Raw genomic sequence first — 40,522 nt, forward strand, 5'->3', positions numbered from 1 at the left:
ATCATTTAGTTGATGCGGACTTTTTTTATGCCTCAAAATGAGATAGTAGCCTGGAGATCGTAGAAGTGAGAACTAGGCTTGAATCTGAAACCCTCCACTTAAAATAAGCCCGCGTGAGGAATAATAGTAGCGGAAATCCTTGTTAAGCTGTAGCGCGGATTAAAGGGAGTACTCAATCCATTTAAAAGCAAACGGCCAGTGGCCGATTAGAACCTTTTTTAGGGGTATAACTACCCTCTAAAGTTGATTCATTTTAACAATAGCAGAGCTCTCTGCCTTCTGGATTATAGATTTCGGTGTCTTGGATCTTTTGATTTATATAGAAAGAAAGGTTGAGCTATAAAGAGGTTTTTTAGAAGAGAAGAAGTTCAATATCTCGAATTAAGATTTGGAAAAAAATTTTAAGCTGAATTTGAATCTAATCTAAGAAGGTTGTAGTTTTCTTTAATTAATTCTTTAGAATATTTACGCTCCAGTCTGCGTAAAGTAAAATGAGCTGTAGCCATTTTCTGAAAGTGTGAAATAAAAAGCACATTTATAGAAGCTCCTGCAGCAGCACCAATTACAGGGATTGCCTGCGCTGCAAATTTTTCACCCACTTGCACACTAAAACGTGCTGCAACTTGATTGATGAGTTTAGCAATAGGTGCTGCTGTTTGCGAGGTAATGGTCTCTATTATTTTCTTGGTTCCGTTTTCTGCGATATAAGAACTCGCTTGATTCATCGTAGTGTGTAAAGCTGCTCGAGTTGCATAGTAACTAGTGTCTAATTCATCATCATCTTCAGAAGTTCCGCCAAGAGCAAAAACTTGTAAGCAGGCAAGTTGCGTTTCGATCTCAAGAATATCTTCACCCTGACTGCGAGCGATATCCATAATAGAGCGCATCATAAATTTTGTAGATATGAGTAAATCTGCACTAAATCCAGCAACACCAAAAAAACCGCCTGTAGCTCCAGAGAGACCAGTCACAAGTTTGTAGGTCAGGTTTGATGATGTGCGATTTTGCTTGTTTTTATCAAGGGTTTTTAAGTTGGCCTTCACCGCTAATTGTAAGGCTTTTTGAATGAGATTACTTATTTTGCTTTGAATTTTTTCAGGCAATAACTCGAGCCCGGAATCTATGGGAGTACCTATAGTATTTAAAGCCCGCATCAAAAATGAAATCTCGTCAAGATCTTTTCTTGATTTTCTGATGAGAGCCAAATCTTCAAGAAAAATTTTTTCTGTTTGTGTTAGTTGCGTCATGGTATCTTCGTTATTCGCTAGTGCGAAAGTATTATAACTGCAAGGCAGCTTCAACTTTTTGCAGATTTTCTTTAAACGTTTTGTCTGTAGGTTCAGTTTGCCAGAAGGGAACCATTTTAAGAAGTTTCTCTTGAGCTTCAGGAGTTTTTAGAATTTCCGGAAATGCTTTTTCAAGAACATCAAGCATTATGTTAACGGCTGTAGATGCTCCAGGAGAAGCGCCCAGCAGGCAGGTAATGCTTCCGTCTTTACTGCTGATTACCTCAGTGCCAAATTCTAATTTTCCGCCTTCAAATTCATCTTTCTTAATGATTTGTACTCGTTGACCGGCAACTTTTAGCTCCCAGTCTTTGCTTTTAGCGTCTTTTATAAATTTTCGAAGATCGTTCATTCGATCTTCAAACGACATCGCAACCTGTTTTACGAGATATTCAGTGAGTGGTAAATTGTGCCAAAAAGCCCCTAGCATTGCCGGAATGTTATCAAATTTTATTGATTTAAATAAATCAAGATTAGAGCCTTCTTTTAAAAATTTTGGACTGAAACCAGCAAAAGGTCCAAATAGTAATTCGCGTTTACCATTAATAAACCGAGTGTCTAAGTGTGGAACAGACATCGGAGGATCTCCCAACCCCGCTTTACTGTATACTTTTGCGTGGTGCTGGTCGATGATTTGCGGGTTTTTACAAATAAGCCATTCACCGCTTACCGGGAAACCGCCATAACCTTCTTTTTCGTCAATTTCTACTTTTTGCAGAAGTAACAGGCTACCACCGCCTGCACCAATAAATACGTGATGCGCATCCAGATGCCGTACCTGATCTGTTTTTGTGTTTTTAACTTTTACAGACCATTCACTAGGTCGGTCAGGATCTACATCATCAACTTCTTCATTGCATTGTACCTTGGTGTCGTATTTTTCTTCGAGAATTTTAAACAATTTGCGAGTGAGTTCGCCGTAATTGACTTCACAACCGCGATCGATGCGGGACGCAGCCATGACTTCTTCAGGCTGCCGGTCTTGCGTCATTAATGGAAACCATTCTTTCATTTTTTGCTGCTCATCTGTAAACTCGATGGTGTCAAACATAAAATGCATTTTCATAGCTTCATAACGCTTTTTTAGATACGCCACATTTTTTGCCCCCGTTACCCAGCTGTGATGGGGTACATTTGAAATGAAAGATTTGGGGTCTGCTATTAGGTTTTTTGAAACCAAATAAGACCAAAATTGTTTAGAAATTTCAAATTGATTACAGATAGAAATTGCTTTACTAATGTCAACTGAACTGTCTTCTTTTTGCGGCGTATAATTAAGTTCACATAGTGCCGAGTGGCCGGTACCTGCGTTGTTCCAGGCAGCAGAACTTTCTAAAGCGACATTGTCAAGGCGCTCTAGAATGAGAATTTTTGAATCAGGTATTAGAATTTTGGTTAGGAGTGCCAATGTAGCGCTCATAATTCCTGCGCCCACGCAGATAAGATCGTAATCCTTATTTACGTTTAATTGATCTGAATTCATAAATTTTTATTTTCATTAAAATTAGAAAACAGTAAACGAAAATTGATGCAAGGCTTTGTTAATAGTTGGAGAGAGTAAAAAACAAAAAACCCCGAAACGTGAGTTTCAGGGTTTTGTTGTGGTACCTCCAGGAATCGAACCAGGGACACACGGATTTTCAGTCCGTTGCTCTACCAACTGAGCTAAGGTACCTCGCTAAAGCGGCTGCAAATATAAAACCAATTTTTAGATTGCACAACCCTATAAAGTAAAATTTTTTAATGTTTTCTTTAAGGTTTTTCTAAATGTATGATTGCGAGGCTTTGAGTATTTGTATTTTTGCAGAAATTTTTTAGCAATGGTCAATCTTACAGTTGATTTAGGAAATACGCGGATAAAATATGGCATTTTTGAAGATTCGGTCTTAAAAATGTTTTGGGCAGGTGGTCTTAAAGAGGCAACAGCAAAGCTTTTAGAATTGGAGCATGCATTTGAGATAGCTGTAGTTGCTATTTGTGCAACGGGCAATTCTCAAGATTTTGTCACGTTTGTAAAAAATAGAGGTCTTTCAGTTGAAGTTTTATCAGCACAAACCGCTTTGCCGTTTCAAAATGGCTACGAAACGCCTCAAACATTAGGGGTAGATCGTATTGCTCTGGTTGCTGGTGCACAAAAAAAGTATCCAGACAGTAATGTTCTTGTAATAGATGCAGGAACTTGTGTGACTTATGATTTTAAAGATTCTAAAAATGTATATAGAGGAGGGGCGATTTCTCCTGGTTTACAAATGCGCTTTAAAGCGATGCACGAGTTTACTGCTGCTTTGCCTTATATAGAGGTGGATGATGAGGCGGTAGAGGTTATTGGCGTAAATACAAAAACTGCTTTGCAGTCTGGCGCAGTGAATGGTTTAGTTGCAGAAATAGATGGGCTAATTGATTGGTATAAGAAGAATTATAGTGAATTAACGATTATTTTAACAGGAGGGGACGGGCAATTTTTGTCTAGTAGGCTAAAAAATGGCATCTTTGCGAATTCAAATTTTCTCCTGGAAGGACTGAATTATATAACAGAATTTAATAGAAATTAATGGTAAAAAGAATTTTAGTAGTTGTTTTAATCTGTATTACAGCTTCTGCATTTGCTCAGGAAGGAAATTCATCACCTTATTCATTTTATGGCTTGGGGCTTTCAAATTTTAAAGGCTCTATCGAAAATCAAGCTATGGGAGGGATTAGTATTCTGGGTGACAGTATTCATACAAATTTTAGAAATCCTGCCGGTTACGGGGCCTTAAAGCTTACCAACTTTACGATTGCAGGAAGTCACCGTGAGATTAATCTGGAAACCAATACGGAGTCTGGCTCTAATACTTCTACGACTATAGACTACCTCTCACTTGCTTTTCCGGTTTCAAGAAAGATTGGAGTTGGTTTTGGTTTAGTGCCGGAAACTTCAGTAGATTATGAGATTATAGATGGTAATGATACTAGTTTATCACACTATAAAGGAAAAGGTGGTGTAAACAGAGCTTTTCTTGCAGCAGGGATTGAGTTATTTAAAGGCTTTAGAGTAGGCGCAGAAGGAAGTTACAATTTTGGAAATATCCGCAATGAAATTATACAGGCAGATGTAGATCAGCAATACAGTGTACGTGAGATAGATCGTTCTGATATAGCAGGATTCACCTATAATCTTGGAGCTCAGTTTGAGACAACTTATGCAAAGCGATATAAACTCTATACTTCTGCGACGTTTCAGCCTGAAACCAGTTTAACTTTAGAAAATGATCGTTCGTTACAATCTGTGACTTATTCAGGTTTGGATCAAGCTGTAGTAAGTGTTATAGATTCTCGCGATTTTAATTTAGCTGATACAAAATCTATAGTTCCAAATACTTACTCATTCGGTTTAGGTACCGGGCAGGATAATAAGTGGTTTGCTGGTGGTCAGGTTGAGTATTCAGAGACCAGTAAAGCATCCAACAGATCTTTTGATTTTGAAAACACTTCGTATGAAGATTCATTTAAATATAGATTAGGAGGTTATTTTGTTCCTGATTACAATTCGATAACAAGCTATTGGGGTAGAGTGACTTACAGGTTGGGTGCGCGTTATGAGGAGTCTGGTTTATTAATAGAAAATCAGTCTATTGACGAGTTTGGCATATCTTTTGGACTTGGTTTGCCGCTGGGGAGAGGTTTCAGTAATGCTAACTTGACTTTTGAATATGGGCAGCGTGGTACAACGACTGCTGGTTTAGTAAAGGAAGATTTTTTCAAAGTTGGTCTTAGTTTATCTTTAAATCCACTTAGACCGTGGTTTGTCCCTAACAAATACAACTAAAATTCTTATTATTGCTTTTAAAACCTTACAATGATGAAAACTAAATTGAAATTACTTTTTATAGCCCTTGTGGGAGCTGTAGGTTTGGTTAGCGCACAAGCTACCGAAGAATGCATCACCACAATGTCTATTTTTTCAGAACACGCTAAAGTAAAAAATTACGATGCGGCTTATGAGCCATTTATGAAGCTTCGTAAAGATTGCCCAACAACTTCTTACGCATTATATCAATATGGAGAGCGTATTCTGCACCATAAAATCGAAAAAGCTACAGGTGCTGAGCAAAAAGCATTTTTAGATGATTTGAAAAAATTATACGAAGAAAAGAAAACCCATTTTGCGAGTAAAGCAAAAGAAGGTGATGATATCGCTGATGTTGCTTTAACAATGTATGAGAACAAAATAGGTACAGCTCAAGAGCAGTACGAAATGTTTAATAAGGCGTGGGAGACAGATAGTGAAACATTCAAAAATCCTAAAGGCCTATATGTGTTCTTTAATTTAGCTGTTGCTTTGCAAGAGGCAGGCAAGATAGAATTACAAGATGTTTTTGATCTTTATGATGGAATTCAAGGGCAGATCACTACAATTCAAAATGAATATGCAAAAAATCTAGAGGTAATTCTTGAAAAGAATGAAGCGGGTACTGCATTGTCAGCAAAAGAAAAGCAAATTGAGAAGTATGCAGAGTCTAACCTGTCTAACTATTCTAAAGTGTCTTCTGGTGTTAACGGTATGCTAGGTAAACTTGCAGATTGTGATCGCTTGATTCCTTTTTATGAAGCAGATTATGAAGCTAAGAAAAATGATGTTGACTGGGTGAGAGGTGCAGCAGGACGTTTAGTGTCAAAAGAATGTACAGATAGTGAATTGTTTGTAACTCTTGTTGAACAATTGAATACACTAGAACCATCAGCTAAAACTTCTTTTTACTTAGGTCGTCTTGCTGAGCAACGTGGTGAAGATGCTAAAGCTATTCAGTATTATGAAGAATCTGCTGAACGTCAAACAGATCCGCAAGAAAAGGCTAAAGTTTACTACCGCTTAGGTGAAAACTTTAGAAGTAAAGCAAGTTATAGTAGAGCGCGCTTATATTATAACAAAGCAGTTGCTGCACAACCGTCTATGGGTATTGTCTATCTAAGGATAGCAGCTATGTATGTTGCAAGTGCAAATAATTGTGGAAATACACGATTTGAAAAACTGGCTGTGTATTGGTTAGCTGCAGATACTGCTGCGAAAGCAGGTCGTATAGATCCTTCTTTGGCTGATACAGCTAATAAAACAGCAGCATCTTACAGAGCAAATGCCCCAACTCGTGAAATGATTTTCTCAGAAGGTAATGCCGGTCAACGTATTACTTTTAGTTGCTGGATTGGCGGTAGTGTAACCGTACCTAGTTTGTAAGTGAGTAAAAACGCTAAACATATTATATTAAACTTAGTCACAGCAGTAGCTGTGACTTTGTTTTTTAGTTGTGGAGATAATTCCGGAGCAATTCAGAAATTCAATCAGCGTAACGACGGGCCTTCTGCTGAAGGAGAGGGTGTAGTTTTAAAATATACTGACTCCGGTAAGGTTGTAGCGACTTTAAGAACGCCGCTGATTATGGAGTACGGTCTGGCAGATTTTCCATACGAGGAGTTTCCTGATGGGGTGGAAGTCACGTTTATAGATGATGATGAAAAAGAAAACTACATCACTTCTGATTATGCGATTAGATACAAGCGTACAAATCTTATAGATTTACGTCAGAATGTGGTTTTGATTACGAGTGATTCTACACGCTTAGATGCTTCTCAGCTTTTTTGGGATCAGAAAAATAAATGGGTGTTTACAGATAAACCTTATACTTTAAAATTTCCTGATGATTCCTTTAATAACGGAGACCTGTTTGATAGCAGTGAAGACTTCAAAAATTTTATATCTTTAGATAACCAAAGTCGTATGTATGTTAAAGAAAGTGCTACTGCGACACCTAATGACAGTGTTCAATAATGTCAAAATATTTTAAATACTTCGAGTACGCCTACCTGATTTTTGCAGTATTATTTCTCTATGAATCCTTTAGGATTTGGAATGTAGAACGCAACAAAGCTTATGTTTTTTTGTTTTTTGTTGTGGTAGCAATAGGAATGTATTTCTTTAAACGAAGGTTTAGGAAAAAATACGAGCAACGTAATAAGTAGATTCTATGGAGAGTGATATTCTCATTATTATTGCCTCTTTGATTCTATCTGCTTTTTTTTCGGGGATGGAGATTGCTTATGTATCTTCTAATAAGATTCATATTGAAATCGAAAAAAAACAAAACGATCTTATCGCTAAAGTGCTTACGCGCTTAACCGAAAAACCTTCCAAATTTATTGCTACTATGCTGGTGGGTAACAACCTGGCATTGGTTATTTATGCCTACTATATGGGTGCACTACTGCAAACATGGATAGAGGGCGCAGATTTTGGATATGTTTGGTTAACTAATTTTTTTGTGGAATTTAGTTTGATTACTCAAACCTTGATTTCAACGCTGGTGGTTTTAATCACTGCGGAATTTCTACCCAAGGTATTCTTTCAGATTTATGCCAATTCCCTACTGAAAATTTTTGCTGTCCCGGCTTACTTATTTTATATAGCGTTCAGTTTTTTATCTTCATTTATCATTTGGGTTTCAGATAAATTATTGAAGAAATTTTTTAAAACTGATGGAGATGAAGTGCAGCTTGCCTTTACCAAAGTAGAGCTGGGTAATTACATCACAGAACAGATAGAATCTGTAGAAACGAATGAAGAACTCGATTCAGAAATTCAGATTTTTCAAAATGCACTGGAGTTTTCCGAAGTGAAATCAAGAGAAGTGATGATTCCGCGTACCGAAATGGTTGCTGTGGAAAAAGAAGAGTCTCTTGCTGAGTTGAATTCAATGTTTACAGAAACCGGACTTTCTAAAATATTGATATTTCAGAAGTCTATAGATGACATCATTGGTTATGTGCATTCTTTTGAGTTGTTTAAAAAACCAAAGAGCATAGCTGACGTTTTGATGCCGGTAATTTTTGTTCCGGAAACGATGTTGGTAAAAGATGTGTTGAATATTCTCATTAAAAAACGCAAAAGTATTGCGGTTGTAATTGATGAATATGGGGGTACTAGCGGGATGATGACAGTAGAAGATATCGTAGAAGAACTCTTTGGGGAAATTGAAGATGAGCACGATAGTGTTGTGCTTATTGAGGAAGAACTTTCAGAAGGAGTTTACAAATTTTCTGCTCGTCTGGAAGTTGATTATATTAATGAAACATATAAATTAGAATTACCCGAAGATGAAAACTATGAAACTCTGGGTGGGTTGATTGTTAATCATACAGAAGGCATACCAGAAGAGAATGATATTGTAGATATTGAAGGGTATCAATTTTATATAATTCAAACTTCAAATACAAAAATTGAGCTCGTTCAAGTGCGTATTGTAGAAAACGATTAACAACGAGTTGAATAACTACTTTTATTTTGACGATTTTACATTTTATTTTTTCATTTAAAATGGTATTTTCGCCCACTATTTGACAAACACATAAAAAATGGCAGTTTTAAACAAAATTAGACAGCGCTCTGTATTCTTGATCGCGATTATTGCACTAGCATTATTTGCTTTTGTATTGGCTGATGTATTAAAAAACGGAGGTTTTTCTACACAAAAGTCACAGCGTGTGCTGGGTACAGTGAATGATGAGGATATCGAGCAGCAAGAGTTTGCAAAACTTGTAGAGACACAAACTGCGCGTTACGGTAATAATATTACAAATACGCAGGCAGTAAATGCAGCTTGGGAGCAAGAAGTGCGTCGTATTATACTTGACGACCAATATGAAGAATTAGGGATCAGCATTGAGCAAGATCGTATAAACGATCTTTTAAAAGAGGCTTTGCAGAGCGACCCTAACTTTCAGAATGCTAATGGTGTTTTTAGCGAGCAGAAACTTAAAGAATATATAGCGACTTTAAAGTCAACTAATCCTACTATGTATCAGCAGTGGGTTGCTTATGAGCAGCAATTGGCTAATAATGAGCAACAGCAAATCTATTTTGATTTGGTTAAAGCAGGTTTAAATACAAGCTTTAAAGAAGGTCAGATGGCTTATGAAATGGAGAATAACCTGCGTGACTTAGAGTACATTCAGGTACCTTATACTTCAATTAAAGATGAGGATGTTACTGTTTCTAAAGATGAAATTTCAGCTTACATTAAAGAGCACGCTAATGAATTTCAAACCGATGCTGCACGTAACATTCGTTATGTGAAGTTTTCTGAAGATCCTACTTTAGGTGATGAGGATGCGGTTAAAGCTGAAATGGCTGAACTTTTAAAGAGCAGAGTAGAGTATACGGCTGCAACTAAGACTAACGATACAGTTGCTGGTCTGTCAAACACTACAAATCCTGAAGAGTTTGTGAATGAGTACTCAGATCTACGCTATGTAGATACCTATTTATTCAAAAATGAACTGCCAAAAGATGCTGCAGATGAGCTTTGGTCTTTAGACGAAGGATCAGTTTATGGCCCGTATAAAGACAATGGTTTTTATAAAATATCTAAAGTGGTTTCGGTTACTCAAATTCCAGATTCAGTGCAGTCTTCTCATATTTTGTTGACTTACCAAGGTTTACAAAATGCAGGTGCGCAAACACGTACTAAAGCCCAAGCTAAAAAATTAGCAGACAGTTTAGAGGGGGTAATCAAATCTAGCCCGTCAAAAATGGCTGAGCTTGCAAAAGAATTTTCAGCAGATGGAAGTAAAGAAAAAGGCGGTGACTTAGGATATACTACAAAAGGAAGATTTGTTAAGCCATTTAATGATTTTGTATTTGACGGTAGTACTGGAGATGTAGGTGTTGTGGAGTCTCAGTTTGGATACCATGTGATTCGTATAGACGATCAGAAAAACAAACAACGTGCGATCAAATTAGCAACAGTAGCTAAAGAAATTGAGCCTTCTCAGGAAACTATCAACGAAGTTTTCAATACAACGACTAAGTTTCAAATGGCAGTTTCTGAAAATAAAAATGAGTTTGATGAAATTGCTAAAAAAGACAATTACACCGTACGTCCTGTAAACAGCATTAAAGCCTTAGATGAAACATTACCTGGGCAAGGAAGTCAGCGTGACATCATCAGATGGGCATTTGACGAAGAGCGAAGCACAGGAGATGTAGAGCGTTTTAATGTAGATGGCGGTTATTTAGTGGTGCAACTTACTAAGAAAACTGAAAAAGGATTGTTACCTGTAGATGAGGCTTCTCCTCGAGTAACTCCAATTTTACGTAATCAGAAAAAAGCAGAACAGATTAAAAAGAATATCAGCGGAAAAGATTTAAGTGCTATTGCGAGTGCAAATAATGTAAGCGTTCAGACTTCTCCGGGAGTTAACTTAAAGAATCCTACTTTGGCTGGTTCTGGTACAGAGCCTAAAGTTGTAGGTGTTGCATTTGGTTTAGAAAAAGATGAAGTGTCTGCTCCTATTGAAGGGAATCGTGGTGTTTATGTTGTTAAAGTAACGGAGATTACACCCGCTAAAGAGTTAGATAATTATGCAAGTTTTGCAGTTCAAAAAGTAAATGCAGATCGCGCAACAGTTAATATGCGCGTGGTGCAAGCGTTAAAAGATGCAGCAACAATAGAAGATAAGCGTTCTAATTTCTATTAATAAAAAATTAGCTTAAACAAAAAAGGGCCGCTGTTAAGCGGCTCTTTTTTGTTTAATAGTCTTTGAGCTTAACCTTTATAGATCATCTCTTCAAAAGAAAGAATAGTATCATAACCTTTATTTTTGAAGTATTCTTGATTTGCTGTGTTTCCAGTTACCAGAATAAAATCACCACCCCAGGCACCTAAGCTTTTTATAGCACCGGGGTAATCTGTAAAAAGACGTTGTTTAACAGTAGGTTGTTTAATTACCGAAGAAATAACGCGTTCGTGAGCTTGAATAAGCGCTTTAAAGCTGAAAAGATCATCGCAGGTTAAAAGTGTTTGTGTAATACCCGAAACCTTCTTAATCGCTTCCTCAAGAGCCTCAGGTGACTGTTTGCGGTAGTTAGCAATCGCATCCCTGCTGTTTTGTTTTTTATTCAAGTATACAAAAAATAACTCATCGCTAAAGGAGGGGTAAAAAGTGGTCTGTAGTGTTTTGGGAAGGTTTAAATTCCGTTGATAGAGAATGGGAGCATCATTGCCTGCACAGGCGATGTCGTAACCACTACCGCCAAAGGTTGCTTCTAGTAATTCATACGGATTGACTTCTGCCCACTGGGCTAGCATGTAAATAAGCGTTGACGAAGAACCCAGGCCCCATTTCTGATGAAATTCCAATCGGGTTGTGACTGCTATATTTGGTCGGTTTGCTAAAAATTTTGGATTCAGTTTTTGTGCAGCAATCAGTATTTGAATCAGGCGTTTTTCCGGATTTTCAGATTTAGAATTTGATGCAGTTTCAAATTGCTCATAATTTAATTGAAATGAGAACCACTCTTCTCCAGATTCTTTGATTCCGGTCCATTTAATTCCAGACGTTTCAGATTCAACTACGGTCAAATGCTGTCCTTTTTGAGTAGGGATTGCTAATGCAAGTGCACCATCAAGAACCAAATATTCTCCGGTAATTAATAGTTTACCGTGACCATAAAATGAGTGTGACATGCTATTTTTTTGCTTTTTTAGGATTATCGCTAACCCATTTTTGAATGTCGTAGATAGCGCTTACTGCTTCCTCAGTAGCAGTGTTTGCCATGACAATAACGGCGATCTCTTTTTCAGGAAACAGAACGGTGTGACAATAATACGTGCCGGCACTGCCATCATGGTAACTCATCTTTTGATTTTCTTGTTCTATATTTCCCCAGCCATAAGCATAATTGGGTTTTCCAAAGTGTAGTTTTTTGTAGTTGTCACCTTCTAAATAATTAGCTACACCTGTTAAGCCTTGAAGATTGAGCTGAATAAATTTGCTGTAATCTTCAATATTCATGCTGATGTCTCCTGCACTTACCATAAAGCTGTTTAGTTTATAGTTGTGATCTGGGGCTAAAGAAATCAGCGAGCCATTTTGCTCCTGATGTCCCCAGGGATACGTGTCATTTTCTTTATTCGGGAAACCGATGAAATAGCTCAGGTCTAAATCGTTCATCAGCTCGTCTAATAATTTATTAAAGCTTTTTCCTGAAGCTTTCTCTAGCATTAATGCAGCTAAAACATAGCCTGCATTAGAATAAGTTCCTGTTTTTGCCGTGTTTTCAGAAAGTACAGTTTTAGCAAACACATATCTTTTTTCACTGGTGTTACCCGTAAGGTTATTGAATTTCGCCAGTTCTGTTCCTTTAGTATAAGCTGGGATCTGGGCATTGTGAGATAGTAGATCACCTAGCGTTATAGCCTTGTAAGATTTCTGACTCGTAGTTTCTAATTCGGGGAATAATTCAAAAAAAGAGGTGTCAAAGTTAATCACATCCTGTTCACTAAGGTGCATTGCGATAAAAGCAGTTATTGCCTTAGAGTTAGAACCTAAATGGAATTTTGAATCCAGAGGTATGCGTTCTTTTTTGGTAAGTCTGGCTTTGCCGTTTACATAAGAAAAAATAGAGTCAGGAGTAACTAAACTAACCGCAATTGCCGGAATTTGATGTTCTTGTTGCTGCTGTTTGATATAGTCTTTTAATACGCCTGATACCTCTTGAGCACTTATGGAACAATAAATAAGACAACTAAAAAGTAAGCTTAGAACTGTTCTCATACGGTTTCAGATTTACGAATGCTGCTTATCAAACTATTCACGGCACTGTGGCTCACTTTATGGGTCTTAAAATATAGCATAGCAGCCTCTTTTTCTTCTGGCGTAGCTTGCAATTGATTGAGCATATTCATCAGGTGCATTTTCATATGACCTTTTTGAATACCAGTAGTAGTTAGAGATTTTACTGCACCAAAATTTTGTGCCAGACCGGCCACTGCTATGATTTCCATAAGTTGTGGTGCGCTGGGATTGCCCAGCATTTCAAGATTCAGTTTGACTAGTGGATGTAATTTTGTTAGTCCGCCTACAGTTCCTAATGCGAGAGGTATTTCAATCCAGAATTTAAAAATGCCATTTTCTACAGTTGCATGCGTTAAGCTAGAGTAGCTTCCATTTTTTGAGGCATAGGCGTGAGCGCCAGCTTCAATTGCTCTAAAGTCGTTCCCGGTTGCGAGAACCACAGCATCAATACCATTCATAATACCTTTGTTGTGTGTGACTGCGCGATAAGGTTCAACTTCAGCAATATTAACCGCCTGTATAAACTTAGCAGCAAAAACTTCCGGGTCTATGCCGTTTGCTTCAGAGAGTTCAGATACCGGGCAACTCACTTCTGCTTTTGCAATACAGCCTGGAACATAGTTAGAAAGGATGCTCATAATGATATTCAAATCAGCTTTATTGTTGCTGTGAGCTTCTCTGTACTCCCGCAGCCAACTTTCAGCCAGTTGTTCTAAGCATGAATTGATAAAATTTGCACCCATCGCATCACGTGTTTCAAAGGTGACGTGTAGTTGGTAATAATTATCTAGAGCTTTAGTTTTGTTGACTAAAGTTAAACTGGTGATACCACCGCCACGCTTTTCCATAGATGCGGTATGGGGCTTTAGATCTTCAAGTAAAATAGCTTTTTTAGCTTCAAAAAGTTGTTTTAGGAGTTCTGCGTTTCCGCTATAGGTAAAATGAACCTGACCTATTTTTTCTGTACCTAAGATTTCAGCTTTAAACCCACCGCGAGACATCCAGAACTTTGCAGCTTTACTTGCTGCTGCGACCACAGAGCTTTCTTCAATCGCCATAGGTATGGCAAAACTTTTGTTGTTGATTAAAAAGTTAGGGGCTATTCCCAGAGGTAAATAGTAGTTAGAAATGGTGTTTTCAATAAACTCATCGTGTAACTGTTGTAACGTACTGTCATCATTCCAGTATTGTTTAAGAATGTGAGTAGCTTCTGGATTTTCGGGCAGAAAAGTTGCTGTTAGCCAGACTATTTTTTCTTTTTTAGTAAGTCGTGAAAAACCTTGTATGGTATTAGACATAGACATAAACGTATTGATAACACAAGAGTATATCGCTAATTCTTATGGTATTTATTTTAAAGCAATTTAACCGAAATCTACCGTTTAATTAGCAGATTGTAAAGATAGTGTTTTGGCGAAGTTTAGATTCTGTTCACTAATTCTGAAAAAAAATGTTTAAATGTAATGACAACGCTTTTAATGATAATCATAAACCTGCTTGGTGTTTTGTAGGAATCACTGCGTATTTAACAACGAAATACACGCTTCTTTGGTTAATTTTTAGTAAAATTGGCGGACTATTTTTTACGATTTAATAACTATGAACATTAGAAAAATTGCGCTTTTGCTATTAGTACTGGTAGCCGGAGTGGTGACTGCTCAACAAAAGAAGATCACCCTTGAAGAGATTTATGACGGTACTTTTAGAATGCAATATCTTGATAGATTGCACTCTATGAATAACGGAAAAGAATATGCCGTTCTCAATACAGATAGAAATTCTGGTGTAAAAACACTAGATGTTTACAGTTATAAAACCGGTGAAAAAGTTAACACACTCATCAACTCAAGCGAGATCGATGGGCTTGATTATTTTATAGGGTATACCTTAAGTGAAGATGAAAGCAAAGTTTTACTGAGTACAAAATTGCGATCTATCTACCGTCGCTCCTCTCTTGGGGTGTATTATGTATATGACCTGGATTCTAAAAAGCTTACTCAGGTTGCAGAAGAAGCCATACAAGAACCTACTTTTTCTCCAGATGCTTCAAAAGTTGCTTACGGTCTTGATAACAATATCTATATAAAAGATATCAAAACAGGAGAGACCACGCAGGTGACTACAGATGGAGCCAAAAATAAAATAATCAATGGTATTACAGACTGGGTTTATGAAGAAGAATTTGCTTTTGTAAGAGCTTTTGATTGGAATGCTGATGGAGATAAAATTGCATACATCCGCTTTGATGAGAGTGCTGTACCCGAGTTTTCTATGGATGTCTTCGGAAATGAATTGTATCCTTCTAAAGACACGTTTAAATATCCTAAAGCTGGGGAGACTAACGCTACTGTGAGTTTGCATATTTATGATGTAGCTTCAGCTGAAACGAAACAGGTTGACCTTAGCAGTTTTCAAAATTACTACATCCCACGTCTGGAATGGACTCCCGATGCAGATGTGCTTGCTGTACAAACTACAAACCGTAAGCAAAACGATATAAACCTGTTATTTGTAGATGCTTCTTCTGCAAAAGCTAAACTGATCCTTTCAGATACAGATGATGCGTATGTAGATGTGACTGATAATTTGACCTTTCTTGACAATAATGATTTTATCTGGACGAGCGAAAAAGACGGCTGGAATCATATTTATTTATATGATAAAAACGGAAAGCTGATCAATCAAGTAACAAAAGGTCCTTGGGAAGTGACCAGCTATTATGGGTATGACCCTAAGAGCAAGCGGGTGTTTTATCAAAGTTCAGAAAATGGCGCTATAAACCGCGGTGTTTATTCAATTAAAATTAATGGAAAAAGTAAAGAGGCGCTTGCTGCAGAAGAAGGTACAAACTCTGCAAACTTCAGTACAGATTTCACCTATTTTATCAATAGCTTTTCTGATGCAGAAACACCTTATGTGTTTACATTAAATGATGCAGAAGATGGTGATGAGATCAGAAAGATCAAGGATAATCAAGCCTTGAAAGATCAATTGGATGATTATGTGATTTCAGAAAAAGAATTCTTCACTCTACCCATAAATGGTGAGGAGTTGAATGCCTATATGATCAAACCAAAAGATTTTGACCCTACTAAAAAATACCCGGTATTTATGACGCAGTATTCTGGGCCGGGATCACAAAGTGTTGCAAACTCTTGGTCTGCCGGAAACGGGTATTGGTTTCAAATGCTTGCTCAGGAAGGCTATATCATTGTTTGTGTAGATCCGCGCGGAACAGGTTTAAAAGGAAGAGATTTCAAAAAGATGACCCAAAAAGAATTGGGTAAATATGAAGTTGAAGATCAGATAGCTGCTGCGCAAGCCTTAGGTGAGCGTGACTATGTAGATGCAGACCGCATAGGGATCTGGGGCTGGAGTTACGGTGGTTTTATGGCATCTAACTGTATTTTTCAGGGAGCAGATACCTTTAAAATGGCAATTGCTGTTGCACCGGTTACGAGCTGGAGGTTTTACGATTCGATCTATACCGAGCGTTATATGACGACTCCTCAGGAAAATGCATCAGGTTACGACAAGAACTCACCGCTTTCTCATGTAGATGCGTTAGAAGGAAAATTTTTATTGGTTCACGGTAGTGCAGATGATAATGTACATGTTCAAAACACGATGCGCCTTATTGAAGCATTGGTGCAAGCAAATAAGCAATTTGACTGGGCGATTTATCCAGATAAAAATCACGGTATTTACGGTGGAAACACGCGTTTGCATTTGTACACTAAAATGACCAATTTCATCAAAGAAAATTTATAAAAACTATATGGCACAATCAGCACAACTCCCTAAGCAAAAAGAATTGTTTGGGCACCCGGTAGGACTTTACATTTTATTCTTCACAGAAATGTGGGAACGCTTTTCCTATTATGGGATGCGGGCTATTTTAGTATTGTATTTAGTCGCAGAAACTGCTTCAGGAAACCCAGGATTAGGATGGACAAATGCCGAAGCTCTTTCCCTTTATGGAACTTATACGATGCTGGTTTATGTGTCTTCTATTCCTGGAGGATGGATTGCGGATAAATATTTGGGTCAGAAAAGATCCGTCCTTTATGGGGGTATTCTTTTGGTTGCTGGTCACGGTATTCTTGCAGTAGAACAGATGTGGGCTTTTTATACCGGTTTAGGTCTGATTATAGCAGGTGTGGGAATGTTAAAACCTAATATCTCAACAATGGTTGGGGGGCTATACAAACAAGGAGATATTCGCCGGGACAAAGGATTCACTATTTTTTATATCGGAATCAACTTAGGAGCTTTCATTTCTAGCTTAGTTGTAGGTACGGTAGGTGAAGTGTATGGTTGGCATTATGGTTTTGGTCTTGCTGGTATTGGTATGGCCTTAGGGTTGTTACAGTATATGTTAGGTCAAAAATATCTGAAGCGTGTGGGTAATTTCTTGGGGCAGTCAACAGATCCTGAAGAAATAGCAGCGAGTAAAAGACCGTTGAGTAAGATTGAAAAAGATCGTGTTATTGTTCTTTTGGTCTCTTTTTTAATGGTAATTGTTTTTTGGGGAGCTTTTGAACAAGCAGGAGGATTGATGAATATTTACGCTTCAGAAAAAACCGATAGAATACTTTCATTCTCTCTGCCATTTATAGGTAATGAGGTTCCCGCTTCTTGGTTTCAATCATTAAACGCGATGTTTATAATATTACTAGGAACTTCAGTTGCTGGTTTCTGGGCAAAGCGAAAATTAAAAGGTAAAACTGCAACTTCTTTATTTAAAATGGCAATGGGTCTTATAATAATGGGATCTGGTTTCTTTTTTATGACAGCTGCATCAGCTCAGTTTCAGTCTAATGGTGAGTCTGCAATGTATTGGTTGGTTTTGGCCTATTTATTTCATACAATCGGAGAATTGTGTTTGTCTCCTGTAGCCCTTTCTTATATTACAAAATTAGCTCCATTAAAGTACGCTTCCATAATGATGGGTGTTTATTTTGCAATGACTGGTTTCGGAAATAAACTTGCAGGTCTTTTAGGGGAGTCTGCATCAGAGCTTGGTGAGTTTACAATATTTACAGGTATAGCAGTATTCTGTATTTTATTTTCACTATTAGTATTGATATTCCGTAAGAAGTTAGAAAAACTTACACACGGTGCTGAAGATAACGAGCGCGAGATGCTGGAGCAGGAAGAATACGAACTTGCAGATCCTGATATCAATTAATCTAGAATAGTTTAGTATGGCTACTTCTTCTACAGAGCAATTTTTTAAAAATCCGGTGTTGGGTCATCCCGCCGGATTGTTTGTTTTATTTTTTACAGAAATGTGGGAGCGCTTCTCCTATTACGGGATGCGGGCGCTTTTGGTCTTGTTTTTAACCGCTTCTTTATTTGAAGAGGGCTGGGCCTGGCCACGGGAACATGCGTTATCACTCTATGGTACGTATACGTCACTTGTATACCTGACACCCATTTTAGGTGGTTATATAGCCGATAAAATAATCGGTTACAGAATGGCGGTAGTTTTGGGAGCTTTATTGATGACTTTAGGGCACGCTTCGATGGCTGTAGACAGTCATTTTGCTTTATACTTAGGCTTGTTTTTTCTCTGTGTGGGGAATGGTTTTTTTAAGCCTACGATGACCTCTATTATTTCTCAAATGTACGAGAATCATGAGCACAAGAAAGATGGGGCTTATACCATTTATTATATGGGTGTAAATGCCGGTGCCTTCTTAGGGATTTTGCTTTGCGGTTATCTTGGTGAGCAATGGGGCTGGCATTGGGGCTTCGGTTTAGCTGGTATTTTTATGTTTGCCGGAATGCTTCAGTTTTACTTTGCACAAAATATTTTTGGAGAGGTAGGGAAGAAGCCGGTTAAGACTGATGCTGAACAAATAACCGAAGATCCTTCCATTAAAAGAAATCCGTTTCTTGCTATAGATAAAATTTTCATCGCTGTAAGTGCACTTATTGGTTTGGTATGGATCATTAATGACCCGATGTCTAAAATTGGTGGAGCAGACGTTTTTAACTTTCAGGTAGGAAGCCTTTCCGGAAGCAACTTTATGATCCTTTTTGCGCTGGTTATTTTTATAATTCTTTTGGTTTCCAGAATTGTGCGATATGCTCCCATTGTCAGAGATCGAATGATCGCGGTATCTATTTTTGCATTTTTTACCGTGTTTTTTTGGGCTGCTTTTGAACAAGCAGGTGGGTCGATGACTATTTTTGCAAATGATTATACAGACCGCGTCTTAGAAGGTAGTGCCGGTACTGTTTTTAGAATCTCAAACACATTTATTACCATTATTCCTTTAGGAGTGATTACTTGGGTCTTATACCTACTCTTCAAACAAACATTTGCAAAATATAGATTAGCAAATCTTATTCTTGGCGGAAGCTTTTTAATTATCTGGGTATTGGTATTGACGATGCTCTATGAACAGTATACTGCTGAATCGCCAGAGGTGCCAGCCTCGTGGTTTAGCGTCTTAAACTCGTTGTTTATCATCATTTTTGCACCGCTTTTTTCTAAGGTTTGGGAGTCTAAATACAATCCTAGTGTGGCGGTTAAATATGGAGTGGGGCTCATTTTATTAGGAATAGGTTTTGGGGCTTTGGCTTACGGAGCAAATGATATTCCGCAGGGAGCAAAAGTCGCGTCTGTAAGTATCATTTGGTTGATTTTAGCCTATTTCTTTCACACGATGGGCGAATTATGTTTGTCACCGGTAGGGCTCTCTTATGTGAGTAAATTAGTTCCCGGTAGAATGATTGCAATGATGTATGGCGTTTGGTATCTTGCTATCGCAATAGGTAATAAATTAGCAGGAAGTACGGGCGGTATGATCGATCAGGTGACTCAAGAGTATTCCTTATCAACATTTTTCTTGTTGTTCTTGCTAATTCCTGGTGGCGCCGGAGTTTTAATTATCTTGTTGCATCCCTTATTAAAAAAATTAATGCACGGCATTCATTAGAATGGTCTGCTTTTTGAAACACCCTAGATTAAAGTAAATTATGCAAAAAATAGTAGTCGCAATAGTCCTCTTGTTTATAGGAGCAGGAAGTCTTTCTGCACAGGAAAAAATTAAGTGGATGAGTTTTAACGAAGCCTTAAAAGCTCAGGAGAAAGAACCACGCAAGATTTTTATGGATGTCTATACAGACTGGTGTGGTCCTTGTAAATTACTGGACCAAAACACGTTTCAGAATCCTGACGTTGCTAAATATGTAAACGCTAATTACTATGCGGTAAAGTTTAATGCTGAGGGAACAGAGAGCATAAAATATCAGGATTTTGAATATACAAATCCTAGTTACGACCCTAACCGCAAAGGAAGAAACAGCCAGCATCTTTTTGCACATGCGATGAAAATAAATGCGTATCCAAGTATCGTATTTTTTGATGAAAAAGGAGATTTAATTCAACCATTGCCGGGTTATAAAACACCACAGCAGCTTGAGTTATTTTTAAAGATGATCAAATCTGATGATTATTTAGAAATCACCACAGCGGAAGCCTGGGAAGCCTACCAGTCTGGTTTTGAAAGTACATTTAAAAGTTAGAGAAATCCTTTATTCAATCTTATAAAATCCCTTTTCATAGGTGTTATGAAAAGGGGTTTTTTGTTGCTCACACGTGAGTTTCCAGCGGTCAACAGAGCTTTTATAATTGCTTCCGTCTGCAATGATTTTTGCATTAGGATATCTTGATAGGAGTCGGTTTAAATTGAGTTTAGGTGATTGCGTGAGTACAATGTAATCTGGATTTAAACCTTCTATATTATATATTGCAAGACTGTCTATTCTTAAAATAGTATTTTTAGAATGTGTGAAAATATAGCTCAGACTGTCATTTTTAACTTCCGTAATTAACTGATTTTCCTTAAAATTTTCGATAAAACCAGGAGGGATATCTTCTGCTTCTGCGGAATAAAAAACCAGAGTTCTGGTTGGGGTTTTTTGAGTAAAGATTGTCTTCTGATACCGGTGGTTGACGTAAAATTCTGATTTAGCCTGAATGTAATTTGTCGCTATTAAAGCAACCGGTAGTGCAATCATAGTAGACAAGAATAAGGTGGTTCTTTTAAAAGTAACCTTATCAAATAATATACCTGCGGAAGTAATAACGAGATAGGTTAAGACGACTAAGACTGCTGAGAAATAAATGTTTTTTAGAAGCAGGAAGTCTATTTCCGCAATGAATGAGATGAAACGATTTAACCAAGTGATCACGATGTCCAAACCTGTGGCTAAGAATTGAGGTAATAAATTAAGTGCCGAAAGCAATATAATTAGTAATCCGTAAATCAATAGGAAACCAATTGCTGGAAGCACCACTAAATTTGCTACAAGAAACATTCCCGGAAATTGATGAAAGTAATACAGACTCAAGGGTAAAACCCCCAGTTGTGCAGCAATACTAACCAAAATAAGCTGCCAATAGTATTTTACTATTTTGTTTTTCGGCTCCCACAGAGCATTGAATTTAGGGTAGAGCCACATAATAAAAAATACCGCGGCATAGCTCAATTGAAAACCAACTTCATAAATGAGTTGCGGTTGGATTAAAAGCAAAATAAAAGCTGAAGTAATTAGTGCGTTCAGTCCGGCTTGACGTTGATTTAAGAGTAGACCTAGTTGTATAAAAGTAAACATCGTTGCCGCTCTAAGAACCGAAGGAGAGAAGCCAGTAATAAATGCAAAACACCAAATGCCAACAATGATAACTGCGGTTCTAATGATGCGGCTGCTACGGTAGTTTCCTAACGGACTTAAAACGAATTGTAGTATGAGCATCAAAATACCTACGTGCAAACCAGAAACTGCCAGAATGTGTATGACACCGGCATGTATATAATCAGCTTTCAGTTCATTTGATAAATCTTGTCGCTGTCCTAAGAGCAAAGCATTAAATATAGCCTTTGAATTCGTACTAAAATCATACGGCTCTAATCTTTTGTTTATTTGATTCCTTAGTAAAGAGGCTAGTCCTTTTGCACTGTGTTTTATGGGCTTTGTTTTTAAGAACTCAAAGGGTTTGAGGTTCACCTGAGCATAAACACCTTGACTTTCTAAATATTCTTTATAGTTAAATTGATAGGGTGCACTTGGAGGATTAATTTCTAAAAGTTGAGTTTTTGTATATAGTACATCATCAACTTGAAGTGCTGTTCCTGGGTTGAGTGAATCTTTTAAAACATTCAAAATAATCTTTCCAGAAGAATTCTTTTTGTTGATTTCATCAACCCCAGCGATAACGTTACCATCATAAAAACCCGGTTTCAAAATTTCTAGAACCTTTAATTTTAGGAGGGTTTCAGTATTATATGCTGTTTGTTTTAAATAGTGCTTAGTGTTACGAAGTGGATTAGTCAAGTCAACTTCAATCAATCCAATACAGACAAATACACTAAAAGCGAGAATGCTACTAATGTAGTTTTTAGTGAAATTTCGTTTTAAAATAAAATGGTTCGTAGAGAATAATACTAGAGCAACTCCAAAACTAATTAATGATGTGATTAGCGATAAATTGAATGCAGGAGCAAGAAGGATTCCTGAAAGGAGTCCGATAAGAAGAAGTATAAGGGTGGAGTTGATGCCTTTCATCTGGCCACCAGATTTGATTAGTTTTTACAATACTAATCAAAAAATCAATGCGTTACATAATTCTTCGAGCTTCTTTAAATGCATTATTCCAGTAGCCTTCATTTAGTGAAGAGACAATAACGCCCTGTGAAGTAGAAGAATGAATAAAGAGAATTTGGCCGGGTAAAACATCTACTACAATGCCTACGTGATTGATTTGTTTGCTTCGGCGACCAGTGATAAAAAAGAGTAAATCTCCGGGAATGGCCTCATCGGTTTTAATACGTTTTCCTTCTTCGGCAATATGCCGGCTTACGCGGGGTATGCTGATGCCTTCCTCTAAAAAGGAAGTATAAACAAGACCGCTGCAATCCATTCCTTTTTCTGTAGTTCCTCCGTATTTATAAGGTGTCCCTTCATATTGGCGCGCATTATTTATGATGTTGAATCTTAAGCTGTTCTCTTCACTTTCTTTAATTTCAGACAAATAGATGAGTTCACTTTTAGAAGATTCTGAGCTTGAAATCTTGCTGTTTTTTTTAGGAGCAGTGTACTGTGTGTTTTCTACTGAAGAAACAGATTGTGTAGCTTTTTTGCTTCCACCACAACTCACTAATGCAATACTTAGCAGAATTGATAAAAGGGTTCTTTTCATATACATCATCTCCTACAGAGCATTTTGATTTAGTTTTTTTTAGGAATGCTGCTCGCAATTAACTGAGCTGTTTTTGCACTGGCGCCAGTACCACCCAGCTTTTTTTCTAGTTTATAATATTCGTTAAAAAGAGCTTTTCGTTTTTCTTCGTCTAAGATGTTTGATAACGCAGCTTTCAAAGATTTGGTATTGAAGTCTGATTGAATTAATTCTTTAACCACTTCTTTGTTCATAATAAGATTTACCAGCGAAATGTAATCGAGTTTAATCACACGTTTTGCGATTTCGTAGCTTATTCTTCCGCCTTTATAACATACCACTTCAGGCACTTTAAATAATGCTGTTTCTAAAGTTGCCGTTCCTGAAGTTACCAGCGCAGCATGTGAAACATCAAGCAGATTATACGTCTGATTCATCACGATATGCGTTCTGTTTTTTTGGAGAAAGGGTTCATAGAAATCAGCATCTTGGCTGGGAGCCCCTGCGATTACAAATTGATATTCTTTAAAATCAGGTGTGATGCTGAGCATGATCTCAAGCATTTTTTGAATTTCTTGCTTCCGGCTTCCCGGTAACAAAGCGATAATAGGACGCTCGTCTAAATTGTGTTGTTTTCTAAAGTTTTCAGGCGAAATAGGTGTTCTCGCGCTGATCTCATCAATTAAGGGATGTCCCACAAAGTGAACAGGAAAATCGTGTTTTTCCTCATAAAAATCTTTCTCAAACGGAAGGATGACATACATCGCATCAATATCACGTTTAATAGCTTTGATGCGACCTTCTTTCCAGGCCCATATTTGCGGAGAAATATAATAATGATTGTTATAACCTTGCTCGCGAGCCCATTTTGCAATGCGTAAATTAAAACCGGGATAATCTATGTAAACTATAACATCAGGATTGTAAGCTGCGATGTCTTTTTTACAAAAAGACAAGTTTTTTGTAATCGTACGCAGGTTCATTAAGACTTCAAGAAATCCCATAAACGCAAGATCGCGGTAATGTTTTACCAATGTACCACCTACTTTTTGCATCAAATCCCCTCCCCAGAATCTAAAATCAGCTTCAGGATCTTCAGCTAAAATAGCTTTCATCAGATTGGCTGCGTGTAAATCGCCACTGGCTTCACCTGCTATGATATAATACTTCACGATTTACTTGATTTTGATAGTTTACAAAAGCGAAAATTACGAATTAAATTTCCAGTCATTCAGTTTATCAATAAAATGATGTGCAGTTAAATCAAACTGAACCGGCACAACAGAAACATAACCTTGAGCCAGAGCCCACTCGTCTGTGTCTTCGCCTTTATCTTCGTTCACAAATTCACCACTTAGCCAGTAATAATCACGTCCCATAGGATTGGTGCGCTTGTCAAAATCTTCAACCCATTGAGCGTTAGCCTGACGTCCTACTTTTATGCCTTGTATTTCGCTGGCTTTCAATTTGGGAATATTTACATTAAGTACAACTCCCTTAGGTAGCCCATTTTTAAGAACCTCTTGAACGATTTTTTTTACATAAACATCACAATGAGAAAAGTCTGCATCTATAGCATAATCGAGTAACGAAAACCCAATAGCGGGGATTCCTTCTACACCGGCTTCAACAGCAGCACTCATTGTGCCAGAGTAAATAACATTTATTGATGAGTTAGAACCATGGTTAATTCCGCTTACACAAATGTCTGGTTTGCGATGCATAATTTCTTGCACAGCAATCTTAACGCAATCTGCAGGGGTGCCAGAGCAACTGTATTCTTTGTGATTTTTATCTTGAAATTCTTTAACGGGATCACAATAAATGGTGTCATTTACTGTTATAGCGTGACCCATACCGCTTTGAGGACTGTCTGGAGCTACAACAACCACATCGCCAAGCTCTTGCATTAAAGTTATTAATCTGCGTATGCCGGGAGCGGTTATGCCGTCGTCGTTAGTGACCAGAATTAGTGGTTTTTGATTTGCCATTTAGTTTTGCTTTCTACCGCTAAAATACTAAATTACCAAGCCATCACGAGGCTTAACGTTTAACAAATTGTTGGCGTCAATTATGAGCCGTGGCACGGTTTTTAATGTAGATTGCTAGTAAAAGATGAAAATGCAACATATTATGATAAAGAATGCAAAGGTTCTTGTTTTAGCCTTATTGTTAGCTGCGGCTTCTTGCAGTTTTACAACAAATGATGAAGATCCCGGAAAAGATAAAGTGCTTATTAGCCTTATTTCTTATGTTCTTGAAAAAGGGCATTATGATGCAAAAGAGTTTAATGATGAATTTTCTGAGCAGGTTTTTAATGACTTTGTGACTTCATTAGATCCCTTAAAGCGTTATTTCTTACAGAGTGACATCAAAGAGTTTGAGAAGTATAAAGATCAGATCGACGATCAGATTCGTAATGAAGATATCAGCTTTTTTGATTTAGCTTACACGCGTTTGAGAGAGCGTATGGAGGATTCAAAAAAAATGTATGACGAAGTTCTGGAGCAACCTTTTGATTATAATAAAGATGAGGTCATCGATACAGATTATGAAAATCTGGACTATGCGAAGAATCTTAATGAGTTAAAGTCTAGATGGGAAAATCAATTGAAATTTAGTGCTATAGGTATTTACTACGACCGTCTTGAGGAAGAAGCGAAAAAAGCTAAAGACTCTACAGGTTATACTGCTTTGTCAAAAAGTGAAATTGAAAAAGAGTCTAGAGAAACTACAAAAAAATCTTTAGTAGAGTATTTTGAATTTGCTAATGAGTTGGATCGTGAAGATTATTTTTCGGTTTACATCAATACTATAGTTGAAGAGTTTGATCCACATACGACCTATTTTGCACCAGTAGATAAAGATCGTTTTGATATGCAAATGAGCGGTCAGTTTCAAGGTATTGGAGCAAGACTTCAGAAAAAAAGTAACGAGATAAGTATTACAGAAATTATTTCTGGCGGTCCTGCTTGGAGAGGAGAAGATCTTGAAGAAGGTGATATTATTCTTAAAGTGAAGCAAGCTGATGAGGATGTTGCAACCAGTGTTGTTGGGATGAGACTTGATGACGCGGTAGAGTTGATCAAAGGCCCTAAAGGTACTGTTGTTACACTAAACGTAAAGAAGAAAGACGGCTCTATTAAAAATATAGCGATTACGCGTGATGTCGTTGAGCTTGAAGAAACTTACGCAAAATCAACTACTGTTGAAAAAGATGATCGCAACTATGGGGTGATTAATTTGCCTAAGTTTTACTTTGACATGCAAAATGCTGAAGAGCGTAATGCAGCTACTGATGTTAAGAAAGAAATAATCCGTTTAAAGGAACAGGATGTTGATGGTCTTGTGATCGACTTGAGAAGTAACGGTGGCGGTTCATTATCTACGGTTGTAGATATCGCCGGATTGTTTATCAAGGAGGGACCTGTTGTTCAGGTTAAATCTAACGGTGCTGAAAGCGAAATATTAAAGGATAAAGACCCTGAGATTATTTGGGATAAACCTCTTGTGATATTGGTGAATGAGATCTCTGCCTCGGCTAGTGAAATTCTTGCTGCAGCGATGCAAGATTATAAGAGAGCAGTTATTATAGGTAGTAAGCAAACATACGGTAAAGGAACCGTTCAGAATGTGTATGACCTTAATCGTTGGTTACGTCAAAATGACCTGGGTGATATGGGAGCTCTAAAAATAACCACACAAAAATTCTACCGCATTAACGGCGGGTCTACTCAACTTGAAGGTGTAAAGAGTGATGTTGTTGTTCCAGACAAGTACAGCTACATTGACATAGGAGAGAAGGATTTAGAAAACCCCTTACCATGGGATAAAATAGCTGCGGCAGATTATGATGTGTGGGATGGTTACATAGATTATGAACAAACCATAAATAGCAGTAACGCAAGAATGGCAAAAAATAAGCAATTACAACTTATTGAAGAAAACGCCAAGTGGATCAAAAGCAAGCAGGATGAATCTGTATGGCCTTTAAATATTGATGCATACACTGCTAAGGTTAAGCAGAACGAAGAAGAAGCTAAGCAGTTTGATGCCTTAAAAGAGTATAAGTCAGATCTTACCTACAAATCTCTTCCTTATGAATTGAAGGAATTTGAGAACGATACTGTTTTAAAGCAGAAGCGCGAGCGCTGGCATGAAGATCTTGCGAAAGATGTTTATATGGAAGAGGCCATAAATGTTTTGGAAGATTTAAAACTAAATAATATTAGAAGAAGTAAATTGGCTGACGTTAGGGATTAACCTATGGCAGAAAACGCTAGTTCATTAACTCATTTAGCGCTCCGGAAATTCAAACGAAATTTCTGGGGCGTTTTGAGTTTTGTATACATCGTATTTTGTGGTTTGGTGGCACTTTTTGCATACCTCATTGCACCCGATCATTCGCGTAATGCCAACCAAATGCATTTGGCAATCCATTCAAAAAAGCCCGGCTTTACCGTAAAAATGCTTACCGTTCCCGGACCTGAAGTTACAGGTCAAAGTTTTCTGAGTACAGCTTTTACAGGCAAAATAAATACCGATTCTGAAATACCTATTACTTCTTTTGAAATTAGTAATCACGAAGTAGAATATATCCCATATTCTGAAGATGCTTCACTTGAGCTAACTAAAGCCATCCCATTAGAGGATTTTGGGGTTTCAGCTATAACCACTGGAGATTTTGAAGTACAATTTATAACCGAAAAAACGTTTCTCTTGGGCACAGATAAATACGGTCGTGATCTCTTGAGCAGAATGCTTATTGGTGCTCGTATTTCATTTAGTATCGGTTTTATTGCTGTATTGATTTCATTGATAATAGGAGTGTTTTTAGGAGCAGTTGGTGGGTATTACGGTGGTAAACTGGATGCCTTCATCATGTGGATTATTAATGTGACTTGGTCTATACCTACCTTACTTCTTGTTATTGCAATTACTCTTGCCTTGGGGAAGGGCTTTTGGCAGGTTTTTATAGCGGTAGGTCTCACAATGTGGGTTGAGGTGGCACGTGTTGTTAGAGGGCAGGTTTTGAGTGTAAAAGAAGCGCAGTATGTGACAGCTGCACGTGCTTTAGGATATAAAGATATGCGTATTCTTTTTAAGCATATTTTACCCAATATTTTAGCACCGGTAATCGTGATAAGCGCAGCAAATTTTGCCAGTGCAATATTAATAGAAAGTGGGTTGAGCTTTTTAGGTATTGGTGCACAGCCGCCGGTTCCTAGTTGGGGCGCGATGATTAAAGACCATTATTCATATATTATTTTAGGGAAAGCCTATTTGGCGATAATTCCCGGTCTTGCGATTATGAGTCTGGTAATGGCGTTTATGCTTATGGGTAATGCGCTGCGAGATGCCCTTGATGTAAAAGGAGTGAATTAAATGAAAAGAAAATATACGTATCCACTTTTGATGATGGTGGTGATTACGCTTATTGTTTTAGGTGAAAAATATATAGAGAATCAAGAGAAAAATGAGCTTGTGAAGGCGGGTGAAGTTGTGAAATCTCAAGAATTATCTTTCTTTTTTCCGAAGGCTGAAAGCAATACCCTTGTGTATCATGAATATTATACACTAAGTTATAATGAACCTGCAGAACAGGCTGCCTGGGTTGCATACATGCTCACTCCTGATCAATTAAAAAGGGTTGAGGTAAGTAGACCGTATTTTGACATTGATGCTGCTGTTATGACCGGAGCGGCAGATTGGCGCAATTATAAAAATAGTGGTTATGACCGCGGTCATTTATGTCCTGCCGGTGATCGTAGTTTTAGTAGTCAGGCGTATAATGAAACTTTTTTAACCAGTAACATCAGTCCTCAGTTGCATGAGTTTAATAACGGTGTTTGGAATAGGTTAGAGAATCAAGTGAGAGACTGGGCAAGAGGATATGATAAAGTCACAATTGTAACCGGGGGAGTTTTAGCTGATCCATTGGCGACTATAGGGCATGAGAATGTAATTGTACCTCGTGCTTTTTATAAGATTGTGCTTCGGGAAACTGCTTCCGGTTATACGTGCTTAGCCTTTTTGATTCCGCATAGCGAAAGTGATCGAGATCTAAAAGCTTTTGTAGTTTCAGTAGATAGTTTAGAGGCTGTAACCGGCATTGACTTCTTTCCGAAGCTTGAAAATTCCGAAGAAAACAGAATAGAGAAAGAAAAATTACTTAAGGATTGGAAATTCTGATCTTACCATTCATTAACCCGATTACTGTCGAGTTTCACAAAAATAAAGAGTAAAATCGTAAAGCCCCAAAGCCCGGAACCTCCATAACTAAAAAAGGGTAGTGGGATCCCAACGGTAGGGAAAACACCTGTAACCATACCAATGTTTACTAAAAAGTGAATAAATAATATTCCTGCAATACTATAGCCATAAATACGGCTAAACTGGCTCTTCTGCCTTTCTGCTAAAAAGATGATGCGCAGCATCAGTCCCACAAATAAAATGATGACCAGTGAGCTTCCCAGAAAGCCCCATTCTTCACCTACGGTACTAAAAATATAATCGGTATGTTGTTCTGGAACAAAGTTACCTTTAGTCTGGGTGCCTTTTAAAAAGCCTTTACCGGTAAGGCCTCCATTACCAATTGCAATTTCAGATTGGTAGGTATTGTAACCAATACTTTTCATATCTACTTCTTTTCCCAAAACGACATTGAAGCGGTCTCTGTGGCGTTGCTCAAATACATTTTGAAAGATGTAATTTACAGACAGAACGAATACAATAGAGACTAAGGGAAGTATGTAATAATAGCGTTTGCCGAAGCGTTTTTTTCTGTTTTTAATCAATAAAAAGAGTGCGATTAGTACAATTCCTGCAATGATATAAATAGGGCCAAAAGCAAGAGTAAGTACAAACAGCGCGATCGTGATAGAGCCTATGATGAGATAAATACCAGATAGTCCTTCGCGATAAAGCGGGAAAAAAAACGCTGCATAAACTAAGGCGCTACCGGGATCTGGTTGGGGAACGATACAGATTGCGGGTAAGGCGATGATCACAAATGCGCGCAATTGATGCACAAATGATTTCACATCGGTTTGAATATCACTTAAGTATTTTGCTAGTGCTAGTGCTGTTGCCGCTTTAGCAAACTCACTGGGTTGTAAGCCAAAGCTTCCGAAAGAATACCAACTTGTCGCTCCTGAAATATTTTTTCCGAAGATAAATAAGCCTAAAAGAGACAGAATGGAGGTGACATAAATAACACTTGCAAAACGCTCAAAAAATTTAGCATCAAGCGAAAGGATAAAGATGATGATTAGCAAGCTTAGTCCAATAAAGAGCAATTGTCTTGTGTATAAATTATTCAGATCAAAAAAATCTGAAACCCCGGATGGATCTATAGAAGCTGAATAAATATTGACCCAGCCGATACCAATTAAAGCCAGAAAAATCACAATAAGAAGCCAGTCAAAATTACCGCGGTTGTTCCGAGAAGTGATCCCCATTATAAGATAGGTTTTTCTACTTTTCCGCTTATTTTCTTACCATCATTAATTGGGAAAGGTTTACCACTAAGTGGTTTTGCATATTCTTCTTCGAGGCTATGAGATAGAATCCAATCTTCAAGATCTGTTCTGGTGATCTCACCTTTAATATGCTTTTCAATCATTAGGCTGGCAATTTTACCTCCATATCTTCCACCCCAATACCCGTTTTCTACAAAAACAGCAATGGCAATTTTAGGATTGTCTTTTGGTGCAAAAGCAACGAAAATAGAGTGGTCTGTAAGTTGCTGACGTTTACCATCTATTTTGGTATAATTTTCAGCAGTTCCTGTTTTTCCGCAAATTTCTATACCAGGGATTTGAACACCTGCAGCGGTACCATAATTATAAGCGCCAAACATCCCTTCTACAACGGGTTCAAAATTAGCTGGGTCGATGGTTGTTACATTTTTGGTACGGTATTTTTCAGGGATCAATTCCGTTTGACCTTCAATTCCTTTTACAATATGAGGCGTGTAATACCAACCTCTGTTAGCAATAGTAGCTGTGACATTTGCTAATTGAATAGGGGTAAGACTTACTTCTCCCTGACCTATAGAGTTAGAAATTGTAGCGGTACTAAACCACTTATACTTTGGATATTCATACGCTCTGTTGTAGTAGTCACTGTCTGGTATGTATCCTGGACGACCGGTCGGTAAATCAGTACCCATATATTGCCCAAGACCAAAACTAGCCAAGTGATGGTGCCACCTATCCATACCCTCCTGAGGGGTGTCATATTTGTCAATCACACGTCTGTATACATTGGCAAAATAGGCGTTACACGAATTTGCAATACCCGGAACCATACTGAGCGGACTGGGATGATGGTGACAACCTAATTTGCGACCTCTGGAGCCGTAATAATAACCCCCATGACACGCAAAACTTTCTTGAGTGTCCACAACATTCTCTTGTAGCGCGATAAGAGCATTGAGCGTTTTAAAAGGAGATCCCGGGGGGTATTCTGCCTGAAGACTGCGGTCAAAAAGTGGTTTTGCAATGGTATCATACCAAAGTTTGGTGAAATTTGCAGAGCGCTGGCGACCCACTAATAAACTAGGGTCGTAATTGGGAGCCGAGATAAGCGCTAAAATTTCACCGGTGCTGGGTTCAATCGCGATAATTCCACCGCGCTTATTAACCATAAGTTCTTCTCCATACTTTTGAAGTTCTGCATCTATGGTAAGGGTAAGGTCTTTTCCAGGCTCTGGAATGGTATCCAAACTCCCGTTTTTGTATGCGCCAATATCCCGATTGAAACGATCTTTCTGAATATATTTTACACCTTTTATGCCGCGTAAAGTTTCTTCGTATTGTTTTTCGACGCCGGTTCTTCCTTTTAAGTCACCAGATTGATAGTATGGATTGTCTTCAATATCAGATCGGTTAACTTCAGCAATATATCCTAAAAAATTTGCACCAAAATCTACCTGATAATCCCGTAGGGAACGCTTCTGAATATAAAATCCTTCATATTTGCGCATCTTTTCCTGTAAATACGCATATTCAGATTTTGTGAGTTGTGGGATTACAATAGAAGGCAATCTTGGCGAATAAACCCGGGCTTTGTCCAATCTCGTTTTTAGAGCTTCCCTGGTCATTTTTAGTAATCCGCAGAACTCTGTAGTGTCAAAAGGTTTTACTTCACGTGGGATCACCATCACATCATAAGAAGGTTGGTTGCTTACTAAAAGACTGCCGTTACGGTCATAAATATGGCCGCGTTGTGGGTAATCATAGACACGTTTTATCGCGTTATTTACCGAAAGAGTTGCATAAGAAGTATCTAATATTTGCAAATAGAAAAGTCTTCCGGTAAGTAAAATACCGGAAATCAAAACAATTGAAAAAAGAAGAATTTTTCTCATTTACGCTTTACACTAAAGAGGGTTAGAAATAGTAAACAGAGCAGAATGGTAAAGGCTCCACTAAACAACGTCTTTTTAAGTATATAGATTATATCTGAAAAGTTAAAACTTTCGAGGAAAAATAACAGGAGGTGATGCGTAAAAACCAAAATACTGATGTACAACAAACGCTCGCCAAATGCAGCTTTTGAAATTTTTACTGCGTTATATTCATAGGCAATACCAAATATCGATTGAAGAATCCACGGTCTTAAGAACGCAATAGTAACACAACTCGCCGCATGCATCCCGCCACTGTTACTAAACATATCTACAGAAAGCCCTAGTAAAAAACTCAAGAATAACAGTAAACCTCTATTATCGCCGATAGGAAATAAAACTATAAATAAGATATAGGGGTATGGGTTGATATAGCCCAAAAAGTTGATGTGATTAAATATGGCAATTTGTACCAAAACCAGAAAAACAAAACGGATGATATTTCGAGTGATACTAGTGTTCATCTGCTGTCTGTTGTTCTAGCATTTTTATTTCTTCCCGATCCAAATTCTCAATGACATAGACGTGACCTACATTAGTCATGTCGTTAAAGAGCTTTACCTTAATGGTGTAAAAATTTTCACTGGGATCTAACTCAAAAGAGTTTATCGTCCCGATGCCAATGCCTTCTGGGAAAATAGTAGATTTCCCGCCGGTTACAATTGTATCTCCCATTTTAACCGGAGCTTTAGATTGCACATCTATAAGGTCTACGATATTAGGGTTGCCGCCCTTCCAGACCAGAATTCCAAAGTGATTACTTTTTTTAAGCTTGGCATTTATTTGAGAATTGCTGTTGAGAATACTTATTACAGTAGCATAATTTTTAGAGATATTATCTACAATACCCACAATACCTTTACTGGTGATGACACCTAGATCTTGTTTTAGACCATTTTTGCTTCCGGCTCTGAGTGTCAGAAAATTGTCTTTAAACGTGTAGTTGTTGTTGATTACTTTGGCAGTAGTAAATTGAAAGCGCTTGTGATAAGTAGCGGTGTCAATTTTTTGAGAAACACTGTCTCGGGTATTGAGCAGCCTGGCTCGCAATCTATTATTTTCTTCTACCAGTTGCTCGTTATGAGTCTCTAGATCAAAATAAGTTGTGATGTCGTCGAGTCCGCTATAAATACCTCCGCTTAAAAAGTTAGCCGAATTGACAAACCTGCTGCGGTGATAGGAGTGCGACTGTATGGTAAATACCAGTGATATGAACAGCAAAAAGACAAATAGCAGAAAGTTTCTGTACTTTATTATAAAATTGACAATTTGCTGCATGAATCACGATGCTATTATTTGATAAGTACGCTCTTGAATTTAGCAAGATTTTTAAGCGTAATTCCGGTTCCGCGAACTACTGCACGTAGTGGGTCTTCTGCAATATACACCGGTAAATCTGTTTTTTGAGACAAACGTTTGTCAAGACCGCGTAACATACTACCACCACCAGCAAGGTAAATACCGGTGTTGTAAATATCAGCAGCGAGTTCTGGTGGCGTTTGTGACAGGGTTTCCATCACAGCATCTTCAATACGTAAGATAGATTTGTCTAATGCTTTAGCGATTTCACGGAAAGAGATCTGAACCTGTTTTGGTTTACCCGTAAGCAAGTCACGACCCTGAACACTCATGTCTTCCGGTGGAACTTCTAAATCTTCGGTAGCTGCTCCTATTTGTATTTTTATTTTTTCCGCACTGCGTTCTCCCACATACAAGTTGTGTTGTGTACGCATATAGTAAATGATGTCGTTGGTAAATACATCACCTGCAATCTTAACCGATTTGTCACAAACAATTCCACCTAATGCAATAACGGCAATCTCTGTAGTACCACCACCTATATCTACAATCATATTTCCTTTTGGCTGCATAATATCAACGCCAATACCTATTGCAGCAGCCATAGGCTCGTGAATCAGGTAAACTTCTTTGCCGTTTACCCGTTCTGCACTTTCTTTTACCGCACGCATCTCAACTTCTGTAATTCCAGAGGGAATACAAATCACCATACGAAGAGCGGGGGCAAAAAGGCGTTTTTTAAGAGCAGGAATCTCTTTGATAAACATACTCATCATTTGCTCGCTGGCATCAAAATCTGCAATCACACCATCTTTCAACGGGCGAATAGTTTTAATGTTTTCGTGCGTTTTACCCTGCATCATAGCAGCATCTTTACCGGCAGCAATTATCTTGTTGCTAACCCGATCGCGGGCAACAATAGAAGGACTGTCAACCACAACTTTATCGTTATGTATGATTAGTGTGTTTGCGGTACCTAGATCTATTGCTATTTCTTCGGTAAGAAAATCAAAAAAGCCCATAAGCGCTGGTGGAAATTAGGATGATTATGCTAAAAGGTTAATCTTTAAATGTAGTTAAAAAATACGGATTTTTTAATGTTTAAAATGTCTTGTTCCGGTCATGACCATTGCTAAGTTATGCTCGTTACAATAGTCTATGCTCAGCTGATCTTTAATAGATCCCCCAGGCTGAATTACAGCAGTGATACCTGCTTTATCCGCAAGCTCAACACAATCTGGGAAAGGAAAAAATGCGTCACTTGCCATAACAGCACCTTTAAGGTCAAAACCAAAAGAAACTGCTTTATCAATAGCCTGGCGAAGAGCATCTACTCGTGATGTCTGGCCGGTACCGCTCGCGCAAAGTTGCTTTCCTTTTGCAAATACAATCGTATTTGATTTGGTGTGCTTGCAAAGCTTAGATGCAAAGATCAAATCACTTAACTCATCTGAGGTGGGTTTATTGTTCGTAACCGTAGAAAGATCTTCTAAGCTGTCAGTTTTAGCGTCTTTATCCTGAACTAAAACACCATTTAAACAACTGCGAACCTGATCTGTAGGTAGGCTAATAGGCTTTTGAATTAAAAGAACACGATTTTTCTTTCCTTTTAAAATTTCTAGTGCTTCTTCAGAATAGCTAGGAGCGATCACTACCTCGCAGAATAATTTATGAATTTCTTCAGCAGTAGCTTTATCTATCTCTTTATTTGAAATTAAAATTCCACCGAAAGCAGAAACAGGGTCTCCTGCCAATGCATCTGCATAAGCTTGATGCAAAGTGTCACGTTGTGCAAGGCCACACGCATTGTTGTGTTTTAAAATCGCAAACGTAGGATCTTCGTTTTGAAATTCTGCCATTAAATTAACAGCCGCATCAACGTCTAGTAAGTTATTATAGGAAAGTTCTTTGCCGTGAAGTTTGTCAAACATTGCATCAAAATCTCCGAAGAAAGTTCCCTTCTGATGTGGATTCTCTCCGTAACGCAACGATTTACCTTCTGTATAACTTGCTTTGTAAACTACTTCTTCTTCATTGAAGTAGTTGAAAATTGCGGTGTCGTAATGTGAAGAAACATTGAATGCCTTTGCTGCAAAACGCTTACGATCTGCTAAAGTGGTTGTCCCTTCATTTGCGCTGATGAGTTCTAAAACGTCTTCATAGTCATCAACCGAAGATACACACAGCGTGTCTTTAAAATTCTTAGCAGCAGCACGGATTAATGAAATTCCCCCTATGTCTATTTTCTCTACAATATCTTGTTCTGAAGCTCCGGAAGCTACTGTTTTTTCAAAAGGATATAAATCAACAATAACAATATCAAGTTGCGGAATGTTGTACTCCTTCATTTCGGCAACATCACTAGCATTGTTTTGACGGTTTAAAATCCCGCCAAAAACTTTAGGGTGAAGTGTTTTTACTCTTCCTCCTAAAATAGAAGGATATGAAGTTACATCTTCAACGGGTACGACCGGCACGCCCAGGTCTTTAATAAATTTCTCGGTACCGCCCGTAGAATAAAGGGTAATACCCAGGTCGTTAAACTTTTTAATTAGCGGTTCAAGACCTTCTTTACTAAAAACTGAAATCAATGCGGCTTTTGCCTTTATAGGAGTACTCATGAAGAAATTTTTAATTTGGGTGCAAAAGTATGAATTTAACCACTAAAGTATGGTGCTATTTTTTGTATTTTCTTAGCATAATTTTGTAACACTCAGCACGCTTCTGCGTCAAACCTGTATTCAAATCATCACACTTCTATGCTCATTTATCTTAGGGTATTAAAAGAAAGTCTGGCCTTTGCAATTAATGCATTGCGCAACAATAAGTTGCGTACACTCTTGTCGTTGTTGGGTGTGACCATAGGTATTTTTTCTATTATCGGGGTTTTGGCGGCTGTAGATTCATTAAAACAGGAAATAAAAGGAAGCCTTTCTTCTCTAGACAACAGTACCATAATTGTAATGCGTTTTTCTTTTGGTCCTACTGATATTCCGCAATGGAAACGGGAGCAGTTTCCTGATGTGAGTTATGAAGAATATCAGTATATAAAGCGAAATGTTCCAGATGTGGAAGCGGCATCTTTTGTTTTAAATGTAGGGGCAGAATCTATAAAGTATGGCGATAAATTAGTGACTGGCGTTAATATTGCTCCGGTGACTGATGGATATTATAATATAGAAGCCTTACAGCTTGCGGAAGGGAGGTTTTTTAATGAGTCTGAATCGAACAGCGGGTCTAACGTTTTGGTTTTAGGAGAGGAGATTGCTGAAGGATTGTTTGGAAGTTTAGATCCGTTAGGAAAACAAGTGCGTTTATATGGGCAGCGTTTTACGATCATTGGGGTTTTAGAAAAAGAAGGAAATAGTATTTTTGGTCCCTCAAAAGATGGGACGGTGATCTTACCGGTAAATGTTGTGCGCCGTATTTACGGAAGCAATAATAAATCTGCATTTCCACAAATAATAGTAAAGCCTAAAGCAGGAGTTGATATCCCTGAATTTAATGCAGTGCTTACCCAAAGACTGCGACAAGTGCGTGGCTTGAAACCGGATGAGGTAAATACATTCTTTATTAATCAACTTAGCGGGTTTACAGATCTTATAGATAACATTACGGGCACGATGTCTACTATAGGGGGATTTATAGGTCTGTTTTCTTTACTCGTAGGTGGTTTTGGTATTGCAAATATTATGTTTGTGAGCGTTAAAGAACGTACCAATTTGATAGGCATTCAAAAAGCCTTAGGTGCTAAAAACCGGTTTATATTACTTCAGTTTTTATTTGAATCGATTATTCTCGCAGTTATAGGTGGCTTGATCGGACTTGGTTTGGTGTGGATTATTACTGTGATACTTTCACAATTTACCGGTAGTTTTGAATTTATACTTTCTACAGCTAATGCATTACTCGGGCTTTCAAGTTCGGTGATAATAGGGCTGATTGCAGGTATTGTTCCCGCATTTATGGCTTCGCGTCTAGATCCGGTAGAAGCGATACGAACCGGTATGTAGTTTTAAAGATCTAAAAATACTTTGTAAGCATTCGGTTCCTCGTCTAGTGGTTCAGTCGTAGTATCTCCAAAAGATATATTTCTAATGCTATCATTAGGGCAGCATACATTTGCTTTGAGTTCTCGCTTTGCTTCTAGACTTAAAGTGAAAAGAACCTCGTTGTTATTAGTAACTTGATATGAAACCTCGGTAAACTCTTCGGTATAACTTCCGGTAGGGAGAATTAAAATAGATTCTTGAGACAGTCTAAAATTCACTTCTTCACTTGTAATTGTATGGGTCACCGTTAGGTTTTCCTCGCTTAGCGTTTCGTTTTCAAATAAATTGGTTTCGTCGGAATTAGAAACGAGTTCCAGATATATTCCTGATGCCGCACAACTCACAGCAGAGCAGTCTACAGGGGTGTCGTCGTTATTGTTGCAGCTTAGAATACATAAACTAAAAAGTGTAAAAAGAAAAAATCTCATAATAGGTTGTCTATTATGAGATGAGGATAATGCAAATAGGTTGCGTGTGACCTAGCTTGATAGTTGAGCAACTTGCTCGTTAACCCACTCTAAAAAGCGCTCATCAGCAGCTGTAAAAGGGTCTGCCGTGTTAGAGTCGATGTCGATCTGACCAATGTTTTTACCATTTACAAATAGTGGAACAACGATTTCTGCTTTTACGGTAATACTACACGCAATGTAATTATCTTGAGCTTTTACATCTGGCACCACAAAGTTTTCGTTAGAAACAGCAACCTGTCCGCAAATTCCTTTTCCAAAAGGAATGATGGTATGGTCTGTGGGTGCGCCGGCATACGAACTCAATTTGAGTTCATCTTTATCTCCATTTTTAAAATAAAAGCCTACCCAGTCATAATAAGCGATGTTTTCTTTTAAAAGCGTACATACCTCTTCAAGACGATGCTCTACAGAAAGACTTTTGCTTTCTAATATTTTTGATACTTCAGGTTTTAAGGCTTCAAAAGTCATTTTTCTTGTATTTTAGGGCGGTCTAAACCGTTATCAGATTGATTCAATTAATTCGCAAATATAAGTCGGTACTTTTGTTTATCCTTACTTTTTTAGGGGTGTATTTAGTATTGAGCTTTTTATATGCGCAGTATTTAAACATTGATTTTTCAGAATCGTATTACCCGGATTATATTACACATCGTGTTGCCGAGCAAAGTGAGTGGCTTATTGATAAAATGGGTTACTCCTCCATAATTGAACCTCACGATAAAGAGCCTTCAATGAAGTTATTTGTCGAAGGTGTTTTTGTCGCTCGGGTGGTAGAAGGGTGTAATGCGATAAGTGTTATTATTCTGTTTGCTTCGTTTGTGCTTGCTTTTTTTCAGGGATGGGGCAAAACGTTCTCATTTGTATTCATTGGTTCAGTACTGGTTTATGGAATCAATATTTTGCGTATAGCGATTTTGAGTATTGGTCTCTATGCGTATCCTGAATATAAAACCATGTTGCACGACATAGTTTTTCCGGGTATTATTTATGGGTTGGTGGTCTTTTTGTGGGTATTTTGGGTGAGCCGTTTTAAGAAACAGAAATCTTGAAGAAAACACTAAATATAGTTTTAATCATTCTGCTATTAGCTGGATTGATTGGTGTTCGCTTTTGGCAAGAACAGTTATTTTATGATCCACTTTTAGTGTTCTTTGAAGGTATTTATTTGAATGCTGAAAAGCTTACTGAGATCAATTTTAGTAAGTTGTTGATCAGTATTTCGGCTCGGTTCTGGCTGAATAGTGTGCTTTCGCTTTCAGTGCTGTTTCAGCTATTTCGTAAAAGCGGAATCGTGAAAATTTCATTTTTAGTGTACCTGGTTGTGTTTATACTCCTTTTGGTTGGCTTCGCTTTAGTTGTATTGAATTACACTTCAGAATGCAGCTTACTTCTTTTTTATATCCGCAGATTTTTAATTCAGCCTATTTTATTGCTAATACTGGTTCCGGCATTTTACTATCACAGAATTAGAAGCGAGAAGTAGTTTGTATATTTGATTCTTAAAAAGAAATCGAGAAAATGAAAAAAATAGCTTTAACACTTGTTGGCGTGTTGGTTTTAGCCTGCGGCGAAAAGAAATCTAATCAGGAAACGGTTACAGTAAATCAGGAAGAAGGGACTCATGAGTTAGCGTATTCTGGAGCTAAACGAGATGCCGAATTTCGAAATGCGGAAGTAGCTCAGGTTTATGACGATTATAATGCTTTAAAAATAGCTTTAGTAAATACTGATGCTGAAGCTGCGCAAACACTGGCGCAGAAATTAGTAATTAGTATTGAAGCGGTAGAGGTGGAAGCCAGCCTTATGAAAGCTGCAGAAGCAATAGCAAATTCAGAAAACATCAATGAGCAGCGTGCTCAATTTGAAAACCTTACAGCCGGAGTTAAGACTTTAGTAGAAGAAAATATCACTTCGGGGACTTTGTATTATCAATATTGTCCAATGGCATTTGACGGCAAAGGAGCATATTGGATCGCTAACGAAAAGAAAGTATTCAATCCCTATTTTGGAGATGTAATGCTTAATTGCGGTACTGTAGATTCAGAAATAAATTGATTAGCCTGTAAAGTTTAGGGCAAATTGTCTAGTCCTAAATAAACGATACAGATTATTGATGGATTAAATTTATAATTTAAAGCTTGACGATTCTATTATCGTCAAGCTTTTTTGATTTATACCGTTTTGGTTTTATCTTATCT

General features: G+C 37.8%; 34 protein-coding genes and 1 tRNA gene. 17 read left to right on the forward strand and 18 right to left on the reverse strand.

Annotated elements, in window-relative coordinates; translation table 11 throughout:
* Positions 1-401 precede the first annotated feature (401 nt).
* The 3 genes from DSM02_RS19115 to DSM02_RS19125 all read right to left on the reverse strand — a co-directional run bounded on the left by DSM02_RS19115 (position 402) and on the right by DSM02_RS19125 (position 2,961).
* Complete coding sequence (locus DSM02_RS19115; RefSeq protein WP_128767091.1) at positions 402-1,247, reverse strand: EcsC family protein; 846 nt, start codon at positions 1,245-1,247, stop codon at positions 402-404.
* A gap of 31 nt (positions 1,248-1,278) precedes the next feature.
* A complete protein-coding gene (gene mqo, locus DSM02_RS19120; RefSeq protein WP_128767092.1) occupies positions 1,279-2,769 on the reverse strand; it encodes a malate dehydrogenase (quinone) in 1,491 nt (496 codons plus the stop codon).
* Between the two features lie 119 nt (positions 2,770-2,888).
* Positions 2,889-2,961 (reverse strand) — tRNA-Phe (locus DSM02_RS19125).
* 145 nt (positions 2,962-3,106) lie between these two features.
* Here DSM02_RS19125 and DSM02_RS19130 point away from each other — a divergent pair.
* The 6 genes from DSM02_RS19130 (at position 3,107) to DSM02_RS19160 (ending at position 10,796) form a co-directional block, all read left to right on the forward strand.
* Entirely contained in the window at positions 3,107-3,838 is a 732-nt protein-coding gene (locus tag DSM02_RS19130; RefSeq protein ID WP_128767093.1) for a type III pantothenate kinase, read from the forward strand.
* Positions 3,838-5,094, forward strand: coding sequence for a hypothetical protein (locus tag DSM02_RS19135; RefSeq protein ID WP_128767094.1), 1,257 nt, complete (start codon positions 3,838-3,840; stop codon positions 5,092-5,094). The genes DSM02_RS19130 and DSM02_RS19135 overlap by 1 nt, the downstream gene beginning before the upstream one ends.
* Before the next feature lie 30 nt (positions 5,095-5,124).
* Positions 5,125-6,501 carry a tetratricopeptide repeat protein gene (locus DSM02_RS19140; protein ID WP_240674112.1) on the forward strand — a complete coding sequence of 459 codons (1,377 nt, stop codon included), beginning with the start codon at positions 5,125-5,127 and terminating at the stop codon, positions 6,499-6,501.
* Positions 6,502-7,092: an LPS export ABC transporter periplasmic protein LptC gene (gene lptC / locus DSM02_RS19145; RefSeq protein ID WP_164918345.1), complete on the forward strand. Its 591-nt coding sequence runs from the start codon at positions 6,502-6,504 to the stop codon at positions 7,090-7,092.
* A gap of 196 nt (positions 7,093-7,288) precedes the next feature.
* A complete protein-coding gene (locus DSM02_RS19155) occupies positions 7,289-8,575 on the forward strand; it encodes a hemolysin family protein (RefSeq protein ID WP_128767096.1) in 1,287 nt (428 codons plus the stop codon).
* Between the two features lie 97 nt (positions 8,576-8,672).
* On the forward strand, positions 8,673-10,796 hold the full coding sequence (locus tag DSM02_RS19160; RefSeq protein WP_128767097.1) for a peptidylprolyl isomerase: 2,124 nt from the start codon (positions 8,673-8,675) through the stop codon (positions 10,794-10,796).
* A 68-nt stretch (positions 10,797-10,864) separates the two neighbouring features.
* Here DSM02_RS19160 and DSM02_RS19165 read toward each other — a convergent pair whose 3' ends face one another.
* From DSM02_RS19165 to DSM02_RS19175, 3 genes are read right to left on the reverse strand one after another with little or no spacing between them, the layout of a single operon-like run.
* Positions 10,865-11,785, reverse strand: coding sequence for a GYDIA family GHMP kinase (locus tag DSM02_RS19165; protein WP_128767098.1), 921 nt, complete (start codon positions 11,783-11,785; stop codon positions 10,865-10,867).
* A 1-nt stretch (position 11,786) separates the two neighbouring features.
* On the reverse strand, positions 11,787-12,875 hold the full coding sequence (locus DSM02_RS19170) for a serine hydrolase domain-containing protein (RefSeq protein WP_128767099.1): 1,089 nt from the start codon (positions 12,873-12,875) through the stop codon (positions 11,787-11,789).
* Positions 12,872-14,194 carry a hydroxymethylglutaryl-CoA reductase, degradative gene (locus DSM02_RS19175; RefSeq protein WP_128767100.1) on the reverse strand — a complete coding sequence of 441 codons (1,323 nt, stop codon included), beginning with the start codon at positions 14,192-14,194 and terminating at the stop codon, positions 12,872-12,874. Before DSM02_RS19175 ends, DSM02_RS19170 begins: the two co-directional genes overlap by 4 nt.
* A gap of 301 nt (positions 14,195-14,495) precedes the next feature.
* On the opposite strand from DSM02_RS19175, the gene DSM02_RS19180 reads away from it, so the two are divergent.
* Genes DSM02_RS19180 through DSM02_RS19195 form a run of 4 tightly spaced genes read left to right on the forward strand, consistent with a single transcriptional unit; the run spans position 14,496 to position 20,435 of the window.
* Entirely contained in the window at positions 14,496-16,667 is a 2,172-nt protein-coding gene (locus DSM02_RS19180; protein WP_128767101.1) for a S9 family peptidase, read from the forward strand.
* 7 nt (positions 16,668-16,674) lie between these two features.
* Positions 16,675-18,087, forward strand: a complete 1,413-nt coding sequence (locus DSM02_RS19185) for a peptide MFS transporter (RefSeq protein ID WP_128762371.1) — start codon at positions 16,675-16,677, stop codon at positions 18,085-18,087.
* Positions 18,088-18,103: 16 nt separating this feature from the next.
* A complete protein-coding gene (locus DSM02_RS19190; RefSeq protein WP_128767102.1) occupies positions 18,104-19,846 on the forward strand; it encodes a peptide MFS transporter in 1,743 nt (580 codons plus the stop codon).
* 40 nt (positions 19,847-19,886) lie between these two features.
* On the forward strand, positions 19,887-20,435 hold the full coding sequence (locus tag DSM02_RS19195) for a thioredoxin family protein (RefSeq protein ID WP_128767103.1): 549 nt from the start codon (positions 19,887-19,889) through the stop codon (positions 20,433-20,435).
* 9 nt (positions 20,436-20,444) lie between these two features.
* Here DSM02_RS19195 and DSM02_RS19200 read toward each other — a convergent pair whose 3' ends face one another.
* From DSM02_RS19200 to surE, 4 genes are read right to left on the reverse strand one after another with little or no spacing between them, the layout of a single operon-like run.
* On the reverse strand, positions 20,445-22,478 hold the full coding sequence (locus tag DSM02_RS19200; protein ID WP_128767104.1) for a ComEC/Rec2 family competence protein: 2,034 nt from the start codon (positions 22,476-22,478) through the stop codon (positions 20,445-20,447).
* Positions 22,479-22,530: 52 nt separating this feature from the next.
* Entirely contained in the window at positions 22,531-23,112 is a 582-nt protein-coding gene (locus DSM02_RS19205; protein ID WP_128767105.1) for a C40 family peptidase, read from the reverse strand.
* Between the two features lie 29 nt (positions 23,113-23,141).
* A complete protein-coding gene (gene lpxB, locus DSM02_RS19210) occupies positions 23,142-24,263 on the reverse strand; it encodes a lipid-A-disaccharide synthase (protein WP_128767106.1) in 1,122 nt (373 codons plus the stop codon).
* Positions 24,264-24,299: 36 nt separating this feature from the next.
* Entirely contained in the window at positions 24,300-25,082 is a 783-nt protein-coding gene (gene surE, locus DSM02_RS19215; protein WP_128767107.1) for a 5'/3'-nucleotidase SurE, read from the reverse strand.
* 142 nt (positions 25,083-25,224) lie between these two features.
* Here surE and DSM02_RS19220 point away from each other — a divergent pair, with 142 nt between their 5' ends.
* The 3 genes from DSM02_RS19220 to DSM02_RS19230 are packed head-to-tail and all read left to right on the forward strand — an operon-like array spanning position 25,225 to position 29,283.
* On the forward strand, positions 25,225-27,354 hold the full coding sequence (locus DSM02_RS19220) for a carboxy terminal-processing peptidase (protein ID WP_164918346.1): 2,130 nt from the start codon (positions 25,225-25,227) through the stop codon (positions 27,352-27,354).
* 3 nt (positions 27,355-27,357) lie between these two features.
* Positions 27,358-28,476 (forward strand): ABC transporter permease, encoded by a 1,119-nt coding sequence (locus DSM02_RS19225; RefSeq protein ID WP_128767109.1) that lies wholly within the window; start codon positions 27,358-27,360, stop codon positions 28,474-28,476.
* The gene (locus tag DSM02_RS19230; protein ID WP_128767110.1) at positions 28,477-29,283 is read left to right on the forward strand and encodes a DNA/RNA non-specific endonuclease; all 807 of its coding nucleotides are present in this window, start codon (positions 28,477-28,479) and stop codon (positions 29,281-29,283) included. It begins immediately after the preceding gene.
* Positions 29,284-29,285: 2 nt separating this feature from the next.
* Here the strand turns inward: DSM02_RS19230 and rodA are convergent, their stop codons facing one another.
* From rodA to purH, 6 genes are all read right to left on the reverse strand, one after another.
* Positions 29,286-30,551: a rod shape-determining protein RodA gene (gene rodA / locus DSM02_RS19235; protein ID WP_128767111.1), complete on the reverse strand. Its 1,266-nt coding sequence runs from the start codon at positions 30,549-30,551 to the stop codon at positions 29,286-29,288.
* Entirely contained in the window at positions 30,551-32,464 is a 1,914-nt protein-coding gene (gene mrdA, locus DSM02_RS19240) for a penicillin-binding protein 2 (RefSeq protein ID WP_128767112.1), read from the reverse strand. Before mrdA ends, rodA begins: the two co-directional genes overlap by 1 nt.
* Positions 32,461-32,967: a rod shape-determining protein MreD gene (locus tag DSM02_RS19245; protein ID WP_128762360.1), complete on the reverse strand. Its 507-nt coding sequence runs from the start codon at positions 32,965-32,967 to the stop codon at positions 32,461-32,463. Before DSM02_RS19245 ends, mrdA begins: the two co-directional genes overlap by 4 nt.
* Positions 32,957-33,781, reverse strand: a complete 825-nt coding sequence (gene mreC / locus DSM02_RS19250; protein ID WP_128767113.1) for a rod shape-determining protein MreC — start codon at positions 33,779-33,781, stop codon at positions 32,957-32,959. The genes DSM02_RS19245 and mreC overlap by 11 nt, the downstream gene beginning before the upstream one ends.
* 14 nt (positions 33,782-33,795) lie before the next feature.
* Positions 33,796-34,824: a rod shape-determining protein gene (locus DSM02_RS19255; RefSeq protein WP_073100671.1), complete on the reverse strand. Its 1,029-nt coding sequence runs from the start codon at positions 34,822-34,824 to the stop codon at positions 33,796-33,798.
* 72 nt (positions 34,825-34,896) lie between these two features.
* Entirely contained in the window at positions 34,897-36,423 is a 1,527-nt protein-coding gene (gene purH / locus DSM02_RS19260) for a bifunctional phosphoribosylaminoimidazolecarboxamide formyltransferase/IMP cyclohydrolase (protein WP_128767114.1), read from the reverse strand.
* A 138-nt stretch (positions 36,424-36,561) separates the two neighbouring features.
* Between purH and DSM02_RS19265 the strand changes: the two genes are divergently transcribed.
* Positions 36,562-37,815 (forward strand): ABC transporter permease, encoded by a 1,254-nt coding sequence (locus DSM02_RS19265; RefSeq protein ID WP_128767115.1) that lies wholly within the window; start codon positions 36,562-36,564, stop codon positions 37,813-37,815.
* A 2-nt stretch (positions 37,816-37,817) separates the two neighbouring features.
* Here DSM02_RS19265 and DSM02_RS19270 read toward each other — a convergent pair whose 3' ends face one another.
* Together DSM02_RS19270 and DSM02_RS19275 are read right to left on the reverse strand one after the other, a co-directional pair.
* Positions 37,818-38,282, reverse strand: a complete 465-nt coding sequence (locus DSM02_RS19270) for a hypothetical protein (protein WP_128767116.1) — start codon at positions 38,280-38,282, stop codon at positions 37,818-37,820.
* A gap of 51 nt (positions 38,283-38,333) precedes the next feature.
* Complete coding sequence (locus tag DSM02_RS19275; RefSeq protein ID WP_128767117.1) at positions 38,334-38,792, reverse strand: GAF domain-containing protein; 459 nt, start codon at positions 38,790-38,792, stop codon at positions 38,334-38,336.
* Between the two features lie 38 nt (positions 38,793-38,830).
* Between DSM02_RS19275 and xrtF the strand changes: the two genes are divergently transcribed.
* The 3 genes from xrtF to DSM02_RS19290 are packed head-to-tail and all read left to right on the forward strand — an operon-like array spanning position 38,831 to position 40,379.
* Positions 38,831-39,373 carry an exosortase family protein XrtF gene (gene xrtF, locus DSM02_RS19280; protein WP_128767118.1) on the forward strand — a complete coding sequence of 181 codons (543 nt, stop codon included), beginning with the start codon at positions 38,831-38,833 and terminating at the stop codon, positions 39,371-39,373.
* Positions 39,370-39,807, forward strand: a complete 438-nt coding sequence (locus tag DSM02_RS20845; RefSeq protein ID WP_164918347.1) for an exosortase F system-associated membrane protein — start codon at positions 39,370-39,372, stop codon at positions 39,805-39,807. Before xrtF ends, DSM02_RS20845 begins: the two co-directional genes overlap by 4 nt.
* 35 nt (positions 39,808-39,842) lie before the next feature.
* Entirely contained in the window at positions 39,843-40,379 is a 537-nt protein-coding gene (locus DSM02_RS19290; protein WP_128767120.1) for a DUF3347 domain-containing protein, read from the forward strand.
* Positions 40,380-40,522: the final 143 nt, after the last annotated feature.

Origin of the sequence: Leeuwenhoekiella polynyae, assembly GCF_004104075.1 — a bacterium.
Taxonomy (GTDB): Bacteria; Bacteroidota; Bacteroidia; order Flavobacteriales; family Flavobacteriaceae; genus Leeuwenhoekiella; species Leeuwenhoekiella polynyae.

What these genes read in the sequence shown, in the direction of transcription:
- DSM02_RS19115 (WP_128767091.1), bottom strand. Translation starts at nt 1,247, where the DNA reads ATGACGCAACTAACACAAACAGAAAAAATTTTTCTTGAAGATTTGGCT.
- mqo (WP_128767092.1), bottom strand. Translation starts at nt 2,769, where the DNA reads ATGAATTCAGATCAATTAAACGTAAATAAGGATTACGATCTTATCTGC.
- DSM02_RS19130 (WP_128767093.1), top strand. Translation starts at nt 3,107, where the DNA reads ATGGTCAATCTTACAGTTGATTTAGGAAATACGCGGATAAAATATGGC.
- DSM02_RS19135 (WP_128767094.1), top strand. Translation starts at nt 3,838, where the DNA reads ATGGTAAAAAGAATTTTAGTAGTTGTTTTAATCTGTATTACAGCTTCT.
- DSM02_RS19140 (WP_240674112.1), top strand. Translation starts at nt 5,125, where the DNA reads ATGATGAAAACTAAATTGAAATTACTTTTTATAGCCCTTGTGGGAGCT.
- DSM02_RS19155 (WP_128767096.1), top strand. Translation starts at nt 7,289, where the DNA reads ATGGAGAGTGATATTCTCATTATTATTGCCTCTTTGATTCTATCTGCT.
- DSM02_RS19160 (WP_128767097.1), top strand. Translation starts at nt 8,673, where the DNA reads ATGGCAGTTTTAAACAAAATTAGACAGCGCTCTGTATTCTTGATCGCG.
- DSM02_RS19165 (WP_128767098.1), bottom strand. Translation starts at nt 11,785, where the DNA reads ATGTCACACTCATTTTATGGTCACGGTAAACTATTAATTACCGGAGAA.
- DSM02_RS19170 (WP_128767099.1), bottom strand. Translation starts at nt 12,875, where the DNA reads ATGAGAACAGTTCTAAGCTTACTTTTTAGTTGTCTTATTTATTGTTCC.
- DSM02_RS19175 (WP_128767100.1), bottom strand. Translation starts at nt 14,194, where the DNA reads ATGTCTAATACCATACAAGGTTTTTCACGACTTACTAAAAAAGAAAAA.
- DSM02_RS19180 (WP_128767101.1), top strand. Translation starts at nt 14,496, where the DNA reads ATGAACATTAGAAAAATTGCGCTTTTGCTATTAGTACTGGTAGCCGGA.
- DSM02_RS19185 (WP_128762371.1), top strand. Translation starts at nt 16,675, where the DNA reads ATGGCACAATCAGCACAACTCCCTAAGCAAAAAGAATTGTTTGGGCAC.
- DSM02_RS19190 (WP_128767102.1), top strand. Translation starts at nt 18,104, where the DNA reads ATGGCTACTTCTTCTACAGAGCAATTTTTTAAAAATCCGGTGTTGGGT.
- DSM02_RS19195 (WP_128767103.1), top strand. Translation starts at nt 19,887, where the DNA reads ATGCAAAAAATAGTAGTCGCAATAGTCCTCTTGTTTATAGGAGCAGGA.
- DSM02_RS19200 (WP_128767104.1), bottom strand. Translation starts at nt 22,478, where the DNA reads ATGAAAGGCATCAACTCCACCCTTATACTTCTTCTTATCGGACTCCTT.
- DSM02_RS19205 (WP_128767105.1), bottom strand. Translation starts at nt 23,112, where the DNA reads ATGAAAAGAACCCTTTTATCAATTCTGCTAAGTATTGCATTAGTGAGT.
- surE (WP_128767107.1), bottom strand. Translation starts at nt 25,082, where the DNA reads ATGGCAAATCAAAAACCACTAATTCTGGTCACTAACGACGACGGCATA.
- DSM02_RS19220 (WP_164918346.1), top strand. Translation starts at nt 25,225, where the DNA reads ATGATAAAGAATGCAAAGGTTCTTGTTTTAGCCTTATTGTTAGCTGCG.
- DSM02_RS19225 (WP_128767109.1), top strand. Translation starts at nt 27,358, where the DNA reads ATGGCAGAAAACGCTAGTTCATTAACTCATTTAGCGCTCCGGAAATTC.
- DSM02_RS19230 (WP_128767110.1), top strand. Translation starts at nt 28,477, where the DNA reads ATGAAAAGAAAATATACGTATCCACTTTTGATGATGGTGGTGATTACG.
- rodA (WP_128767111.1), bottom strand. Translation starts at nt 30,551, where the DNA reads ATGGGGATCACTTCTCGGAACAACCGCGGTAATTTTGACTGGCTTCTT.
- mrdA (WP_128767112.1), bottom strand. Translation starts at nt 32,464, where the DNA reads ATGAGAAAAATTCTTCTTTTTTCAATTGTTTTGATTTCCGGTATTTTA.
- DSM02_RS19245 (WP_128762360.1), bottom strand. Translation starts at nt 32,967, where the DNA reads ATGAACACTAGTATCACTCGAAATATCATCCGTTTTGTTTTTCTGGTT.
- mreC (WP_128767113.1), bottom strand. Translation starts at nt 33,781, where the DNA reads ATGCAGCAAATTGTCAATTTTATAATAAAGTACAGAAACTTTCTGCTA.
- DSM02_RS19255 (WP_073100671.1), bottom strand. Translation starts at nt 34,824, where the DNA reads ATGGGCTTTTTTGATTTTCTTACCGAAGAAATAGCAATAGATCTAGGT.
- purH (WP_128767114.1), bottom strand. Translation starts at nt 36,423, where the DNA reads ATGAGTACTCCTATAAAGGCAAAAGCCGCATTGATTTCAGTTTTTAGT.
- DSM02_RS19265 (WP_128767115.1), top strand. Translation starts at nt 36,562, where the DNA reads ATGCTCATTTATCTTAGGGTATTAAAAGAAAGTCTGGCCTTTGCAATT.
- DSM02_RS19270 (WP_128767116.1), bottom strand. Translation starts at nt 38,282, where the DNA reads ATGAGATTTTTTCTTTTTACACTTTTTAGTTTATGTATTCTAAGCTGC.
- DSM02_RS19275 (WP_128767117.1), bottom strand. Translation starts at nt 38,792, where the DNA reads ATGACTTTTGAAGCCTTAAAACCTGAAGTATCAAAAATATTAGAAAGC.
- DSM02_RS19290 (WP_128767120.1), top strand. Translation starts at nt 39,843, where the DNA reads ATGAAAAAAATAGCTTTAACACTTGTTGGCGTGTTGGTTTTAGCCTGC.